Origin of the sequence: Enterobacter cloacae complex sp. IR5458 (assembly GCF_049238025.1) — a bacterium.
GTDB lineage: Bacteria > Pseudomonadota > Gammaproteobacteria > Enterobacterales > Enterobacteriaceae > Enterobacter > Enterobacter kobei.
The window spans coordinates 57,672-114,919 of record NZ_JBMKIF010000016.1; the positions used below are offsets into that span (position 1 = coordinate 57,672).

General features: G+C 55.9%; 53 protein-coding genes (2 of these 53 cut by a window edge). 11 read left to right on the top strand and 42 right to left on the bottom strand.

Features of this window, described 5'->3' with window-relative positions:
* Positions 1-3,749, bottom strand: the 5' portion of a protein-coding gene (locus ACOTYN_RS14385; protein WP_332958115.1) for an alpha-2-macroglobulin. Its footprint begins 1,204 nt before the window's first position; only the first 3,749 of its 4,953 coding nucleotides appear in the window; it begins with the start codon at positions 3,747-3,749; its stop codon lies beyond the left edge, outside the window.
* A 287-nt stretch (positions 3,750-4,036) separates the two neighbouring features.
* Between ACOTYN_RS14385 and ACOTYN_RS14390 the strand changes: the two genes are divergently transcribed.
* From ACOTYN_RS14390 to ACOTYN_RS14405, 4 genes are all read left to right on the top strand, one after another.
* Positions 4,037-5,581: a PTS transporter subunit EIIC gene (locus ACOTYN_RS14390; protein WP_014884819.1), complete on the top strand. Its 1,545-nt coding sequence runs from the start codon at positions 4,037-4,039 to the stop codon at positions 5,579-5,581.
* A 12-nt stretch (positions 5,582-5,593) separates the two neighbouring features.
* On the top strand, positions 5,594-6,961 hold the full coding sequence (locus ACOTYN_RS14395) for a 6-phospho-alpha-glucosidase (RefSeq protein ID WP_023331083.1): 1,368 nt from the start codon (positions 5,594-5,596) through the stop codon (positions 6,959-6,961).
* 90 nt (positions 6,962-7,051) lie between these two features.
* Complete coding sequence (sseA, locus tag ACOTYN_RS14400) at positions 7,052-7,900, top strand: 3-mercaptopyruvate sulfurtransferase (RefSeq protein ID WP_332958111.1); 849 nt, start codon at positions 7,052-7,054, stop codon at positions 7,898-7,900.
* Positions 7,900-8,670: a MurR/RpiR family transcriptional regulator gene (locus ACOTYN_RS14405; protein ID WP_332958109.1), complete on the top strand. Its 771-nt coding sequence runs from the start codon at positions 7,900-7,902 to the stop codon at positions 8,668-8,670. The genes sseA and ACOTYN_RS14405 overlap by 1 nt, the downstream gene beginning before the upstream one ends.
* Positions 8,671-8,686: 16 nt before the next feature.
* On the opposite strand, the gene sseB is transcribed toward ACOTYN_RS14405, so the two are convergent.
* From sseB to trmJ, 11 genes are all read right to left on the bottom strand, one after another.
* Positions 8,687-9,463 (bottom strand): enhanced serine sensitivity protein SseB, encoded by a 777-nt coding sequence (sseB, locus tag ACOTYN_RS14410; RefSeq protein WP_332958106.1) that lies wholly within the window; start codon positions 9,461-9,463, stop codon positions 8,687-8,689.
* Positions 9,464-9,559: 96 nt separating this feature from the next.
* Entirely contained in the window at positions 9,560-10,846 is a 1,287-nt protein-coding gene (gene pepB / locus ACOTYN_RS14415; RefSeq protein WP_332958104.1) for an aminopeptidase PepB, read from the bottom strand.
* Positions 10,847-10,899: 53 nt separating this feature from the next.
* On the bottom strand, positions 10,900-11,100 hold the full coding sequence (gene iscX, locus ACOTYN_RS14420) for a Fe-S cluster assembly protein IscX (RefSeq protein WP_014171178.1): 201 nt from the start codon (positions 11,098-11,100) through the stop codon (positions 10,900-10,902).
* A 1-nt stretch (position 11,101) separates the two neighbouring features.
* Positions 11,102-11,437: an ISC system 2Fe-2S type ferredoxin gene (fdx, locus tag ACOTYN_RS14425; RefSeq protein ID WP_003860652.1), complete on the bottom strand. Its 336-nt coding sequence runs from the start codon at positions 11,435-11,437 to the stop codon at positions 11,102-11,104.
* Between the two features lies 1 nt (position 11,438).
* Complete coding sequence (gene hscA, locus ACOTYN_RS14430) at positions 11,439-13,289, bottom strand: Fe-S protein assembly chaperone HscA (protein ID WP_332958102.1); 1,851 nt, start codon at positions 13,287-13,289, stop codon at positions 11,439-11,441.
* 14 nt (positions 13,290-13,303) lie between these two features.
* Entirely contained in the window at positions 13,304-13,819 is a 516-nt protein-coding gene (hscB, locus tag ACOTYN_RS14435) for a co-chaperone HscB (protein WP_003860657.1), read from the bottom strand.
* 76 nt (positions 13,820-13,895) lie between these two features.
* Positions 13,896-14,219 (bottom strand): iron-sulfur cluster assembly protein IscA, encoded by a 324-nt coding sequence (gene iscA, locus ACOTYN_RS14440; RefSeq protein ID WP_003860659.1) that lies wholly within the window; start codon positions 14,217-14,219, stop codon positions 13,896-13,898.
* A gap of 13 nt (positions 14,220-14,232) precedes the next feature.
* Positions 14,233-14,619: a Fe-S cluster assembly scaffold IscU gene (gene iscU / locus ACOTYN_RS14445; protein ID WP_003860661.1), complete on the bottom strand. Its 387-nt coding sequence runs from the start codon at positions 14,617-14,619 to the stop codon at positions 14,233-14,235.
* Positions 14,620-14,643: 24 nt separating this feature from the next.
* Positions 14,644-15,858 carry a cysteine desulfurase gene (iscS, locus tag ACOTYN_RS14450; RefSeq protein ID WP_008502157.1) on the bottom strand — a complete coding sequence of 405 codons (1,215 nt, stop codon included), beginning with the start codon at positions 15,856-15,858 and terminating at the stop codon, positions 14,644-14,646.
* A 116-nt stretch (positions 15,859-15,974) separates the two neighbouring features.
* Positions 15,975-16,466: a Fe-S cluster assembly transcriptional regulator IscR gene (gene iscR, locus ACOTYN_RS14455; RefSeq protein WP_008502158.1), complete on the bottom strand. Its 492-nt coding sequence runs from the start codon at positions 16,464-16,466 to the stop codon at positions 15,975-15,977.
* Between the two features lie 237 nt (positions 16,467-16,703).
* Positions 16,704-17,429 carry a tRNA (cytosine(32)/uridine(32)-2'-O)-methyltransferase TrmJ gene (gene trmJ / locus ACOTYN_RS14460; protein WP_008502159.1) on the bottom strand — a complete coding sequence of 242 codons (726 nt, stop codon included), beginning with the start codon at positions 17,427-17,429 and terminating at the stop codon, positions 16,704-16,706.
* A 131-nt stretch (positions 17,430-17,560) separates the two neighbouring features.
* Between trmJ and suhB the strand changes: the two genes are divergently transcribed.
* Complete coding sequence (gene suhB, locus ACOTYN_RS14465) at positions 17,561-18,364, top strand: inositol-1-monophosphatase (RefSeq protein WP_332958100.1); 804 nt, start codon at positions 17,561-17,563, stop codon at positions 18,362-18,364.
* 60 nt (positions 18,365-18,424) lie between these two features.
* Here suhB and ACOTYN_RS14470 read toward each other — a convergent pair whose 3' ends face one another.
* Positions 18,425-19,405 (bottom strand): nickel/cobalt transporter, encoded by a 981-nt coding sequence (locus ACOTYN_RS14470; protein WP_071922988.1) that lies wholly within the window; start codon positions 19,403-19,405, stop codon positions 18,425-18,427.
* Positions 19,396-20,034 carry a DUF1007 family protein gene (locus ACOTYN_RS14475; protein ID WP_063433633.1) on the bottom strand — a complete coding sequence of 213 codons (639 nt, stop codon included), beginning with the start codon at positions 20,032-20,034 and terminating at the stop codon, positions 19,396-19,398. The genes ACOTYN_RS14470 and ACOTYN_RS14475 overlap by 10 nt, the downstream gene beginning before the upstream one ends.
* Before the next feature lie 125 nt (positions 20,035-20,159).
* Between ACOTYN_RS14475 and csiE the strand changes: the two genes are divergently transcribed.
* The gene (csiE, locus tag ACOTYN_RS14480) at positions 20,160-21,437 is read left to right on the top strand and encodes a stationary phase inducible protein CsiE (protein ID WP_071922987.1); all 1,278 of its coding nucleotides are present in this window, start codon (positions 20,160-20,162) and stop codon (positions 21,435-21,437) included.
* Here csiE and ACOTYN_RS14485 read toward each other — a convergent pair whose 3' ends face one another.
* Entirely contained in the window at positions 21,438-22,577 is a 1,140-nt protein-coding gene (locus ACOTYN_RS14485; RefSeq protein WP_023338677.1) for a 3-phenylpropionate MFS transporter, read from the bottom strand. It abuts the gene before it with no gap.
* A 172-nt stretch (positions 22,578-22,749) separates the two neighbouring features.
* On the opposite strand from ACOTYN_RS14485, the gene ACOTYN_RS14490 reads away from it, so the two are divergent.
* The gene (locus ACOTYN_RS14490) at positions 22,750-23,172 is read left to right on the top strand and encodes a DoxX family protein (RefSeq protein ID WP_014884830.1); all 423 of its coding nucleotides are present in this window, start codon (positions 22,750-22,752) and stop codon (positions 23,170-23,172) included.
* A gap of 54 nt (positions 23,173-23,226) precedes the next feature.
* On the opposite strand, the gene glyA is transcribed toward ACOTYN_RS14490, so the two are convergent.
* A complete protein-coding gene (gene glyA / locus ACOTYN_RS14495; protein WP_008502165.1) occupies positions 23,227-24,480 on the bottom strand; it encodes a serine hydroxymethyltransferase in 1,254 nt (417 codons plus the stop codon).
* Positions 24,481-24,784: 304 nt separating this feature from the next.
* Here glyA and hmpA point away from each other — a divergent pair, with 304 nt between their 5' ends.
* On the top strand, positions 24,785-25,975 hold the full coding sequence (hmpA, locus tag ACOTYN_RS14500; RefSeq protein WP_050862349.1) for an NO-inducible flavohemoprotein: 1,191 nt from the start codon (positions 24,785-24,787) through the stop codon (positions 25,973-25,975).
* An 83-nt stretch (positions 25,976-26,058) separates the two neighbouring features.
* On the opposite strand, the gene glnB is transcribed toward hmpA, so the two are convergent.
* The 5 genes from glnB to purL form a co-directional block, all read right to left on the bottom strand.
* On the bottom strand, positions 26,059-26,397 hold the full coding sequence (glnB, locus tag ACOTYN_RS14505; protein ID WP_003860685.1) for a nitrogen regulatory protein P-II: 339 nt from the start codon (positions 26,395-26,397) through the stop codon (positions 26,059-26,061).
* A gap of 65 nt (positions 26,398-26,462) precedes the next feature.
* On the bottom strand, positions 26,463-27,800 hold the full coding sequence (gene glrR / locus ACOTYN_RS14510) for a two-component system response regulator GlrR (protein ID WP_014884832.1): 1,338 nt from the start codon (positions 27,798-27,800) through the stop codon (positions 26,463-26,465).
* Positions 27,787-28,524, bottom strand: coding sequence for a two-component system QseEF-associated lipoprotein QseG (gene qseG, locus ACOTYN_RS14515; protein WP_332958093.1), 738 nt, complete (start codon positions 28,522-28,524; stop codon positions 27,787-27,789). Before qseG ends, glrR begins: the two co-directional genes overlap by 14 nt.
* Before the next feature lies 1 nt (position 28,525).
* On the bottom strand, positions 28,526-29,953 hold the full coding sequence (gene qseE, locus ACOTYN_RS14520; protein WP_014884834.1) for a two component system sensor histidine kinase QseE/GlrK: 1,428 nt from the start codon (positions 29,951-29,953) through the stop codon (positions 28,526-28,528).
* 532 nt (positions 29,954-30,485) lie between these two features.
* Positions 30,486-34,373, bottom strand: coding sequence for a phosphoribosylformylglycinamidine synthase (gene purL / locus ACOTYN_RS14525; protein WP_332958091.1), 3,888 nt, complete (start codon positions 34,371-34,373; stop codon positions 30,486-30,488).
* A gap of 268 nt (positions 34,374-34,641) precedes the next feature.
* Here purL and mltF point away from each other — a divergent pair, with 268 nt between their 5' ends.
* Positions 34,642-36,192 carry a membrane-bound lytic murein transglycosylase MltF gene (gene mltF, locus ACOTYN_RS14530; RefSeq protein WP_014884836.1) on the top strand — a complete coding sequence of 517 codons (1,551 nt, stop codon included), beginning with the start codon at positions 34,642-34,644 and terminating at the stop codon, positions 36,190-36,192.
* On the opposite strand, the gene tadA is transcribed toward mltF, so the two are convergent.
* From tadA to murQ, 4 genes are read right to left on the bottom strand one after another with little or no spacing between them, the layout of a single operon-like run.
* Entirely contained in the window at positions 36,080-36,619 is a 540-nt protein-coding gene (tadA, locus tag ACOTYN_RS14535; RefSeq protein WP_014884837.1) for a tRNA adenosine(34) deaminase TadA, read from the bottom strand. The two genes, mltF and tadA, sit on opposite strands and share 113 nt — an antisense overlap.
* 24 nt (positions 36,620-36,643) lie before the next feature.
* Complete coding sequence (gene yfhb / locus ACOTYN_RS14540) at positions 36,644-37,279, bottom strand: phosphatidylglycerophosphatase C (protein WP_023331092.1); 636 nt, start codon at positions 37,277-37,279, stop codon at positions 36,644-36,646.
* A 3-nt stretch (positions 37,280-37,282) separates the two neighbouring features.
* Positions 37,283-38,644, bottom strand: a complete 1,362-nt coding sequence (locus tag ACOTYN_RS14545) for a PTS transporter subunit EIIC (protein ID WP_014884839.1) — start codon at positions 38,642-38,644, stop codon at positions 37,283-37,285.
* Between the two features lie 11 nt (positions 38,645-38,655).
* Positions 38,656-39,549, bottom strand: coding sequence for an N-acetylmuramic acid 6-phosphate etherase (gene murQ / locus ACOTYN_RS14550; RefSeq protein WP_047026896.1), 894 nt, complete (start codon positions 39,547-39,549; stop codon positions 38,656-38,658).
* A gap of 118 nt (positions 39,550-39,667) precedes the next feature.
* Here murQ and ACOTYN_RS14555 point away from each other — a divergent pair, with 118 nt between their 5' ends.
* Positions 39,668-40,516 carry a MurR/RpiR family transcriptional regulator gene (locus ACOTYN_RS14555; protein WP_014884841.1) on the top strand — a complete coding sequence of 283 codons (849 nt, stop codon included), beginning with the start codon at positions 39,668-39,670 and terminating at the stop codon, positions 40,514-40,516.
* 56 nt (positions 40,517-40,572) lie between these two features.
* Positions 40,573-40,833: a YfhL family 4Fe-4S dicluster ferredoxin gene (locus ACOTYN_RS14560; RefSeq protein WP_014884842.1), complete on the top strand. Its 261-nt coding sequence runs from the start codon at positions 40,573-40,575 to the stop codon at positions 40,831-40,833.
* Here ACOTYN_RS14560 and acpS read toward each other — a convergent pair.
* The 17 genes from acpS to ACOTYN_RS14645 all read right to left on the bottom strand — a co-directional run.
* A complete protein-coding gene (gene acpS, locus ACOTYN_RS14565; RefSeq protein ID WP_014884843.1) occupies positions 40,830-41,210 on the bottom strand; it encodes a holo-ACP synthase in 381 nt (126 codons plus the stop codon). The genes ACOTYN_RS14560 and acpS overlap by 4 nt on opposite strands.
* The gene (gene pdxJ, locus ACOTYN_RS14570; protein WP_023331095.1) at positions 41,210-41,941 is read right to left on the bottom strand and encodes a pyridoxine 5'-phosphate synthase; all 732 of its coding nucleotides are present in this window, start codon (positions 41,939-41,941) and stop codon (positions 41,210-41,212) included. The genes acpS and pdxJ overlap by 1 nt, the downstream gene beginning before the upstream one ends.
* Before the next feature lie 54 nt (positions 41,942-41,995).
* Complete coding sequence (gene recO, locus ACOTYN_RS14575; RefSeq protein ID WP_023331096.1) at positions 41,996-42,703, bottom strand: DNA repair protein RecO; 708 nt, start codon at positions 42,701-42,703, stop codon at positions 41,996-41,998.
* A gap of 18 nt (positions 42,704-42,721) precedes the next feature.
* On the bottom strand, positions 42,722-43,627 hold the full coding sequence (gene era, locus ACOTYN_RS14580) for a GTPase Era (protein ID WP_006176722.1): 906 nt from the start codon (positions 43,625-43,627) through the stop codon (positions 42,722-42,724).
* Positions 43,624-44,304, bottom strand: coding sequence for a ribonuclease III (gene rnc / locus ACOTYN_RS14585; RefSeq protein ID WP_010434072.1), 681 nt, complete (start codon positions 44,302-44,304; stop codon positions 43,624-43,626). Before rnc ends, era begins: the two co-directional genes overlap by 4 nt.
* A gap of 222 nt (positions 44,305-44,526) precedes the next feature.
* A complete protein-coding gene (gene lepB, locus ACOTYN_RS14590; protein WP_071922985.1) occupies positions 44,527-45,501 on the bottom strand; it encodes a signal peptidase I in 975 nt (324 codons plus the stop codon).
* A 16-nt stretch (positions 45,502-45,517) separates the two neighbouring features.
* Complete coding sequence (gene lepA, locus ACOTYN_RS14595) at positions 45,518-47,317, bottom strand: translation elongation factor 4 (RefSeq protein ID WP_014884847.1); 1,800 nt, start codon at positions 47,315-47,317, stop codon at positions 45,518-45,520.
* Positions 47,318-47,499: 182 nt separating this feature from the next.
* On the bottom strand, positions 47,500-47,823 hold the full coding sequence (locus ACOTYN_RS14600) for a hypothetical protein (protein WP_063163674.1): 324 nt from the start codon (positions 47,821-47,823) through the stop codon (positions 47,500-47,502).
* Entirely contained in the window at positions 47,823-48,062 is a 240-nt protein-coding gene (locus ACOTYN_RS14605) for a hypothetical protein (RefSeq protein WP_332958085.1), read from the bottom strand. Before ACOTYN_RS14605 ends, ACOTYN_RS14600 begins: the two co-directional genes overlap by 1 nt.
* A 106-nt stretch (positions 48,063-48,168) precedes the next feature.
* A complete protein-coding gene (locus ACOTYN_RS14610; RefSeq protein ID WP_332958083.1) occupies positions 48,169-49,500 on the bottom strand; it encodes a phage tail protein in 1,332 nt (443 codons plus the stop codon).
* Positions 49,501-49,561: 61 nt separating this feature from the next.
* Positions 49,562-50,527: a DUF6453 family protein gene (locus ACOTYN_RS14615; protein WP_332958081.1), complete on the bottom strand. Its 966-nt coding sequence runs from the start codon at positions 50,525-50,527 to the stop codon at positions 49,562-49,564.
* A gap of 1 nt (position 50,528) precedes the next feature.
* Positions 50,529-54,425 (bottom strand): phage tail protein, encoded by a 3,897-nt coding sequence (locus tag ACOTYN_RS14620; protein ID WP_332958078.1) that lies wholly within the window; start codon positions 54,423-54,425, stop codon positions 50,529-50,531.
* 55 nt (positions 54,426-54,480) lie between these two features.
* Positions 54,481-55,080 carry a tail assembly protein gene (locus ACOTYN_RS14625; protein ID WP_332958076.1) on the bottom strand — a complete coding sequence of 200 codons (600 nt, stop codon included), beginning with the start codon at positions 55,078-55,080 and terminating at the stop codon, positions 54,481-54,483.
* On the bottom strand, positions 55,068-55,799 hold the full coding sequence (locus tag ACOTYN_RS14630; RefSeq protein WP_113472405.1) for a C40 family peptidase: 732 nt from the start codon (positions 55,797-55,799) through the stop codon (positions 55,068-55,070). Before ACOTYN_RS14630 ends, ACOTYN_RS14625 begins: the two co-directional genes overlap by 13 nt.
* A 12-nt stretch (positions 55,800-55,811) precedes the next feature.
* Positions 55,812-56,582, bottom strand: coding sequence for a phage minor tail protein L (locus tag ACOTYN_RS14635; protein ID WP_332958072.1), 771 nt, complete (start codon positions 56,580-56,582; stop codon positions 55,812-55,814).
* Positions 56,582-56,932, bottom strand: a complete 351-nt coding sequence (locus ACOTYN_RS14640; RefSeq protein WP_332958070.1) for a phage tail protein — start codon at positions 56,930-56,932, stop codon at positions 56,582-56,584. Before ACOTYN_RS14640 ends, ACOTYN_RS14635 begins: the two co-directional genes overlap by 1 nt.
* A gap of 78 nt (positions 56,933-57,010) precedes the next feature.
* A protein-coding gene (locus tag ACOTYN_RS14645; RefSeq protein WP_332958068.1) for a type II toxin-antitoxin system death-on-curing family toxin crosses the window boundary here: on the bottom strand, positions 57,011-57,248 show its 3' end. 260 nt of this gene lie beyond the right edge of the window; only the last 238 of its 498 coding nucleotides appear in the window; its start codon lies off the right edge, out of view; it ends in the stop codon at positions 57,011-57,013.

The following is a 57,248-nucleotide window of genomic DNA, read 5'->3' on the forward strand; positions in this document are numbered from 1 at the left end:
CAGTACTCTTCCGGGCCGTTTTTATCCCACAACGCAAAACCGCCCTCCTCGCGCTGCATCTGCAGCAGACGCGAGATCCCAATATCAATGGCAGCACGGCGCTTGTCATCCGTGTCGCCCTTAATACCAAGCGCGGTGAGCTGCGCCGCGTTGGTGTAGAGCGACGGGAACAGGCCACTCGTGGTTTGTTCCAGACAGCCATACGGATACGCCTGCAGTTCACGAATATAGCGCGCCAGGTTGAGCGGGGGTTTACCGCTCAGCAGGAGTTGCCCCTGCAGAGTGGCTGGAGAGAAACCGCTACTATGCTGCGCCGGTGCGGTCCAGGATTCACCCGGGTTCAGCATCGCTCCGGTATTGACCGTCTGTGCCGGGAATGCCGGACGTACACCGATTTTCCAGCTTTTCTGCTGCGGTGCGAAGGTTTCGCCCGGAAGCTGCAGGCCGGTAACCTGTGCCGTCACCTCACCGTCGCCATAGCCTTCCAGCGCACGTACTGGAATAAACAGGGTGCTACGCGCGCCCGGCGGCAGCTGAACCGGCTGCGGCGGCGCGCCCTCCAGGGACAGTTTGCCTGTCGCAGTCAGGGCAACGTTCAGCGTTTGCGGCTGGTCGGTAAGGTTGGTCAGATCCAGCGTCAGGCGCGAGGTATCTCCACTCGCCAGGAAACGCGGGGTGTTCAGCTCGGTAATGACCGGTGCGGCCACCACAACCTTGCTTTCACTGCTGCCAAAATCATCTTCCGTCCAGGCCTGTGCCATCAGGCGCAGCTCGCCGTTGAAGTCTCCAATCGGCAGCGTAACGGTACCTTCCCCGTTAGCATCCAGCGTAACCGGCTGAGCCTGCTGGGCAATAATGGTGACGTGGTTCACCGGCGGTTTGCCGCCGCGCTTCAGTTCATCGCCATCACCGCCGAAGCGCAGCGCCGCCATGCGGCCCTGTCCTTCAATGACCTGGCCGTAGATATCGTAGATATCCGCGCCGTAGCGCTTCTGGCCGAAGAACGCCTGCCACGGATCAGGCGTAACGTAATCGGTAATGTTCAGCACGCCGCTGTCCACTGCCGAAACCAGCACGTTCACTTTCTGTGGAACCGCCCCCTCTTTCACGCTGGCTTTTACCTTCACAGAGAGCGTCTGATTTGGCCGCATTTTCTGCGGGTTATCGAGCGCAATGTTCAGGCGACGATTTTCGTCTCCCATCGGCAGATGCAGCAGACCAACCGCGCGTTTCGGCGTAGCGGATTTCGATTTATCCCCAGGGCGCACCACCAGTGTGCTGAGGTAGAGATCGTGACGTTTCCAGGCTTTATCGACCGGAATCGAGAGATCGAGCCCGTTTGCCGGTACGTCGATCTCTTTCCACCACAGCGGCCCTTCGCTGGATTCGATCATGGCATAACCCTTGCCTGCGGCGGGTGCAGCGATATGCAGCTGGATGGTATCGCCTGGCTGATAAGCGGGTTTATCCAGCTTCAGCGTCACGCGGTCAGGGCGTGCTGCCCCCGTGCCATCGCTGTTATCCTGCCAGCTGTATCCCGCCCAGAAGCGCACGCTACTGACCATCTCATCAGGCGCTTTCACCTCCAGACGGTATGAGCCCCACTCCACCGGGAAAGTGACCTTGCCGGTTTCATCGGCCTTGAGGCTAAGCTCCTGTTCACCTTCAACCAGATCCTTTTGATCGAACTGAGACTGCCAGCCTTCGCTCTCAGACCAGTTCCAGAAGTAGTCGCGGCGCTCGCGGATCAGGCGCACCTGTAAGCCGGATACCGCTTTTTTCGCCCCGCTGGCATCGGCATAAACGATGTCAAAGCTGGCATTACCGTTTTCGTCAACAATGGGTTGGTTGACGGTGGTATCCGTGCGGTAGTCGTATACGGCCTTGCTGGCGAACTGAGGACGGATACCCGGCAGTTCAGCCACCGGCCAGATGGCCTGCTCAGCGCGACGCGTCACCGGGCGACCGCCCGACTCCAGCAGGCTGGCCTGCAGGATCAGCTGTAGCGGCGAGTGCACTTCTTTCCACTGGCTTTCAGTCGTAACCTGCCCGCGCCCCTGTTCGTCCAGCGTAAGCTGCACTTCATCCAGACTGCGGCTCAGGTTTTCCTCAGCGATGTCCCCAAACTGGAAGCCTGGCAGTGCAGGCACGGCCTCACGCAGTGGGCGGAGGAAAAGCTGGCCCTGCAGTGAATTCCCATTAGCGGGCGCACCGTACAGGTAATAGCCCACTACGTTAAAGTCCACGTCATCCTGCGGGGAAACCGGTGCTTTTTGACCCGTCAGATTCAGCGCCATACGCTCAGGCATGAAATCTTCCACGTGGAAATCCCACAGACGCTGCTGGTTATCACCTGTGTTCGCGCGGATATGCCACATGCCGGTCTGCGCACCGCTATCCAGCGGATAGTTAAAACGATAGAGCCCGTTTTCTGGCTTAACGACCATCGTGCGCGCCACCTGTCCATCCGGACGCAACACGTCAAGCTTCACAGGCTGGTCGGGGAGCGGCTTTCCGTCGCTGTCGCGCAGTAAGCCGTTGAGGATCACGGTTTCACCCGGACGATAGAGATCGCGCGGACCAAACATAAAGAACTGCTTGCTGTAGCCCGGATTACCGGCGATATCAAACTCCGCCAGATCGAGCGCCGGAAGTTTGAGATCAAGCAGCGTGGTCTGGCCATCTTTGCTCGCCAGAATCAGCGCGGCCTCTTTGTCGGTTTCAAGCGTCGCATGACCGTCCGCATCGCTTTTCGCCTCGGCAAGGGTCTGCCCTTTGTCATTCAGCAGCGTGACGGTGACACCGGACTGCGCCGCACCGTTTTCCAGACTCTGGGTAAAGATGTCCAGGCGGTTGTGGTAACGGTGAGCGGATAACCCGACATCGCTCAGGGTAAAGAGGGTTGCGGCATTGCTGTAGTTGTAGTGTCCGGCCTGGTTCATGACCGCGATATAGACGCCAGACTGCTGGAGCGGCTTGATATCCTTGAGCGGCAGGAGCAGTTTTTCACGGGTATTGCGCGCCGGATTGAGATCAAAGCGACCGGTATAAACCAGTTCCGCCATCTTCAGCAGGTTGTCGGATTCCCAGTTGGTCAGGGAGTTACGGTACTCCCACTGACTGACAAAGGAAGCCAGCGATTCCGGCTTCACGCGGTAGAAATTGACGTCCACATTGTTGACGTTGAGCGCCATCACCGGCAGCCCTTCCACCACTTTGCCCGGCAGCAGCGATCCGCGGCTGGCAAAACCGACCGTCGGTTCGACATCCCGGGTGGTGATCGCTTTTTCATAATCAATGTCGAACGTTGCTTTGTTCAGCGCCTGTAAACCACGTTCGACGGTGACAACCAGATTACGGTTGGGCTCCAGATGACGCAGGCGAAGCTCTTTCAGGTTAGGCGCAAGTTCCCACGCTCCGTCAACCTTGCCACTTTTCTTATCCACGACATGCACTGTTTTCGCGAAATCCTGGTCGGGATTCAACGGAACAGAGAAGGTCAACACCAGCGTGGCGGCGCCGTCCAGCTGTACTTCAGAGGCATCCAGTAGGGTTAATGCTTTGCCCTGGCTCTGTGCCGCCAGTTTTGCCAGTTTTTCTGCATCAGGCTTTTCAGCCGCTTTCGGGGTTGATGTGGTGGATGCTGCGGGAGCCGCAGTCTGAGATTTATCGTCGCTGTTGTCACAGCCGACAAGCGTAAATGTGGTAAGCAGCGCGAGAGAGATCGCGGCTAAGCGAAACGGTTTCATCCTTTGTCCCTGGCCTGAGGGGGCCTGTTGGTCGTCGTCCGGATAAGTATTATCCGCAAGTTTCGTTAATACAAAAAGTCCAATTTTAGAATCTGGAAAGCGCCTCGCAGAATCGCCATGTCCGGCGGCGTGGAGGTGGAACCGCGATCACAGAGCATAACGTCACATGTTACCTTTCACGTCATTTGTTTTTAAAACAATAAGATAGCTGGATAAAAGCATCAGGAGCCTGCTAGTTTTATGACCATGACGCACCCCGAGTGCGCGGTTCAATAAGAGAGAAAGCCATGAAACGAGCCGTGAACGCCCTACAAAATTTCGGAAAATCATTGTACGGCCCCGTACTTATCTTACCGATCGTCGGTCTGTTTATCGCCTTTGGTAACGTATTGGGTAACGGCAACCTGGCCGAGTACCTGCCGTTTCTTGGCCATCCGCTCATTCAGAGTATCGGCCAGCTGATTGCCAAATCCGCCGTGTCGGTGCTGGTCAACCTGGCGCTGGTGTTTGCCGTCGGGATCCCGATTGGGCTGGCAACGCGCGATAAAGGCTACGCGGCGCTGATTGGTCTGGTGACCTTCGTGGTGTTTATCAACGCCATGAACGTAACGTTACAGCTTCAGGGTGAGCTGGCGCCTGCCGGGCAGATGAAAGCCGCGGGTCAAAGCATGGTGCTGGGCGTTCAGGTGCTCGAGATGGGTGTTTTCGCCGGGATCCTGACCGGGGCGCTCTCCGGCTACCTTTACAACAAATATTCCGGCGTACAGTTTAACGGTGCGATGGCGATTTACTCCGGCCACTGCTTTGTCGCGATTGTGATGCTGCCCGTCTCCATGCTGCTCGGCGTGGTAATGAGCGAAATCTGGCCGTACGCTCAGCACGGGATTAGCGCGCTGGCGCTGGCCATTAAAGGCTCAGGCCCGTTCGGCGTAGCCATTTACGGTTTCCTTGAGCGCATTCTGGTACCGACTGGCCTGCATCATCTGGTTTATACCCCGTTCCTCTATACCGAACTCGGGGGGACGCAGGAAGTATGTGGCGCAACCTATCAGGGCGCGCGCAATATCTACTTCGCCGAAATGGCCTGCCCGGAGGTGAAGCAGCTCAGCAGCACCGTGGTGTGGGACGCGCGCGGCATCAGCAAAATGTTCGGCCTGCCCGCCGCCGCGCTGGCGATGTATATGACCGCAAAACCGGAACGCAAAGCCGTTGCGAAAGCCATTTTGATCCCGGCGGCGCTGACCTCGCTGCTTGTCGGCGTCACCGAGCCGATTGAGTTCTCCTTCCTGTTCGTCGCGCCGCTGCTGTTCGTGGTTCACGCGGTGCTGACCGGCATCGGCATGATGCTGTTCTCGCTATTTGGCGTTCACGCCATCGGTGCCAACGGGATCATTGATTTCATTCTCTACAACCTGCCGCTCGGCACGGAGAAATCCAACTGGCCAATGTACATCCTGGTAGGGCTGATCATGTTTTCCCTCTACTTCACGGTGTTCCGCTTCCTTATTCTGCGCTTCAACATGAAGACCCCAGGCCGTGAGGATGAGGATCAGGAGACACGTCTCTACAGCAAGCAGGAGTACCAGGCGAGGGGCAATAACGACGGGCTGGGTGAGTCCATCGTCGTGGGCCTCGGCGGCAGGGAGAATATTGAGGTTGTGGATAACTGCTATACCCGCTTACGCGTCACGGTGAAGGACGTCGACATCATCGACGAGCCGCGCCTGAAAGCGACCGGCGCGAAAGGGGTCATCAAACAAGGTAACAACGTTCAGGTGGTCTACGGGCTGCATGTCAAAAAAATGCGAGAAGCCGTTGAGACGTTTCTCTGAAAGGAGCTAAAGATGTTTACACCCCCCTTTATTCTGTCGATTGCCGGTGGCGGCAGCACCTACACGCCGGGTATTGTGAAAAGCCTGATGGTACGTCTGCATGACTTCCCGCTGGCCGAAATCCGCCTCTATGACATCGACGAGGCGCGTCAGAACACCATCGCGCCGGTGGTTGAGAAAGTGATTCGTGACCACAGTGAAAGCATCAAATTCACCGTCACCACTGACCCGGAAGTGGCGTTCAGCGGCGCACATTTCGTCTTCGCCCAGATGCGGGTCGGTCAGTATAAAATGCGCGAGCAGGATGAGAAGATCCCACTGCGGCACGGCGTGGTCGGCCAGGAGACTTGCGGTCCCGGCGGGCTGGCGTACGGACTGCGCACGATCCTGCCGATGGTCGAGCTTATCGATCGGGTGGATCGCTACGCGCATGAAAAAGCCTGGATCGTGAACTACTCCAACCCGGCAGCGATCGTGGCGGAAGGCGTGCGCCGCCTGCGCCCGAACGCGCGGGTGCTGAACATCTGCGATATGCCCGTCGCCGCAATGCGCAATATGGGTGCCATTCTGGGCGTGGATCGCCACAAGCTGGAGGTGGACTATTTCGGCCTGAACCACTTCGGCTGGTTTACCCGCGTGCTGGTGGACGGCGAAGACAAGCTGCCCGAACTGCGCAAACATATCGCGAAGTTTGGCCTGTTGACGGAAGACGCCGCTAAAACCGATCCGCAACATTCCGATCCCTCCTGGGTGAAGACCTGGCGCAACATCAAGCCCGTCATGGATAACTTCCCGGAGTACCTGCCGAACCCGTATCTGCAGTATTACCTGATGCCAAACCAGATTGTGGAGCATCAGAACCCGGACTATACCCGCGCCAACGAAGTGATGGACGGGCGTGAGAAAAAACTCTTTGCTGCTGCGCAAGAGTACAAGCGCACCGGGATCCTGCCGGATGCCTTCCACGTGGGCGTCCACGGCGAGTTTATCGTCGACGTGGCCTGCTCGCTGGCCTTTAACCTGCGCAGCCGCCATCTGGTGATGGTGGAAAACCGCGGGGCGATTACCAACCTGCCCTACGATGCGATGGTGGAAGTGCCCGCCTATATCACCTCCGAAGGACCAGAGCCTGTGCGCATCGGTCGGGTGCCGCTGTTCCATCAGACCCTGCTGCAACAGCAGCTGGCATCCGAACAGCTGCTGGTGGAGGCGACCATCGAAGGCAGTTATGAGAAAGCCCTGCAGGCCTTCACCCTGAACCGCACCGTGCCGACCATGGCGCACGCGAAAGCAATTCTGGATGAGATGATCGAAGCCAACCGCGACTACTGGCCCGCACTGCAAAAGGCCTGGCAGAATGGCGAAACGGTGAAAAAATAGGGGCTTGCTCGCGAGTTGAACGTGGTTTGCTTGTCGGTGTCATAAAAAACACCGACAATCCTTTTTTACGGAAAAGAATGGAGGCATCCCATGTCCACCTCATATTTTGTCGCCGCCGACTGGCTGATTGAGCACGGCGACGACCCGGAAGTCCAGATTATTGACGCGCGAATGGCCCCAGCCGGGCAAGAACATCTTCGTGATATGGTCGCTGAATACCGTGCTGGCCATCTGCCTGATGCGGTATTTTTTGATATTGAAGCCCTCTCCGATCACAACTCTCCCCTGCCGCACATGCTGCCGCGCCCGGAAGCCTTTTCCGTAGCGATGCGCGAGCTGGGCGTGAGCCGCGACAAGCATCTGGTTGTTTACGATGAGGGCAACCTCTTTTCCGCACCGCGCGCGTGGTGGATGTTAAAACAGTTTGGCGTAGAGAAAGTGTCAATTCTGGCAGGCGGTCTGGCGGGCTGGAAGCGTGATGACCTGCCGCTTCAGCAGGGTGATGTCACGCTGCCGGAAGGTGATTTTGATGCCACGTTTGACGCACACGTCGTCAAACGTCTGACTGACGTACTGGTCGTTAGCCACGAAAAGACGGCGCAAATTGTCGATGCCCGTCCTGCTCCTCGCTTTAATGCCGAAGCAGATGAACCGCGTCCGGGCCTGAAGCGTGGACATATTCCGGGCGCGCTGAACGTGCCGTGGGGCGATCTGGTATTTGAAGGGGAGCTGAAAACCACCGATGAACTGCGCGCCATTTTTGACCGTGCGGGTGTGGATTTACATCGTCCGATCATTGCCAGCTGCGGTTCCGGCGTAACGGCCTGCGTGGTGATTCTGGCACTTGCCACCCTCGGGGTTAACGACGTCACTCTTTACGACGGCGCCTGGAGCGAATGGGGTGCGCGAGACGATCTGCCGGTTGAACCGGCAAAATAATGGATAACCGCCTGGCCACGCTGTTAACGCGCGGGGCGTCACTGACCCGCGCGGAGTATCGCGTCCTCGCCCACCTCACGGAGCATCCGCTGCTGGTGGGCAATATCACGGTGCGCGAGCTGGCGCAGGCGACATTTGTTTCTACCGCCACCATTATGCGGCTGTGTCAGAAGCTGGGGTTCAGCGGTTTTAGCGAGTTTATCTGGCACTGCAAGCAGCTGCTTTCTGACACGCCGCATATCGCCGTGCAGGAGCAATCGCTCCCTGAGCTACCTGCCCTTTTTAATCAATTCATCGCCAACTATCAGCAAACTTTTCAGTGGGTCACCCAGGACAAACGCCAGCAGTTTGCCAACCTGCTGCGCCAGAAAGAGAGCTTTTTTCTCTACGGTGCCGGGTTTTCCTATCTGTTTGCCGAGTACCTGACCAAGAAATTGCAGGTGTTGGGCAAAACGGCATTTATTTCCGGGCCAGGGGACAGCCGGAACATTTTTCTCAGCAACGCCGCCCGCTATCAGGTGTTCATTGCCGTTTCACGCAGCGGCGAAACGGAGCAGGTGCTGGATAAAGCGCGAATTGCCAAAAACGTCGGGATGACCGTCGTCGCGTTTACCCGCGCTTCGGCCAATACGCTGGCGGGGATGGCGGACGTACACTTTGCCCTCTATGACGAAGCGGTGCATTTCGCTGCTGAAGCAGCAGGCGTGACGTCATTTGAGTCGAATCTGGTACTGCTGATGGATTTACTGCTGCTGGAAGCAACGGGGTGAAGTTCACCCCGCGTCATCAGATAATGCGGTTGGTTTTGAGATCGCGCAGGAACCCGCCCCAGCGACGCTCATAAAACGGCGTGATGTGCTCGGTAATAAAATGGCTGATGCCCTTCTCACCTTTCGTCACCTGGCAGATATCAATCGGCTCGTCGCCCGGCAGCGTGTCGGTCGCCACGCTTCCCGCCGCCTGAATGATGTCGTCGATATCGCCATCTGCTTCAATACCGATCAGCAGCACCGGTTGCTCGTCGGCATTCTCTTTAATGGAGCAGAGGAATGCGCGCCTGACGGGCTTGAGCGTTTTGAAGAGCGTGGTCAGGGAGTCAATCATCTGCGCGGGCGGCTCGGCCACTTCGGAGAGCAGCAGCGTTTCGCCCCCTTCCAGCACTTCCTGAGTGCTGAGCGGATTGCCCTCTTCACCCATCAGGTGGCTGATTTCACGCGGGGTGAACTCTTTCCCGGTTGGCAGTTTGGCGTTGAGGAACAGGGTCTGGCCCAACGTCATTTCAAACAGCGTACGCACCGGCATCACCACGAATGCCTGTTCATTTTCCACGGCTTCCTGCAGCGCTTCCAGTGAGGTAAAGAACGGGATCACTGAAGATCCGTCGTCTTTCTCCCAGTGCAGCAGATCCAGCGCGCTGTCTTCCACAACCTGCTCACCTTCCGCTGCGGTGCCTGGCACCCAGACGGTAGATTCCAGCAACGTGCGGAAAAATGCCGGACGGTGAGCGGGCTCGGTGGCCGCCTGTTCCAGCAGAGTTTCTAATTCGTTTTTGGTTTCGGACATAGTTTGGCTACTTCACAATTGCCCGGCGGCGCTACGCTTGCACGGGCCTACGGGTTTTGTAGGCCGGGTAAGCGTAGCGCCACCCGGCAAAAAAGGTTACTCAGCCGTCAGCAGGTTCGCCACGGTACGCACGCCCAGACCGGTCGCACCCGCGGACCACTGTTCTACCGCTGCTTTACGGTAGGTTGCGGAGCAGTCGATGTGCAGCCAGCCTTCGTGATAGTTCTCAACGAAGTGAGACAGGAAGCCTGCTGCGGTACTTGCCCCTGCCGGATACGCCGCGCTTGCGGTGTTATTCAGCTCGGCAAAGTTGGACGGCAGCTGGCTGCGGTGGAACTCGGCCAGCGGCAGACGCCAGAATGGCTCGTTTTCCGCAGCAGCGCTTGCCAGCAGGCGTGCGGCCAGCTTGTCATCGAAGCTGAACAGCGCATGGTAGTCGTTCCCCAGGGCGGTTTTCGCCGCACCGGTCAGGGTCGCCATGTCGATAATCAGCTCAGGTTTCTGCGCAGAGGCGTCAATCAGGCCATCAGCCAGCACCAGGCGGCCTTCGGCATCGGTATTCATCACTTCAACATTTTTGCCGTTGCGGTAGCGAATGATGTCGCCCAGCTTGAAGGCATTGCCGCTGACCATGTTGTCGGCGCAGCACAGGTAAAGCTTCACGCGCTTGTTCAGGCCGCGGGTAATCGCGAACGCCAGCGCACCAGTAATGGTTGCCGCGCCGCCCATGTCGGACTTCATGGAGTCCATGAACGCGCTCTGCTTCAGGCTGTAGCCGCCGGTGTCAAAAGTAATGCCTTTGCCGACCAGGCAGGCAAAGACAGGCGCTTCTTTATCGCCGGTTGGGTTGTAATCCAGCGCCAGCAGGACCGGAGGTCGCTCAGAGCCACGGCCTACGGTGTGGATACCCATATAGTTCTGCTCGCGCAGGTCTTCACCTTTGGTGATGCGGTAGGACATTTTGTCGCCCGCCACGCCGCACAGCAGGTCAACGGCGCGCTGCGCCAGCTGCTCAGGACCTAACTCTTCCGCCGGGGCGTTGATGGTGTCGCGCACCCAGTCGATGATCTGTAGGCGGCTTTCCAGCTCTTTCTGACCGGCTTCGTCGAGGTTTGCCCACTCAATTTTGCGGGTGCCTTTCGGACCTTTGTACCCCGCCCAGAATGCCCAGCTGCGGTCGGTGTCCCAGCCTTCGCCTTCCAGCGAGACATGTTTGATCCCAAGACTGTCGATTTTGCGCGCGGCGCGCTGGATCAGGCCCAAATCATCGTTGCCCGTCAGGTGCAGGGTAATACCGTCGTTATTGATGCTGTAGCTGGCTTTCTCGCCCCAGCGCGCGTCGGCAGGCTGCGTAGAGAGCGTAATCTTCATCGCTTCGGTCATTTTATTTATCCTTATTAGCAAACGGGCCGCCTGAAGGCAGCCCGTTAAGTGATTTACTCTGCTTCATCTAACCAGACTAACAGAATCGCCTCCAGAATTTTTTCATTGGATGCGTTTGGATCGTCGTCGAAATCGTCTAAATCGCAGATCCACTGGTGCATGTCGGTGAATCGTACGGTTTTCGGATCGAGATCCGGGTTCGCGTCGTAGAGCGCTTCGCCGATCTCACGGCTGTCTGTCCACTTCAGTCCCATATCAATGCTCGCGTGCGTGGTTGATAGTGTAGCGTGGGAATTCCACGACCAGATCTTCGTCGGTCACCGCGGCCTGGCAGCTTAAGCGGCTGTCTGGCTCCAGGCCCCATGCTTTATCCAGCATGTCGTCTTCGTCTTCGGTGCTTTCGGCGAGCGAGTCAAAACCTTCACGCACGATGCAGTGACAGGTGGTGCAGGCACAGGATTTTTCACAGGCGTGTTCCACTTCGATACCTGCGCGCAGGGCAACATCGAGAATGGTTTCGCCGGTCTTCGCTTCCAGAACAGCGCCATCCGGACAAAGGTCCGCATGAGGCAAAATAACAATCTTTGGCATATTAAACCTCGTCCACGGACTGGCCTTTCAGCGCGACGCGGACGGATTTGTCCATGCGGCGAGCGGCGAAGTCCTGGGTTTGTTTATCAACGTTTTTAATGGCTTCTTCTATTGCGTCAGCATCATTGCCCATGGCGACGACGCTTAAGTGCGCGGCAGCCTCGTCAATCACCTGACGCTCAGCGGCGCTTAACAGCGCGGCATCGGCATTGAGTGCCCCGGTCAGGCTTTCCAGCACGCGTGCGGCTTCCACTTTCTGTTCCGCCAGCATACGCGCCTTCACATCCTGCTCGGCGTAGCTCATTGAGTCCTGAATCATGGAGGCGATCTCGCCATCGGTCAGGCCGTAGGACGGCTTCACCTGGATGGACGATTCCACGCCGGTGGATTTTTCCATCGCCGTGACGCTCAGCAGGCCGTCCGCATCAACCTGGAAGGTAACGCGAATATGCGCCCCGCCCGCTGGCAATGCCGGGATACCGCGCAGTGCAAAGCGCGCCAGAGAGCGGCAGTCCTGCACCAGTTCGCGTTCGCCCTGCATGACGTGGATGGACATCGCAGTCTGGCCGTCTTTAAAGGTGGTGAACTCCTGCGCGCGCGCCACCGGAATGGTGGTGTTACGCGGGATGACTTTCTCCACCAGGCCACCCATGGTTTCTAAACCAAGGGACAGCGGGATAACGTCCAGCAGCAGCATTTCACTGTCCGGCTTGTTGCCGACCAAAATATCGGCCTGAATGGCCGCGCCCACGGCAACCACTTTGTCCGGATCGATGGCGGTCAGCGGCGTGCGGCCAAAGAACTCACCTACACGTTCGCGCACCAGCGGCACACGGGTAGAACCGCCGACCATGACCACTTCCAGCACCTCGTCAGCCTCAACGCCCGCATCTTTCAATGCGCGACGGCAGGCCAGCAGCGTGCGTTTCACCAAAGGTGCGATCAGATCGTTAAACTGGTCACGGGAGATTTCCCCCTGCCAGCCCGCCACGTTCACGGTAACCGTCTGCGCATCGCTGAGGGCAATTTTGGCGTCAATGGCGGCATCCAGCAGTTCACGCTGGACGCGCGCATCGCTGCGATCGGCAATCCCCGCCTGCTCACGAATGTAATCCGCCAGCAGATGGTCGAAGTCATCGCCGCCCAGCGCGGAATCCCCGCCGGTCGCCAGCACTTCAAATACGCCACGGCTTAAGCGCAGGATGGAGATATCAAAGGTACCGCCGCCGAGGTCGTAAACGGCAATCACCCCTTCCTGACCGGAGTCGAGGCCATAGGCAATGGCCGCCGCCGTCGGTTCGTTCAGCAGGCGTAATACGTGCAGGCCTGCCAGACGGGCGGCGTCCTTGGTGCCCTGACGCTGTGCATCGTCAAAATAGGCCGGAACGGTAATCACCACGCCGTCGAGATCGCCGCCGAGCGTCGCCGTAGCGCGCGCTGCCAGCGCCTTCAGGATGTCCGAAGAAACACGGATCGGGTTCAGCAGACCAGCCTCGGTCGCGATCATCGGCAGGCCGTTTTCACTGGCCTGAAGCTGATACGGCAGATGCGGGTAACGGGTCTGAATATCGGCCAGCGAACGGCCCATCATGCGCTTAACCGAGCTGATGGTGTTGGCCGGATCGCGCGCGGCGTTGGCGCGCGCGTCGTAGCCTACCGCGTGACCCTGCTGCTGGTAGTGGACCACGGAAGGCAGCAGATGGAGGCCCTGCTCGTCAGCCAGCGTTTCCGCCTGGCCGCTACGCACGGTCGCCACGAGAGAATTGGTGGTGCCCAGGTCAATACCCACCGCCAGACGACGCTGGTGCGGTGCGGCACTTAAGCCAGGCTCACTAATTTGTAATAAGGCCATAATTGCTTCCGAAATTAAAAATCGAGCAGCTTTTCTTCGAGTTGTTCAGCACTGCTTCGCAGTTTATCGAGAAAACGGAGTTTGCGCACAGTGTCTGCCGCCACGTCCCAGGTCTCGTTGTTCAGTTGCTCCACCATCTGCTGATGGCGGGTATCAAACATACCCTTCACGCGCGTGATAAAGCTTTCCAGGCGCGCTTCGTCTTTAGCCTGTTCAATCTCATCCAGCTCTTCGCGCAGCTCCAGCTGTTCCATCAGAAACGCCGTATCGCGAACGGTATGCTGTTCGCTCGCCAGATCAAAACCGTGGAGCGAGAGCAGATATTCAGCACGCGCCAGCGGATGACGCAGCGTCTGCCAGGCCTGATTAATGGTTGCAGAGTGCGAAACTGCAGCCAACTGCTCGGCCTGCGTCCCGCTGGCGAATTTATCCGGATGGTACTGACGCTGCAAATCCTGAAAACGGACCGTCAGCGCCTGAAGATCGATCGGGTATTGAGCGGGTAGTCCGAAGAGAGTGAAGTAATCCATAACAATCTCAGGGGTAGCCTGTTAGAACAAACCCCAAGCGCAGCAAAGCCACGGTGGGGTTTCGGATGACGCGCGGTTAAACGTGGAAGCTTTCGCCGCAACCACACTCGTCTTTGACGTTCGGGTTCGTGAATTTGAACCCTTCGTTCAGGCCTTCTTTGACGAAGTCCAGCTGAGTGCCGTTGAGGAATTGCAGGCTTTTGCCATCGACCACCACCTTCACGCCCTTGTCTTCAAACACGGTGTCATCAGACGCCGGCTCGTCAACAAACTCCAGTACGTAAGCCATACCAGAACAGCCGGAGGTACGTACGCCCAGTCGCAGGCCAAAGCCTTTACCACGGTTCGCCAGAAAAGAGCTTACTCGCGCGGCAGCGCTGTCGCTAAGGGTAATCGACATACTCAAACCTCAATTATTTTGCTTCACGTTTGCTTTTGTAATCCGCAATGGCGGCTTTGATCGCGTCTTCTGCCAGAATAGAACAGTGAATTTTCACCGGTGGCAGTTCGAGTTCTTCAGCAATATCCGTGTTCTTGATTGCCTGTGCTTCGTCCAGAGACTTGCCCTTCACCCATTCAGTGACCAGGGAGCTGGACGCAATGGCAGAACCGCAGCCGTAGGTCTTGAAGCGCGCGTCTTCAATGATACCTTCATTGTTGACTTTAATCTGCAACTTCATCACGTCGCCACACGCCGGTGCACCCACCATGCCGCTACCAACAGATTCGTCGCTGTTGTCAAAAGAGCCAACGTTGCGCGGGTTTTCGTAATGATCGATGACTTTTTCGCTGTATGCCATGATTGAATTCTCCTTATGTACCGATTAGTGATGTGACCATTCAATGCTGTTCAGATCCACGCCCTGCTTAAACATTTCCCACAGTGGAGAAAGGTCACGCAGACGGCCGATGGAGTTACGAACCAGCTTGATGGTGTAGTCAATCTCTTCTTCGGTAGTGAAACGACCTAAAGAGAAACGGATAGAGCTGTGTGCCAGCTCGTCAGTCATACCCAGCGCGCGCAGCACGTAGGATGGCTCCAGGCTTGCAGACGTACAGGCAGAACCGGAAGAAACGGCCAGGTCTTTGAGGGCCATGATCAGCGACTCGCCTTCAACATAGTTGAAGCTGACGTTGAGGATGTTTGGCGCGCCCTGCTCGAGATCGCCGTTCAGATACACTTCTTCCATATCCTTCACGCCGTCCCACAGACGGTTACGCAGCGTGCGCAGGCGTGCCATCTCGGTTTCCATCTCTTCTTTCGCAATGCGGTATGCTTCGCCCATGCCCACGATCTGGTGAACAGGCAGCGTACCGGAACGCATGCCGCGCTCGTGACCGCCGCCGTGCATCTGTGCTTCGATGCGTATACGTGGCTTACGACGAACGTACAGCGCGCCGATCCCTTTCGGGCCATAGATTTTGTGGCCGGAGAAGGACATCAGGTCCACTTTCAGCTGGCTCAGGTCGATAGGCAGTTTACCCACGCTCTGGGTCGCATCTACGTGGTAGATAATACCGCGCGCACGGCACATTTCGCCGATGGTGGCGATGTCCTGAACGACGCCGATTTCGTTGTTGACGTGCATGATGGAGACCAGAATGGTGTCATCACGCATCGCTGCTTCGAGCTCTTTCAGGTCGATGATCCCGTTGCTCTGCGGCGCCAGGTACGTCACTTCGTACCCTTCACGCTCCAGCTGACGGCAGGTGTCCAGCACGGCTTTGTGTTCGGTTTTGCTGGTGATAATGTGCTTGCCTTTTTTCTGATAAAAGTTGGCTGCACCTTTGATCGCCAGGTTGTCGGATTCGGTCGCACCGGAGGTGAAAACAATCTCACGCGGGTCGGCACCCACCAGGTCAGCAATCTGATTACGGGCGATATCAACCGCCTCTTCAGCATGCCAGCCAAAACGGTGTGAACGGGAAGCTGGGTTACCAAAGTTTCCGTCCAGGGTCAGACACTGCATCATTTTCTCGGCAACACGCGGGTCCACCGGCGTGGTTGCGGAGTAATCGAGATAAATCGGTAATTTCATTGCTCTATAAACTCCGTACATCGCTTCAATGCAAGGAATCAGGCAACCGGCTGGATGTACGACCGAGTACGCGGGGCGCGGTGCCCCGGCCTGATTCTGAAATACTTATCGTTTTATTACGCGCGCAGTTTGACGTCGATGGCGTCCTGCGCGCGGGTGCTGCGTTGGGAATCATGGCTGTGCTGACGGCCTGATACATCCAGAACTTCCTGGTTATTCACCAGCTCACCGAGGGTGATGTTGTTCAGGAAGCCGGTCAGACGGTCGCTCAGATCGCGCCACAGCGCGTGGGTCAGGCACTTATCGCCGCCCTGGCAGCCGCCTTTACCCTGGCAACGGGTCGCGTCGACGGATTCGTCAACTGCGCTAATCACTTCACCCACTGCAATACTGCCCGCGTCTTTACCCAGCAGATAACCGCCGCCCGGGCCACGAACGCTGGAAACCAGTCCATTTTTACGCAGTCTGGAGAACAGCTGTTCCAGATAGGAGAGGGAGATCCCTTGTCGTTCAGAAATATCAGCCAACGGAACCGGGCCCGCTTCGGAGTTGAGCGCAACGTCCAGCATCGCGGTCACGGCATAACGCCCTTTAGATGTCAGTCTCATGTCTTACTTAACCTCAAACTCGCCCCTGCCCGGGGTTTTTTATTGTAAAATGGGGGTATTGCATAGCAGGGCCAAGTCTGACATTCCTGACTAAAATGGTCAACTATTTACTTGACTGTTTTAGTCAGGTATTTAACCTTCTGTGCCGTATCCTTTTGCCCGGCGGCGCTGCGCTTGCACGGGCCTACGAGTTTTGTAGGTCGGGTAAGCGAAGCGCCACCCGGCGAACAGACGACACTACTCCTTATTCTTTTGCTCAATCGACGCCAGAATGCCGCGCAGGATGTTCAGCTCCTGGCTTTCCGGGCGCGCGCGGGTGAACAGACGGCGCAACTTGTTCATCACCTGGCCTGGATGGCCTTCACGAATAAAGCCGGTCGAAAGCAGCGTCTGCTCCAGGTGACCATAGAAACGCTCCAGGTCATCCACCAGCGGGTAGGCCGTCTCTTCTTTAGGCTCTACCTCTTTCTCCTGCGTCGCCAGCCACGCCATACGCACTTCGTAGGCGATCACCTGCACTGCCATCGCCAGGTTCAGCGAGCTGTATTCCGGGTTAGCGGCAATCGCCACATGGTAGTGGCATTTCTGCAGTTCATCGTTGGTCAGGCCAACGCGCTCACGGCCAAACACCAGCGCAACCGGCGCCTGCTCTGCCTCAGAGACACTCTTCAGACCGCATTCGCGCGGGTCCAGCATCGGCCACGGCAATGTGCGGGAGCGGGCGCTGGTGCCGACCACCAGGCTGCAGCCTGCCAGCGCTTCGTCGAGGGTATCGACGATCTGCGCGTTGCCAATCACGTCGCTGGCTCCGGCGGCCAGGGCGATGGCCTGCGAGTCTGGCTTCACCAGCGGGTTAACCAGCCACAGGTTCGTTAAGCCCATGGTTTTCATAGCGCGGGCAACGGAGCCCATGTTGCCGGTGTGCGATGTTTCGACCAGCACGATTCGAATGTTTTGCAGCATAATTTTTAGTGTCTGAATTCAGCGTCTGAAGAATATTCGGGCATATTATCATAAACGAGAGACATAATCCGATCCCGCTGCTATACTCTGCGCCGATTTTCCTGTTCTTTAACATCCAGTGAGAGAGACCGATGCATCCGATGCTGACCATCGCCGTGCGCGCAGCGCGCAAGGCGGGTAATGTAATTGCCAAACACTACGAAACGCCAGACTCCGTAGAAACCAGCCAGAAAGGCAGCAATGATTTCGTGACGAATGTCGATAAAGCCGCAGAAGCGATTATTATCGAAACGATCCGCAAATCTTACCCGCAGCACACCATCATCACCGAAGAAAGCGGTGAACATGAAGGTACCGATCAGGATGTTCAATGGGTTATCGATCCACTGGATGGCACCACCAACTTCGTTAAACGCCTGCCACACTTCTCTGTGTCTATCGCCGTACGCATCAAAGGCCGTACTGAAGTCGCTGTTGTCTACGATCCAATGCGTAACGAACTGTTCACCGCTACCCGCGGTCAGGGCGCACAGCTGAATGGCTACCGTCTGCGCTGCAACAACGCTCGCGATCTGGACGGCACCATCCTGGCGACCGGTTTCCCGTTCAAGGCGAAACAGCACGCAACCACCTACATGAATATCCTGGGCAAACTGTTCACCGAATGCGCGGACTTCCGTCGCACCGGTTCTGCTGCGCTGGATCTGGCTTACGTGGCGACCGGCCGCGTTGACGGATACTTCGAGCTGTCTCTGAAGCCATGGGATTTTGCCGCGGGCGAGCTGATCGCACGTGAAGCAGGTGCCATCGTGTGTGATTTCACCGGCGGCCATAACTATATGTCTACCGGCAACATCGTTGCAGGTAACCCACGTGTCGTTAAAGCCATGCTGGCAAACATGCGTGATGAACTGAGCGACGCGCTGAAGCGTTAATCGAGCGTATTATGCCCGGTGGCGCTACGCTTACCGGGCCTACAAAATCCCTCAGGTACGTCAGAAAGGCCGCAATCCCCTTCCCACCGGCACCGCGCTCATCCACATCGTCACCGCCGCCACCAGCAGAATCACCCCGCCCGCCAGCGCGAGCGTTGTCCATCCGACCTGTCGCCACAGCACCGGCGTTTTATTGCCGCTGAGTTTAACCGCCAGCTGACGGAAGCTGTGCACCAGCAACGCCAGCGAAGAAATCGTCAGTGACGTTCCAGCCGCCATCGCCAGCGCAGACAGCATTCCCCAGCTAAACACGCCAATCACCTTGCTGAACAACAACACCATGATTGCCCCCGAGCACGGGCGCATCCCCATCGAGAGCACAATCATCAGCCGCGCACGCCAGTCATCACCGTTCTGTAGCTGTTCCTGCGTCGGCAGATGCTGATGTCCGCAGCCACAGTTTTCATCGTGAACGTGATGCGGCGTAAAAGTCCTGAATTGCGTTTTTTGCAGCAGCGCGCGCAGTTTTTTCAGCGCTCGCCAGCAGAGGATCAGCCCCAGCACGCCCACCAGCGCATAGCTCCCCTTTTCCAGCCAGAAGCTACTCATGTGCAGCTGCCGGGCTGGAAGCTGAAGAAGTGAAAGCACCACGACAACCAGCCCAATCGCCACGCCCCCCTGAAGCAGCGAGGAGGCCAGCGTCAGCCCGATACTCGATTTCAGCTTCGACGGATGGGTCGCAAGCCAGGTGGTGATAACGATTTTGCCATGCCCAGGCCCCAGCGCATGCAGCACCCCGTAGATAAAGCTGAACGCCAGCAGGGAACCGCCCGCTTTCGTTGGGTTCTCCGCCACCGCTTTCAGTAAACCACTCATCTGCTGGTTCACCTCGCGTTGCCAGATGATGCTTTTCATCATCACCTGCGGCCAGGCCTGCCACAGCCAGAGCGAACCGCCAATAGCTAACAGTATAAAAAGCGCCAGCGGCCAAAGATGAAGCCAGCGGCGAGATTTGCGGGACGGAGAAGCGATCACTGACATTGTAACGTCACCTCCTGCGCGAACTGTTTACCCAACTCCATGTCCTCCGGTGGCGCATCTTCTTTATCAAGAGAGACGGCAAAGTTCAGCGTCTCTTCGCTGGGATTCGGGGTGTGAACCGCCATTTTGCAGGTTTTCTGCAACGAGGCCGGAAGCTGTACATCGCTCTCGTCGGCGTAGTGCATGTCGACGTAGTAGGTGGGGTCAAAAGTGGAAAAAGTATATTTTTGCCCTGCCAGCGGCTGCGGGTGCGCCAGCGGAAGGACGAACGTCAGCACCGCCTGATGCCCGTCGCGTGACATACCATACTCCGTGGGTCGGTTAAGAAACTTCACCTTCTGGCCGTTATGCCAGAACTCGGTGAAGTAGTGCTGACCCAGCACGTTAGCCATCACTTCCGCCGCCAGCTTTTTCCAGATTTCATCGCCGGGCTTCGCATTTCCCGCATCATAAAGCAGGTCAGCCGAGGTGATTTCATCCATCGTCCAGCGCATCTTCAGGCCACTTAACTGCGTGCCGTCGGTGACCAGTTCGGTTTTCAGGCTGATAAAACTGTGAGGATGTGCGCAGGTGGTGAAGGAGATAACCGCCAAAAATAACGCCATCGCACTGTGTTTAACTGTCTGCATCAATTCCTCACGTCAAAAATTCTGTGATGTTCTCCAGCAATCCTGAGTGAAAGGCCTGCCGGTGCGCTTTTCAGCCCCCATCCTTTAGCTATTCTTATCAAACATCCACACTGGATACCCGACAGATGATGACGACGCTTGAAATTCCATCTGTGCTTTCCAGTTCGCAGCGCCGTTGCCAGGTGCTTTTAATGCTTTACCTGCCCGATGCTGCCGTCACCGCACAGAGCATAATCGCAGCCAACGGCGTGGACGACGTCCTGGCACGGCAAGATATAGCCGAGACGCGCGATGAAATCCAGCGCTATCACCGGCTGGATATCGTCACGCACCACGACGGCAGCTACCGGATTGAAGGCACTGCCCTGAACCAGCGTTTATGCCTGCTGCACTGGCTGCGCAGGGCGCTCCGCCTTTGCCCGCAGTTTGTCTCGCACCAGTTTACGCCAGCGTTAAAAACCGCGCTTAAACAACACGGCATCGCGCGGCCACTTTACGACGATGCTAACCTGCGGGCGTTAATCAACTTCTGCTCGCGCAAGCTGCAGCGGCAGTTTGAGTGTCGCGACATCCAGTTCTTACAACTCTACTTACAATACTGCCTTATCCAGCACCACCTGGGGAATACGCCACAATTTTCCCATGCCCAGCGCAGCTGGACGCAGTCGCGGGGAGAGTATTTTACGGCGCAGGAGATCGTCCGTCACTGGAAGCGGCGCGTTCCTCAGGGCGCGCATGTGGATGAGCAGTTGTTTCTGGCGCTGCTGTTTATGATGCTCCGCACGCCCGATCCGGTGCTCGATAAGCACCAGCAGGATGAGCGTTTGCGTCGCGCCATCGTGCGCATGGTGGCCCGTTTTCGCTCGCAGACCGGGATGAACTTCAGCGACGAGCAAGGGCTGACCGATCAGCTGTATATCCATCTGTCTCAGGCGCTGGACCGTTCCCTGTTTGAAATTGGCATCGACAACAGCCTGCCAGAGGAGATCCATCGTCTCTATCCCCGGCTGTTACGCACCACGAAAGAGGCGCTGTTTGAGCTGGAAGCGGAGTTTGGCCTGCGTTTTTCCGATGAAGAGATGAGCCTGGTCGCGGTGATTTTCGGCGCCTGGCTGATGCAGGAGTCCGATCTCCATGAAAAGCAGGTGGTGCTGTTGACCGGGGAAGATAAATCCTGTGAGGAGCTGATTGAACAGCAGCTGCGCGAGTTGACGCTGCTGCCGCTCAATATTCGCTATCTGACGTTGCAGGCTTTTCAGAAAGAGGGCGCGCCGCGCGAAGCCGCGCTGGTGGTCACCCCCTATCCTGTTGCCCTGCCGCTGTTCTCGCCGCCGTTGATCCACGCGGTTGAATCACTGAATGTGCAGCAGCAAGAGCATATTCGCGCGATGCTGGAGTCGTAGTTACGCGCGTGCGGCCACTTTTGGTCGAACAAACATCGCCGGTAGCGCCACCAGCGCCATTACCCAGAAGACGCCGTGCCCGAGGTGTTGATACAGGAAACCGGCAAAGACCGTCATCACCGCAATACTGCCGCCCATTGCTACCGCGGAATAGACCGACTGCAGACGAATCACGTCCCCGCCCTCACGCGCAGCGATATAGCGCATCGCCGCCAGGTGACATACGGTGAAGGTGCCGCAGTGCAGAATTTGCGCCACGATCAGCCATGGCAGATCCGTCGTCCAGCCCATAATACCCCAGCGTGCCACGCCGCAAATCGCCGAAAGCAACAGCAGATCGCGCGCGCCAAAACGGCGGAACAGCTTTTTGCTCAGGGCGAAAATAATGACTTCGGCCACCACGCCCAGCGACCAGAGATAACCAACCGCAGAGGCAGAGTAGCCCGCCCCCTGCCAGTAGATAGCGCTGAAGCCATAGTACGCCGCATGCGCCCCCTGAAGCAGACAGACGCACGCCAGAAAGCGCCAGCTCTGTGCGACCAGGCTCCGCCAGGCTGGCCAGCCCGCGCTCTCCTGATGGCGACTTTCTCCCTGCGGCATCACGGATGGACGTAACAGCATTCCCAGCAGCATCGACGCTATCCCGATGCTCAGCAGAGCCAGAATCGCACGGTAGTCGTAGAGGCTGACCAGTTTCCCCACCAGCGCGGAGCCGATAACAAAAGCAATAGAGCCCCACAGGCGCACGCGGCCATAGTCCATGGTGATCTGCTTTTGCCAGGTGTTCGCCAGCGCATCCGTCAGAGGAACCAGCGGAGAGAAGAACAGGTTAAAGCCGACCATCACCACCATCAGCCAGGCAAACTGATGGCTTACCCAGAAGCAGGCGACAAAGACCAGGGTGAGCAGCGCGAGAATGCGTACAGCCTTGATCAGCAGAGAGGGATCGCTGACGCGCGGGGCAATCAGCAGGCTGCCAAGAAAACGCGCCACCAGTCCGGCCCCCAGCAGAACGCCGATGGTCTCTGGAGTCAGGCCGATTCCCTTGAGCCAGACGCTCCAGAATGGCAGAAAAATACCGTAGCTAAAGAAATAGGTGAAATAGCTGAGCGCCAGCCAGCGCGTGGAATGCAAGACCATGAATCCCTCCCGAAATGGAGGCCATAGTCTGGCGAGAATAGAAAAATTAAGCAAGTAGATAGCCTGCTATAAATTAACGAAAAATTAACATATCGTGCAGTCGTCAGGCTTATGGCAGGGAATGAAAATGTGTATTACGTTTAAATTACTCCACTTGCAGAGGTTTTCTGCCATGAACTCACTACGTTATCTCGATTTTGGTCAGTCACGCCATCTGTTGTTGTTGATTGCCCGTATCGCGCTTGTCGTCCTGTTTATTATCTTTGGTTATCCGAAACTGACGGGGTTTAGCGGCACCGTACAATATATGACCTCGCTGGGGACACCGATGCCCATGCTGGCGGCCATTATTGCGGTGGTGATGGAGGTGCCAGCCGCCATCCTGATCGTACTGGGCTTTTTCACCCGTCCTCTTGCCGTGCTGTTTGTGTTCTACACGCTGGGCACGGCGGTGATTGGTCACCATTACTGGAATATGACCGGTGACGCGGTCGTACCGAATATGATTAATTTCTACAAGAATGTCAGTATTGCGGGCGCATTTATATTGCTGGCGATTGTAGGTCCAGGCGCAATATCCCTTGACCGCCGTTAAGCCATAAAAAAAGGCCGCACGCGCGGCCTTTTAACGTTCTGCTGAGCAGAGGAATTATGCGTATACCGGGAAGCGTGCGCAGATATCCAGAACTTTACCTTTGACGCGCTCGATAACCGCTTCGTCATTGATGTTGTCCAGAACGTCACACATCCAGCCAGCCAGCTCTTTCACTTCCGCTTCTTTAAAGCCGCGACGCGTCACAGCCGGAGAACCGATACGGATACCGGACGTCACGAACGGGCTCTTCGGATCGTTTGGCACGCTGTTTTTGTTCACGGTGATGTTAGCGCGGCCCAGGGCAGCGTCAGCTTCTTTACCGGTCAGGTTCTTATCAACCAGATCCAGCAGGAACAGGTGGTTTTCAGTACCGCCAGAAACCACTTTGTAGCCACGGTTCAGGAACACTTCCACCATCGCTTTGGCGTTCTTAGCAACCTGCTGCTGATAAACCTTGAACTCTGGCTCCATCGCTTCTTTCAGCGCTACCGCTTTTGCCGCGATAACGTGCATCAGCGGGCCGCCCTGCGCGCTTGGGAACACGGCAGAGTTCAGTTTTTTGTACAGCTCTTCGTCACCGCCTTTCGCCAGGATCAGGCCACCACGTGGACCCGCCAGGGTCTTATGGGTAGTGGTGGTCACAACGTGAGCGTGCGGAACCGGGTTCGGGTAAACGCCAGCGGCAATCAGACCCGCTACGTGCGCCATGTCGACGAACAGGTAAGCACCGATGCTGTCTGCGATTTCACGCATTTTTGCCCAGTCAACGATACCGGAGTAAGCAGAGAAGCCACCGATGATCATCTTCGGTTTATGCTCTTTAGCCTGCTTCGCCATGTCTTCGTAGTCAATTTTACCGGACTCATCGATACCGTAAGGGATGATGTTGTACAGTTTGCCGGAGAAGTTCACCGGGGAGCCGTGAGTCAGGTGGCCGCCCTGCGCCAGGTTCATACCCAGCACCGTATCGCCCGGCTGCAGCAGCGCGGTGTAAACGGCGAAGTTAGCCTGAGAGCCGGAGTGCGGCTGCACGTTCGCGTAGTCAGCGCCAAAGAGTTCTTTCGCACGGTCGATTGCCAGCTGCTCAACGATATCAACGTACTCGCAACCGCCGTAGTAGCGCTTGCCTGGATAACCTTCAGCGTATTTGTTGGTCAGCTGAGAACCCTGTGCCTGCATGACGCGCGGGCTGGTGTAGTTTTCGGAGGCGATCAGTTCGATGTGCTCTTCCTGACGTACTTTTTCCTGCTCCATAGCCTGCCACAGTTCGGCATCATAATCGGCAATGTTCATTTCACGCTTTAACATCCGCATCTCCTGACTCAGCTAACAAGTAAATTTTGGCCTGAAAAGGCAGTCCTGTTGGACGACGGGCAACAGTATAACTGAATAGTTCTGTGATAACAGGTCTTGACAAACGATTTTACGCAAACGTTTTCCTTCACGCCACGCAAGGGTTTGAGGAATAAAGCGCTCCCCTGTTTCAACGGATTTCTTTTCAGGTTTGTGATGCATATTTTTCATCTTGCAAAGAACCATTTACAACGCCGGGGTATTTTTTATAAGATGCATTTAAAATACATCATTAAAGTTAAATCAAAAGGACGCGCTCATGCTCGACGCTCAAACCATCGCTACCGTTAAAGCCACCATCCCCCTGCTGGTGGAAACCGGTCCTAAACTCACCGCTCATTTTTACGATCGCATGTTCACGCATAACCCAGAGTTGAAAGAGATTTTCAACATGAGTAACCAGCGTAATGGCGATCAGCGTGAAGCCCTGTTCAACGCCATCGCGGCCTACGCCAGCAACATTGAAAACCTGGCGGCATTACTGCCTGCGGTGGAAAAAATCGCGCAGAAGCACACCAGCTTCCAGATCAAACCCGAGCAGTACAATATTGTCGGCGGCCACCTGCTGGCAACGCTGGACGAAATGTTCAGCCCGGGCCAGGAGGTACTGGACGCCTGGGGTAAAGCCTACGGCGTGCTGGCAAACGTCTTCATCAACCGTGAAGCGCAGATCTATAGTGAAAACGCCAGCAAGAACGGCGGCTGGGAAGGCACGCGCGCCTTCCGCATCGTTGAGAAAACACCGCGCAGCGCATTGATCACCAGTTTTGAATTTGAACCGGTGGATGGTCAGCCGGTAGCGGATTATCAGCCAGGCCAATATCTGGGCGTGTGGCTGAAGCCTGAAGGTTTTCCGCATCAGGAGATCCGCCAGTATTCCCTGACCCGCAAACCCAGCGGCAAAGGCTATCGCATTGCGGTGAAACGCGAGGACGGCGGTCAGGTTTCCAGCTGGCTGCATAACGAAGCCAGCGTGGGTGACGTCGTTCACCTGGCCGCACCGGCGGGGGACTTCTTCATGGCGGTAGACGCTACTACCCCGGTAACGCTGATCTCGGCTGGTGTCGGCCAAACGCCAATGCTGGCGATGCTGGATACGCTGGCGAAAGCAAACCACAGCGCACAGGTCAACTGGTTCCATGCCGCAGAGAACGGCGATGTGCATGCCTTTGCGGACGAAGTGAAAACGCTGGGCGCGACGCTGCCCCGCTTCACCGCGCATACCTGGTATCGCCTGCCAACGGAAGCAGACCGCGCAGCCGCACGTTTTGACAGCGAAGGGTTGATGAATTTAAGCCAGCATGAAGGGGCGTTCAGCGCGCCGGATATGCAGTTCTACGTCTGCGGACCGGTGGCGTTTATGCAATATGCCGCGAAGCAGCTGGTGGCGCTGGGTGTGAATAAAGACAACATTCATTACGAATGTTTCGGCCCGCATAAAGTGCTGTAATGCAAAAAGCCCCTCGAACGAGGGGCTTTTTTTTCGCCGGGTGGCGGCTACGCCTTACCCGGCCTTCAAAACCGTTGGCATCGTTAAATCGCGGCGTCGTCTTCTTCGCCGGTACGGATACGGATTACGCGCGCCACGTCAAAGACGAAGATTTTACCGTCGCCAATTTTGCCCGTCTGCGCCGTGCGGATGATGGTATCCACGCAGGTATCGACGATGTCATCGCTGACCACGATTTCAATTTTCACTTTCGGCAGAAAGTCGACCATGTACTCTGCGCCACGATAAAGCTCGGTGTGGCCTTTCTGACGACCAAAACCTTTCACTTCCGTCACGGTCATCCCGGTGATGCCGACTTCCGCCAGCGCTTCACGCACATCATCCAGTTTGAAAGGTTTAATAATCGCATCAATCTTTTTCATGGTGGGTCCTTAAACGCTTGCCTGTAAGCTGCCTCGTAATCGATTGCTCACAGTACCATACGGCATTACTCTTTAAAATCGTTTGCTTCCAGCTCGTGGCGTGAGAGCAGCTTGTAAAACTCGGTGCGGTTGCGTCCGGCCATTCGCGCTGCGTGGGTCACGTTGCCTTTGGTGATCTGCAGCAGCTTGCGCAGATAGTTCAGCTCGAACTGGTTACGCGCTTCGGCGAACGTCGGCAAGGCCGTGTTTTCCCCTTCCAGCGCCTGCTCCACCAGCGCATCGCTGATAACGGGCGATGACGTCAACGCCACACACTGCTCAATCACGTTTACCAGCTGGCGAACGTTACCCGGCCAGCTGGCCGCCATCAGCCGTTTCATCGCATCGGTGGAAAACGCGCGGACAAACGGTTTATGGCGATCGGCTGCCTGACGCAACAGGTGATTCGCCAGCAGCGGAATGTCTTCGGCACGCTCCGCCAGTGCCGGGATTTTGAGATTCACCACGTTCAGACGGTAGTAGAGGTCTTCACGAAACTCGTTGCGCGCCATCACTTTTGGTAAGTCGCGGTGAGTGGCGGAAATAATTCGTACGTTAATATCAATATCGCGGTTGCTGCCCAGCGGGCGCACTTTACGCTCCTGAAGCACGCGCAGCAGTTTGACCTGTAGCGGCGCAGGCATATCACCAATCTCGTCGAGGAACAGCGTGCCGCCTTCCGCGGCCTGGAACAGCCCTTCCCGGCTGCTTACCGCGCCGGTGAAGGCGCCACGGGCATGACCAAACAGTTCGGACTCAAGCAATTGTTCCGGAAGCGCGCCGCAGTTAATGGCAATAAAGGCATTTTTGCTGCGCGGGCTGGCGTTGTGGATCGCCTGCGCCAGGATCTCTTTCCCGGTTCCGCTCTGGCCGTTAATCAGCACGCTGACGTCGGACTGGGCGACCATCCGCGCCTGCTCAAGCAGACGTAGCATGATCGGGCTGCGGGTCACAATGGATTCACGCCATGCGTCGTCGCCAGAGGGTGCCGCGTGCTCCAGCGCGCTGTCGATGGCTTTGTAGAGTGCGTCTTTATCTACCGGCTTGGTGAGGAAGCTGAATACGCCCTGCTGGGTTGCGGCGACGGCATCCGGAATTGACCCGTGTGCCGTCAGGATAATCACCGGCATGCCCGGCTGCTGCTTCTGGATCTCCGCGAACAGCTGCAGACCGTCCATTTCGTCCATCCGCAGATCGCTGATGACCAGATCAATTTTCTCGCGGCTAAGGACTTTCAGCCCTTCCTGTCCGCTTTCCGCAGTCACTACGCTGTAGCCTTCACTCACCAGACGCATCCCCAGCAGCTTTAACAGCCCGGGGTCGTCATCCACCAGTAAGAGATGGGCAGGTTTACGGCTCGTCATGCTTCACATCCTCTTGTTTCTGCGTGTCGCTGTCCGGTGCTGCGGATGCGCTACCAGGCTGATATTTGCGCGACGAGAGCTGTCTTTCGATATCGGTCAGGTTTTCCAGCTTGCGCGTCGTGGTATCCAGCTGAGTGCGTAAATGCTGTTGCTGTTGACGCAGCGTATCAAGTTCGCTGTCGGTGGACTGCTGGAGCTTGCTGTAGCGAGAACGCTCTTCAGACAGCTGAAGCTGTAAGGTCTGACCATCCCGCCAGAGCTGGTATACCGGTCGTACCTGTACCGGGAGCGCGGTCGTAAAGGTATCCAGCCGGGTCACATTAGCCCGGCGTTCGACGGGGGTGATTTTCGCATCAGCCAGTAGAATTCCACGCTTGAAAGCGTCCTGCCAGGTGTCGTCATCCAGCATCGCCGCTTTCGAACGGGCGTCCACCGGCGCAAGACGCTGGGCACAATCTATTCCGCGCAGCCAGAACAGCGGATTATTTTCGACATCATGCCCTGACAAATTCCAGATGTCGTCACAGCGGGTAGAGAGGAAATCCGCCAGCTGGTTATCCGGCCATTTATCTTCTTGTTTACCGCTTATCGCACTTTGTGGCGCATGGGAAACGCACCCTGCCAGAAATAAACAAGGTAAACCCAGGCGAAATGTGTTGCTGGAAAACACCGCGCGTACGGCGCGGAAAAAGACGTGTGACATACTCACCAGACTTAGATTCATTTTATTGGTTTTTCCGGCTCAGGGGCAGTTCAATACGGAAGCAAACATCCGCACGTTCGTCCGTGGCAATGTTTAGCTCACCCTGCATGCGTCGTATGCAGTCCCGGGCGATGCTTAAGCCCAGACCACTTCCTTTTACCGCACCCTTCCGCTGATGACTCCCCTGGAAAAAGGGTTCGAAGATCATGGTTTTTTCGTCATCAGGGATCGGGGTGCCGGTGTTAGCGACGTCAATAAACACCCGGGAACCCATCGTATAACTTCGGATATAAATGTTACCGGATTCAGTACCATAGTGCACCGCATTGGAGTAAAGATTATCCAGAACGCTCATTAAAAGCATCGGTTCAGCGAGACAGGCAGGCGCACTCAATTCCACCCCGGTATGCATCATTTTAGCTCTTGCTGGCAAGCTATGGGCGGAGATCACCATATCCACCAGCGGCGCAATCTCGACCTCTTCAAGAACGACCGCCCCGTCAGCCAGCTTGCGGTTGTAATCCAGCAGCTGTTCAATCAGCTTTTGCAGGTTGCGGCTGCTGGCATCCAGAATCTCAACAATTTCTTTCTGTTCTGGCGTTAGCGGCCCTGCCACCTCATCTGCCAGCAGCTCCGTTCCTTCACGCATGCTGGCGAGCGGCGTTTTCAGTTCATGGGAAATATGGCGCAGGAACTGATGACGCTGGGATTCCAGCCACGCCAGACGCTCAGACAGCCAGATAATACGCTGACCAACGGAGCGCAGCTCGCGCGGGCCTTTAAAGGAAACCGAATCCCCGAGCGATTTCCCCTCTCCAAGACGGTTGATCATACGCTGAATGCCCTTCACCGGGCCGATGATCATACGGGTAAAGAGCAGAACCAGCCCGAGACTCACCAGGAAAAGCACCAGTGCCTGCCAGCCGAAGAACTGCCCGCGTTCGGCTATCTCCTGCTGCAGCTGCTGACCGCGAGAGAAAATGACCGTGCGGGTTGACTGCACCATCTCGGTGTTGGCGGCAGCAAACGCTTCAAGACGCGCGGCGGCGGCGGCATCCGGCCCGCTATTGTGGCATTGCAGCTGCGCAAGATCGTTCAGATCCTGACGCAATGCCTGATACAGCTTGTCGTCGGGCAACACGCCCGCATGCGCGTCCAGCATCTCGCTGTAGCGCTTGCGCTGACTCTGGTAAACCTTTTCCAGCGTCCGATCGTCAAGCACGCAGTACTGGCGATAGCTACGCTCCATCTCCAGCGCGGCGTTGGTCATCGCTTCACTGCGTCTGGCGTCGATAAGCGTGGTGCGGTTAGTCAGTGCGGCCTGAGCGCTCAGCGCGTTAAGGCTTTGCCACGCCTGCCAGGCGAGGATCAGCAATGGCAGCAGGATTAGCAGGAAGGCCATCATCACGAGCTGTCGCAGGGAGCGGGGAAAAACGGGCCAGCGTTTCAACGCATTACTCTCTTCATGGGGGTTTACGCAGAGCGTAACTGAGTCTGCCCTTCAGATACAACAAAGCCGGGTAAAAACCCGGCTTTGTTATGGAATAAGGCGGTGCCTAACTCGACGTTTCGCCCTGGCCTGATAAAGCATCGCTATGATCAGTAGTTGGACGGCAGGCACCTTTTTGTGCGTCATTCGAAGTTTATGTAGCACGTCCCGAAGGGGCTGACATAAGAAGGTGAATGAGCCACTGGTTAATATTATGCAACACCCGTGCCAGAATGCAAAACAAAACATTAACCCATTGATATATATACCTTTCATCAAGTTCACCTGTTCATTGTCGTTTGAATGATTTCCAGGCTAAGTGTCGCTATTAAGCAACACCCTAACAGGAACCTGTTCTGGCATATATAAATCAATGAGTTAAATGTCTCCTTTTGGAGACAGTCGCAAACCGTCTTTGTCGCAATTTTGCGACACACATAAAAAAGCCCGGTGCGCTACGCTTACCGGGCCTGGAAGGTACCTGCTTTACATCTTAACCCAACTGTTTACGCGCATTGCGGAAGATACGCATCCACGGGCTGTCCTCGCCCCAGTTTTCCGGGTGCCAGGAGTTGCTCACGGTACGGAACACGCGCTCCGGGTGCGGCATCATAATGGTTGCACGACCACTTTCGCTGGTGACTGCCGTAATACCGTTGACCGAGCCGTTCGGGTTAGCCGGATAGGTTTCGGTGACCTTGCCGAAGTTATCGACAAAGCGCAGCGCCACCAGACCTTTGCTTTCAAGCTGAGCCAGATGTGCTGCATCACGCACTTCTACCTGACCTTCACCGTGGGACACGGCGATTGGCATCTGTGATCCGACCATGCCCTGCAGCAGCAGAGATGGGCTTTGTGTCACTTCCACCAGGCTGAAGCGCGCTTCAAAGCGGTCAGACTGGTTACGCACAAAGCGCGGCCAGGCTTCGCTGCCCGGGATAAGCTCGCGCAGGTTGGACATCATCTGGCAACCGTTACACACGCCCAGCGCCAGCGTTTGCGGACGGTGGAAGAAGGTTTCGAACTCGTCGCGCACGCGGCTGTTAAACAGAATGGACTTCGCCCAGCCTTCACCGGCGCCCAGTACGTCACCGTAAGAGAAACCACCGCAGGCCACCAGCGCCTGGAAATCTTCCAGACCGGTACGCCCGGCCAGCAGATCGCTCATGTGAACGTCAATGGCGTCAAAGCCCGCACGGTGGAAGGCAGCCGCCATTTCAACGTGGGAGTTAACGCCCTGCTCGCGCAGCACGGCCACCTTCGGACGTGCACCCGTCGCAATGTACGGCGCGGCGATGTCTTCGTTGATGTCGAAGGTGAGCTTCACGTTCAGGCCTGGATCGCTGTCGTTAGCCTTCGCGTTATGCTCCTGATCGGCACATTCCGGGTTATCACGCAGGCGCTGCATCTGCCAGGTCGTTTCCGCCCACCACATACGCAGCGTGGTGCGGCTTTCGCTGAAGACGGCATGACCGTCAGCTTCAATGACAAAGCGGTCGCCCTGTACGGCTTTACCCAGATAATGTACGCAGTCTGCCAGACCGTGCTGCGCAAGAATGGCTTCAACCGCATCGCGGTCTGCCGCACGCACCTGAATCACCGCGCCCAGCTCTTCATTGAACAGCGCTGCCAGGCGGTCTTCACCCAGAGAGGCAATATTCGCCTCCACACCACAGTGGCCGGTGAAGGCCATCTCTGCCAGCGTGACCAGCAGGCCGCCGTCGGAGCGGTCGTGGTAGGCCAGCAGCTTACGCTGCGCCACCAGCGCCTGAATTGCATCGTAGAAGCCTTTTAACTGGGCCACGTCACGCACATCGGCCGGTGTATCACCCAGCTGACGATAAACCTGCGCCAGCGCCGTGGCACCCAGCGCGTTGTGACCTTTACCCAGGTCAATCAGCAACAGGGCATTGTCTTCGGTCACGAGCTGCGGCGTCACGGTGTGACGTACGTCTTCCACGCGCGCAAAGGCGGAGATGATCAGCGACAGCGGAGAAGTGATCTCGCGCTGCTCGTTGCCTTCCTGCCAGCGGGTTTTCATCGACATGGAGTCTTTGCCCACCGGAATGGTCAGCCCAAGCGCAGGACACAGCTCTTCGCCCACCGCTTTCACGGCTTCATACAGGCCCGCATCCTCGCCAGGGTGACCGGCAGCGGCCATCCAGTTAGCGGAGAGCTTGATACGTTTGATATCGCCAATCTGCGTCGCGGCAATGTTGGTCAGCGCTTCACCTACAGCCAGGCGGGCGGACGCGGCGAAGTCCAGCAGCGCCACAGGCGTGCGTTCGCCCAGGGCCATCGCTTCACCGTAGTAGCTGTCGAGACTCGCGGTGGTTACGGCACAGTTCGCGACCGGGATCTGCCACGGGCCGACCATCTGATCGCGCGAGACCATACCGGTTACGGTACGGTCGCCAATGGTGACCAAGAAGGTTTTCTCTGCCACCGCCGGCAGGTGCAGCACGCGGTTAACCGCTTCTGCAACGGTGATGCCCTGGCGATCCAGCGCTTTGCCCGCTGCTTTACGCGTTTGCACGTCGCGGGTCATCTTCGGCGTTTTACCGAGCAAAACGTCCAGCGGCAGATCGATCGGCTGGTTGTCGAAATGGGTATCGCTCAGGGTCAGGTGCTTCTCTTCGGTCGCTTCGCCGATGACGGCATACGGCGCGCGCTCGCGGCGGCACAGCTCGTCAAACAGCGGCAGTTGATCCGCTGCAACCGCCAGAACATAACGTTCCTGGGATTCGTTACACCAGATCTCCAGCGGGCTCATGCCTGGCTCATCGCTCAGGATATCGCGCAGGTTGAAGCGGCCACCGCGACCGCCATCGCTCACCAGCTCCGGCATGGCGTTAGACAGACCGCCCGCGCCCACGTCATGGATAAAGAGAATCGGGTTCGCGTCGCCCAGCTGCCAGCAGCGGTCGATGACTTCCTGGCAGCGACGCTCCATTTCCGGGTTGTCGCGCTGAACGGAAGCAAAGTCGAGATCCGCATCAGACTGACCGGAGGTCATGGAGGATGCCGCGCCGCCGCCCAGGCCGATGTTCATCGCCGGGCCGCCCAGCACGATCAGCTTCGCGCCAACCACGATCTCGCCTTTCTGGACGTGATCGGCACGGATATTGCCGATCCCCCCCGCCAGCATGATCGGTTTGTGATAGCCACGCAGCTCTTCGCCGTTGTGACTGTCCACTTTCTCTTCATAGGTACGGAAGTAGCCGTTCAGTGCCGGACGGCCAAATTCGTTGTTGAATGCCGCACCGCCCAGTGGACCGTCGGTCATGATATCCAGCGCGGTCACAATGCGCTCTGGCTTGCCGAAATCCTCTTCCCATGGCTGCTCAAAGCCCGGGATGCGCAGGTTGGAGACGGAGAAACCAACCAGGCCCGCTTTTGGTTTCGCACCACGTCCCGTTGCACCTTCATCACGGATTTCACCGCCTGAACCGGTGGCCGCACCCGGCCACGGGGAAATTGCCGTCGGGTGGTTGTGGGTTTCCACTTTCATCAGGATATGCGCAGGCTCCTGATGGAAGTCGTAACGACCGGTAGCGTGGTCGGCAAAATAGCGCCCAACCTCGGAGCCTTCCATCACCGCGGCATTGTCTTTATAGGCAGACAGCACGTGGTCGGGGGTTTGCTCCATGGTATTTTTGATCATTTTGAACAGCGATTTAGGCTGCTGTTCGCCGTCAATAATCCAGTCGGCGTTGAAAATTTTATGGCGGCAGTGCTCGGAGTTGGCCTGCGCGAACATGTAGAGCTCGATGTCGTTCGGGTTGCGGTTCAGCTTAACAAACGCATCCTGCAGGTAGTCGATTTCGTCTTCTGCCAGCGCCAGGCCGAGACGCAGGTTAGCGTCAATCAGCGCCTGACGGCCCTGCCCCAGCAGGTCTACGCTTTGTACCGGCGCAGGCTGATGGTGGGAGAAGAGCTTCTGTGCGTCATCAAGAGAAGCAAACACGCTTTCCATCATGCGGTCATGCAGCTCGGCGGCAACCGCCTGCCACTGCGCGTCGCTCAGGGTCGGGGCGTCAACGTAGTAGGCCACGCCGCGCTCCAGACGGTTAATCTGGCTCAGGCCGCAGTTGTGGGCAATGTCGGTGGCTTTAGAAGACCAGGGGGAGATGGTGCCCGGACGCGGCGTCGCAAGGATCAGTTTGCCGGTTGGCGTATGGCTACTCAGATTTGGGCCATACTTGAGCAGGCGTTCCAGCTGTACGCGCTCCTCTGCATTCAGGGGGGCATTCAGGTCAGCAAAATGGACATACTCAGCGTAAATATTGCTTACCGGAAGGTCGGCCGCCTGAAAACGTGCCAGCAGTTTGTTAATACGGAAGGCAGACAGTGCAGGCGAACCACGCAGAATTTCCATCATAAGTCTCTCGTCTTCGAAGCGCCGGGGCGCTTTCAGTGTGCGCAAGGGGGGAAAACGGGCGTCATTATAGAGAATCCTGAGCGCCGACGAAACCGTTTGCGTGGAAATAAAATTGGCGGAGACATTTAGCAATAGATGTGACCTGTCTCTCTAATTGGTTGCCAAGTGGCGCAAGTTTACGCAAAATGCCGCTCATTCAATGGCAAACCTGATTATCAAACATGGCTACAGCATACTGAGGCAACCGGCGTCGCAGAGAATTAACTAATTGAAAAAATTAAAGATTAATTATCTGCTCATCGGCATTGTTACGTTGCTGCTGGCAGTGGCCCTCTGGCCTTCCATCCCCTGGTTCGGCAAAGCCGAAAACCGTATCGCCGCCATTCAGGAGCGGGGGGAGCTGCGCGTCAGTACGCTCAACTCTCCGCTGATTTACAGCGACATTAACGGCAAAATTATTGGCCTTGATTATGAACTGGCGCAGCAGTTCGCCGATTATCTTGGCGTGAAGCTTAAAATTACCGTTCGCCAGAATATCAATCAGCTGTTCGACGACCTTGATAACAACGATGCCGACATACTGGCAGCCGGTCTGGTCTATAACAGTGAGCGTAGCAAAAACTATCAACCGGGCCCGACCTATTACTCCGTTTCGCAACAGCTGGTCTATCGCGTCGGGAGTCTGCGGCCACGCACGCTGGCCTCCATTAACGATCAACAGCTGACCATTGCGCCCGGCCATGTGGTGATTGAGGATCTGCGTGAGCTGAAAGAGAAGAAATACCCCGACCTGAGCTGGAAGGTTGATCCGAAACTGGGCACAACGGAGCTGCTGGAGCAGGTAAAAGATCAGAAACTGCCCTACACCATTGCCGATTCGGTTGCGATCAGTCTGTTCCAGCGCGTGCATCCTGAAATTGCCGTAGCGCTCGACGTTACCGACGAGCAGCCGGTGACCTGGTTTAGCCAGCTCGATGACGATCAGACTCTTTCTGCGGCCATGCTCGATTTCTATAACACCATCAATGAAGACGGCACGCTGGCGCGGCTGGAGGAAAAATATCTCGGCCACGGTGATGACTTTGACTATGTTGACACCCGCAGCTTCCTGCGCGCGGTAGATAGCGTCCTGCCAGACCTGCAGCCATTATTCGAAAAATACGCCCAGGAGATTGACTGGAAACTGCTGGCGGCTATTTCGTATCAGGAGTCCCACTGGGACACCCAGGCCACCTCACCGACCGGCGTGCGTGGCTTAATGATGTTAACCAAAAATACCGCGCTGAGCCTGGGCGTGAATGACCGTACCGATGCGGAACAGAGCATCAGCGGCGGGGCTCGCTATCTTCAGGATATGATGGCCAAAGTGCCGGAAACGGTGCCGGAAGAGGAACGGATCTGGTTTGCGCTGGCAGCCTACAATATGGGCTACGCGCATATGCTTGACGCGCGGGCGCTGACCGCGAAAACGAAAGGTAACCCGGACAGCTGGTCAGACGTAAAGCAACGTCTACCGCTGCTAAGCCAGAAGCCGTGGTATAACAAGCTGACTTACGGCTACGCGCGCGGACATGAAGCCTACGCCTACGTGGAAAATATCCGTAAGTATCAGATTAGCCTGGTCGGCTATCTGCTCGAGAAAGAAAAAGAGGCGACAGAGGCAAGACAGCTGGCTGAGAGTTATCCGGTTGTGGCGCCGGACGAGCTTAATCGTCCGACAACTTCAATTCTGCCTTTTGTTGCTTTTTCTGCTGACGGCGCATTCGAAAGAAATCGCTTAATAGCGCCGAACACGCTGGTGCAAGTACCCCACCGATAGTTTTCACCTGGTGATTCATCCCTGGATGACCCAGCACGTCCAGCAGAGAACCGGCCGCACCGGTTTTTTCATCCCGCGCACCAAAGACCAGCGTACCAATCCGGCTGTGCACCATCGCGCCGGAACACATCACGCACGGCTCAAGCGTGACATACAGCGTGGTATCAAGCAGACGATAGTTTTGCAGCACCATTCCGCCCTGACGAAGGGCCATGATTTCAGCGTGCGCAGTCGGATCGTGACGGCCAATCGGGCGGTTCCACCCTTCCCCTATCACCTGGTTATTGTGGACAAGCACGGCACCCACGGGCACTTCTCCCTCGTCCCAGGCGCGCTGGGCAAGCGTAAGCGCATGGCGCATCCAGTATTCATGATCGCGTTCAGGGTTGCACAACGGTTGATACTCCAGTCTAAAAGCGGGCGGCATTATACACACCCGCTATAGATAAGACTATTCGAGTTGCTGAAGTTCGCCTGCGGGCGTGACGCGCCAGCGATGCTGGCAAAAATAGAGCAGCGGGTTGTCCTGTTTGCTGTCGCTGTAGCCGCTGTAAAGACGCAGCGGCGTGCCGATGCGTTTCTCCAGCTGCACCACTTTTTCATGCCCCAGACAGCGCATACTCAGTACCCAGCCTCCGTAACCACGGGCAATTTGTGTGGCGATAAGATTCACGCGCGGCAGCCAGGGCGTATCAAAATAAACCTGTTCAACCAGCGTCTGCGGGGAGCCCGTGATCAACCAGATGTCGGCATCGTTGGCGTCGAGGTAACTGGTGAGGCGCGCCTGTACAACCGGGAACGCGGCGACATGACCGCGAAACCAGTGCGCAAACTCCTTTTCTAGCTGTTTGAGCCGCGCTTCGCTGTGGCCAAACGTACATCCCCAGAGCAGCAGGCTCATCGGCCAGCGCGCCGCCCGGCCTTTCACCAGCAGCGCGATGCCAATCGCCGGTAACAGCGGTAAGACGAGCAGCGCATTCAGAGGCTGGCGCCGCAGCAGGTAGCGCATAAACGTACCAAACATATCCTGCTGATGCAGCGTTCCATCCAGATCGAAAAAGACAACGCGACGCTCGTGATTTGCCAAACCTTACTCCTCTGGGTCGTTGAATCCTAACAGCCAGGTAAACAGGAACCCGGCGATCACCGCTACAGAATAGCCTAACAGATAGAGCATCACTTTTCCGGTCACGATAGTTAACGCCAGCGGCAAACCGGAGAGACCAAACGTAATGACGGTAGCAACTTTCCAGTAGCTGATGAGCGCCCCGCCGACCGCGCCGCCCAGACAGGCAGCCAGGAACGGTTTACCCAGCGGCAACGTGACGCCAAAAATCAGCGGTTCGCCAATGCCGAGCAATCCAACCGGAAGCGCGCCTTTAATCACTTTTTTCAGGCGTGCGTTGCGGGTTTTCAGCAGTACGGCAATCGCCGCACCGACCTGCCCCACTCCCGCCATTGAGAGTATAGGCAACAGCGCGTTGTAACCGTGCGCCTGCACCAGTTCGACGTGGATCGGCACCAGTCCCTGATGCAGACCGGTCAGCACCAGCGGCAGGAAGGTGCCTGACAGCACCGCCCCCACTAACAAACCGCCGCGGTCAATGGCCAGAGACGCGCCATGAGCGATGGCATCAGAGATCCATCCCCCTAATGGCTGAAGAACCACAATCGCCACACTACCGGTAATTAACGTGGTCAGCAGGGGGTTGAGGATGAGTTCAATCGAGCCGGGCAATACCGCGCGAAGTCTTTTCTCAATCCAGCACATCAGGATGACCACCAGCAGCACGGCAATCACCCCGCCGCGACCAGGCTGGAGCGCCTCGCCAAACAGCGTAATTTGCGCCAGCTGCGGGCTGGAGAGAATGCCCGCCATCACGCCCCCCATCGCCAGCGAACCGCCAAACACTTTGGCGGTATTCACCCCGACCAGAATGTTCATAATGGCAAACACCGCGCTGCCGAAGATCCCCAGAATACCCAACAGGTTCGGATACTGGGTGGCAAAGTCCCCGACGATATCCGGACGCTTGAGAATATTGATAATCCCGGTGATCAAGCCGGAAGCAATAAACGCCGGGATCAGCGGGATAAAGACATTTGCCAGCTGTCGTAGCGCGTCGCTCATGGGGGCTTTGTATTTCGCCTTCGCCTGCGCTTTGGTGCGCGCAGCATCGTCGAGCGTCACACTCGCGCCGCCGCCCATCAGCGCGCGCATGGCATCAACCACCTGCGCCGCTTTCCCCGGCCCGACGATCAGCTGGTGTTGCTGCCCCTGCTTCACGTAACCGCTGACGCCGGAAAGCTTCTTCAGGCCCGGCACATCCAGCTGGTCGTCGTTATGCACCTCGACACGCACGCGCGTCATGCAGTTTTCCAGACGCTGAATATTCTCTTCTCCGCCGATCCCTCGCAGGATATCGCTGGCGAGCGCTGCTGTTTTGTCCATACACGCCTCTGTTAGTTTTCTAATGCCGCCCGTAAGAAGCCATTATGCGCATCGAGTCTGGCTCGCGCGGCCGCCGCATCCAGCCCACTTAAGATCATCAATATGGCGGGTTTAACATCGTGATCGGTCTGTTGGAGGACCGCTTCTGCCTCTTCACGGCTTGCGCCTGTCGCCTCCATCACCATACGGCAGGCTCTGTCCACCAGCTTGACGTTAGTGGCCTGCATATCCACCATCAGGTTCTGATACACCTTGCCGAACTTCACCATCGCACCGGTGGAGATCATATTGAGCACCAGCTTTTGCGCGGTACCGGATTTCAGGCGCGTGGAGCCGGTGAGCGCTTCTGGCCCGACAACCGGGGAGATGGCGATGGCGGCCACCTGAGCGATTGGAGAGCCGGGGTTACAGGAGATGGCGACCGTCGTGCAGCCGGTCTGGTTGGCGTATTCCAGACCGCCAATGACGTACGGCGTGCGCCCGGATGCCGCCAGCCCGACGACCAGATCCTTCGCCGTCAGAGTAAGTGCCTTCAGGTCATCCTCACCCAGCTGTTTGTTATCTTCCGCCCCTTCAACGGCTTTCAGCAGTGCACCAGGCCCCCCCGCAATCAACCCGACCACCAGCCCATGCGGCACACCAAACGTTGGCGGACATTCGGAGGCGTCCAGCACGCCGAGACGGCCGCTGGTACCGGCGCCCATGTAGATAATGCGGCCACCCGCTTTGAGGGCTTCCGCCGCCGCATCGACCGCTTTCGCTACCTCAGGTAATGTCTCTTTCACTGCCTGCGCGACCAGCGTATCCTGTTGATTAAAGCGGTTAACCAGCTCCAGAGTAGAGAGCGCATCCAGATCCATGGTTTGCGGGTTACGCGTTTCAGAAACAAGTGAGCCAAGATTCATTTTTTGTACCTCAAGAATTTTTAATTCATAATAATCACACTATAATGGAATATAAAATTCATTCAGGCGAGCAAAATTCGTATTTGCGTAGACAATCACATTTCCGCCGGGAGTACTTATGAACTGTTTAATTCGCATTCGCCAGCGCTACGCCGGCTTTGCTCAAAGCGACAAAAAACTGGCGGACTTTCTGCTTTCTCAGCCTGACCGCGCCCGTCATCTCAGCTCGCAACAGCTGGCAAGCGAAGCCGGGGTAAGTCAGTCAAGCGTGGTGAAATTTGCCCAGAAGATCGGTTTTAAAGGCTTCCCTGCCCTTAAGCTGGCAATTAGCGAAGCGCTGGTGAGTAATCCCAACCCGCAATCTATGCCGGTGCATAACCAGATCCGCGGGGATGATCCAATGCGTGTGGTCGGGGAAAAGCTGATAAAAGAGAACGTTGCGGCCATGCATGCCACCCTCGACGTGAATACCGAAGAGAAGTTACTGGAAAGCGTGGCGATGCTGCGAGCGGCGCGGCGTATTATTTTAACCGGTATTGGCGCATCCGGCCTGGTGGCGCGTAATTTTGGCTGGAAGCTGACCAAAATCGGTTTTAACGCGATTGTCGAGCAGGATATGCACGCCCTGCTGGCGACCGTGCAGGCGATGGATCCTGAAGATCTGCTGCTGGCCATCTCCTATTCCGGTGAGCGCCGCGAGATTAACATGGCAACGGACGAAGTGCTGCGCGTCGGCGGCAAAATCCTCGCCATCACCGGGTTCACCCCGAATGCCCTGCAACAGCGGGCCACGCGCTGTCTGTATACCATTGCCGAAGAGCAGGCCACGCGCAGCGCGGCGATCTCGTCAACCAGTGCGCAAATGATGCTGACGGACCTGCTGTTTATGGCGCTGGTGCAGCAGGATTTAGAGCGGGCGCCAGAGCGCATTCGCCATAGTGAAGAGCTGGTAAAAAAACTGGTCTGAGTAAGGAATGAGCGTATAATGCCCGCCCTGTTTGTGATGTTTCTGAGAATTTCCTGATGGCGCTGTTAATTACCAAAAAATGCATCAATTGCGATATGTGCGAACCGGAATGCCCGAACCAGGCGATTTCGATGGGCGACAGCATTTATGAGATTAACAGCGACCGCTGCACCGAATGCGTCGGCCACTATGAAACGCCGACCTGTCAGAAAGTGTGCCCGATCCCGAATACCATCCTGAAGGATCCGGCACACGTTGAGAGTGAAGAGCAGCTGTGGGATAAGTTTGTCTTGCTGCACCACGCGGACAAACTCTAGCTTTCAATAATCACCGTTGCGCAGGCGTAGTGACGTTCGTCCGCGAGCGTCACATGCATGTGATTCACGCCCAGTTTCTCCGCAAGCTTTTGCGCCTCGCCCCATAACCGCAGGCGCGGCTTGCCCAGTTCGTCGTTAAATACTTCAAACTGATTAAACGCCAGGCCGTTACGAATGCCCGTACCGAACGCTTTGGCTGCCGCCTCTTTTACCGCAAAACGTTTTGCCAGAAAGCGCACCGGCTGCTGATGCGCTTCCCAGATGGCCCATTCGTTATCGCTGAGCACGCGTCTTGCCAGGCGCTCGCCGCTACGGGCGATCACCGCTTCTATGCGGGCTATCTCAACGATATCAGTGCCTAAGCCCAGAATGGCCATTACTGACGCGCTTCCAGCATCAGGCGTTTCATTTCTGAGACCGCCTCTTTCAGGCCGCTCATCACCGCACGACCAATAATCGCATGACCGATATTCAGCTCATGCATCTCCGGCAGGGCAGCGATAGCCTTAACGTTATGGTAGGTCAGGCCGTGTCCGGCGTTAACCTTCAGCCCCAGGCTCGCCGCGTAGGTGGCCGCTTTGGCAATACGCTCCAGCTCTTTGGCTTGCTCAGCATCGTTTTTGGCATCGGCATAGCAGCCAGTGTGAATTTCGATATACGGCGCGCCAACGTCCGCTGCGGCTTTGATCTGCGCGAAGTCGGCATCGATAAACAGGGAAACCAGGATACCGGCATCCGCCAGACGTTTGCAGGCATCGCGCATTTTATCGATCTGCCCAGCCACATCCAGACCGCCTTCGGTGGTCACTTCCTGACGCTTTTCCGGCACCAGGCAGCAGAAATGGGGTTGAGTCTCGCAGGCAATGGCCAGCATCTCTTCCGTGACCGCCATCTCCAGATTCATGCGCGTATCCAGCGTCTGACGCAGAATACGCACGTCGCGGTCGGTGATGTGGCGGCGGTCTTCACGCAGGTGAACGGTAATGCCGTCGGCGCCAGCCTGTTCGGCGATAAATGCCGCCTGAACCGGATCGGGATAAGCCGTGCCGCGTGCGTTACGCAGCGTGGCAATGTGATCAATATTGACGCCTAACAGTAATTCAGCCATGACAATCCTCGGTATTTTGGTTCATTTCCCTTCCCCCTCCGGGAGAGGGCAACGTTAACGTTTTGGCATAAACTGCCTGAATAATTCGCGGCTCTTTAAGGGCTTGCCGCCAAGATACGGCTTGAGGGCGATCCGGGTAAAGCGTTTTGCTGCGCGCAGGGTGTCCTGATCGGGAAACTCGCGCGCATAAAGCGCCCGAAGCTGGCGCCCGGTAAAGGTACTGTTATCAATCACGATACTGGCGATAAACCCTTTTTCTTCCCGATAGCGGTAGGTCATCGCGTCTTCGACCTCGTCTCCGCTTCCCGCACAATGCAGAAAATCGACGCCGTATCCCAGATGCCCCAGCAGCGCCAGTTCAAAACGTCGCAAGGCAGGTTCAGGCGTGCCGGTTGCCCCTGCGAGGGCCTGGATACAGTGCAGATAATCGAAGAAAAGTTCAGAGAAGCGAGTCTCATGTTCAAGAACCCGTGAGATGAGTTCATTGACATACAGACCGCTGTACAGGGTGATACCAGAAAGAGGAAGCGCCAGGGAGACGGCTTCAGCGCTGCGCAGGGTTTTCACTTCCCCTCGCCCACCAAAGCGGACCAGCAGCGGCGTGAAAGGCTGTAGGGCACCTTTCAGATTAGAACGTTTGGAACGTGCGCCTTTCGCTACAAGGCGCACGCGACCGGACTCTTCCGTGAAGACGTCCAGCATCAGGCTGGTTTCGCTCCAGGGACGACTATGCAGGACGAAGGCGCGCTGCCATCCTTCCATCATACTCGTCGTCTTAGGTTACTGGTCTTCGCCGTAACCGAGGCTGCGCAGAGCACGCTCATCATCGGCCCAGCCAGATTTCACTTTCACCCACAGCTCCAGGTGAACCGGCGCCTCAAACATCTCCATCATGTCTTTACGGGCTTCAATACCGATGGTTTTGATCTTGGCACCTTTGTTGCCGATCACCATCTTCTTCTGCCCCTCACGCTCAACGAGGATCAGGCCGTTAATGTCGTAGCCGCCGCGCTCGTTGGTCTGGAAACGCTCGATCTCCACCGTCACAGAGTACGGCAGTTCCGCGCCCAGGAAACGCATCAGCTTTTCACGGATGATTTCAGACGCCATAAAGCGCTGAGAACGATCGGTGATGTAGTCTTCCGGGAAGTGATGAATCGCTTCCGGAAGATGCTTACGCACGATGCCCGCGATGGTATCGACGTTCAGGCCAGTCTCTGCAGACAGCGGAACGATATCGAGGAAGTTCATCTGGCTGCCCAGCCACTGAAGATGCGGCAGCAGGTCAGCCTTTTCCTGCACGTTGTCAACTTTATTGACCGCGAGGATGACCGGCGTTTTGCCGTCACGTAGCTTGTTCAGTACCATTTCGTCGTCCGGCGTCCAGCGGGTGCCTTCCACAACGAAAATGACCAGTTCTACATCACCAATCGAGCTGCTCGCCGCTTTGTTCATCAGACGGTTAATGGCACGCTTCTCTTCCATGTGCAGGCCCGGAGTATCGACGTAGATCGCCTGATACGCGCCTTCAGTATGGATGCCGACAATGCGGTGACGCGTGGTCTGCGCCTTACGCGAGGTAATAGAAATCTTCTGCCCAAGCAGATTATTCAGCAGGGTGGATTTGCCGACGTTCGGACGTCCGACGATGGCAATAAATCCGCAATACGTTTTTTCTTCGCTCATTCCAGCTCCAGCATTTTTAACGCCTGTTCGGCGGCAGCCTGTTCAGCCTTACGACGGCTTGAACCTGTGCCCACCACCGGTTCACTCAGGCCACTGACCTGGCAATGGATGGTAAATTCCTGATCGTGCGCTTCACCACGTACCTGCACCACCAGATAAGATGGCAGCGGCAGATGACGGCCCTGCAAATATTCCTGCAGACGCGTTTTCGGATCTTTTTGTTTATCGCCCGGGCTGATTTCGTCCAGACGGCTCTGATACCAGTTGAGGATCAGCTTTTCTACGGTCTGGATATCGCTGTCCAGGAACACACCACCAATTAATGCTTCGACCGTATCGGCAAGAATAGATTCACGACGGAAGCCGCCGCTTTTCAGTTCACCCGGCCCAAGACGCAGACATTCGCCCAGTTCAAATTCGCGCGCGATTTCCGCAAGGGTATTCCCCCGAACCAGCGTGGCACGCATGCGGCTCATATCCCCCTCGTCAACACGCGGGAAACGATGATAAAGCGCATTCGCAATCACGAAACTTAAAATTGAGTCGCCTAAAAACTCAAGACGCTCATTATGCTTGCTGCTGGCACTGCGGTGGGTTAATGCCTGTTGCAACAACTCCTGATGATGAAAAGTGTAGCCCAGCTTCCGTTGAAGCCGATTAATTACGATGGGGTTCATGCGATACCAATAAATGAATGCGTCAAAAATGCAGCACACGAAACCGACCTGAGAAAACCAACGCGGTTTCGTGTGCCGTGGCACCCTTGCAGGGCCAACCTTAAACTTCGGGGGAATATTCTATACACAACGACAGGGGATGTCGTTAGTTCAAAGAGATTTATCGAGGAAATAATTCACGTAGCCGCTAATTAAAGCGGCTACGCGTTCATTTATTGAGAATTAATGGATTCCGCCAATGCGATTCAGGCGTACACCGGTCGGCCATTCGCCTTCCTGTTTCTCAAAACTCATCCAGATTGCGGTGGCTTTACCGACCAAATTCGCTTCCGGCACAAAGCCCCAGTAACGACTGTCCGCAGAATTATCGCGGTTATCACCCATCATGAAGTAATGTCCCGGCGGTACAATCCAGCTCGCCAGCTGCTGACCCGGCTGCTGATAATACATACCCACCTGATCCTGCGCGATTGGCACCGTGAGGATACGGTGAGTCACATCACCCAGCGTCTCTTTGCGCTCGACCAGACGAATACCGTTCTCTTTGGTTTCGCCTTTTGGCACCTGGAAGAACCCGCTGGTCGCTTCACCGCCGTTACGACGGGCAAAGGTCTGCACAAAATCACTCGGCTCAACGTTTGAGTAGGTGATGGGCAGTGCGTTTTCACACGCGGTGCCAGAACTGCAGCCAGGCTGAACGGTAACTTCCTTGGCGACCGGATCGTAGGTCACTTTATCACCCGGCAGGCCAACCGCACGCTTGATGTAGTCCAGACGCGGATCTTCCGGGTATTTGAACACCACGATGTCGCCACGCTTCGGATGACCGGTTTCGATCAGCGTTTTCTGGTAGATAGGATCTTTAATGCCGTAGGCAAACTTCTCTACCAGAATAAAATCACCAATCAGCAGCGTTGGCATCATTGAACCGGATGGGATCTGGAACGGCTCGTAAATAAACGATCGCACCACCAGCACAATGGCCAGCACCGGGAATACCGAGGCGCCCGTTTCCAGCCAGCCCGGTTTCGGGCCGACTTTTTTCAGGGTTTTCGCATCCAGCTGATCGCCAGCGGCTGCCTGTGCGGCAGCCTGACGCTCACGGCGTTTTGGGACGAAGATAAACTTATCCAGACACCACAGCAGACCTGTCACCAGGGTAGCAATGACCAGGATCAGGGCAAACATGTTCGCCATGCCAACTCCTTAAAGGTTATTTGCCGTCTTTACCAACATGAAGAATGGCAAGGAATGCTTCCTGTGGCAGCTCAACGTTACCGACCTGCTTCATACGCTTCTTACCTTCTTTCTGCTTCTGCAGCAGCTTTTTCTTACGACTGACGTCACCGCCGTAGCACTTCGCCAGAACGTTTTTACGGAGCTGTTTCACCGTAGAACGCGCGATAATGTGGTTACCAATGGCCGCCTGAATCGCGATGTCGAACTGCTGACGCGGGATCAGATCTTTCATTTTCTCAACCAGCTCGCGACCACGGTACGGCGCATTGTCGTTGTGGGTGATCAGGGCCAACGCATCCACACGCTCACCGTTGATCAGCACGTCCACACGCACCATGTTGGAGGCCTGGAAACGCTTGAAGTTGTAATCCAGGGACGCATAGCCACGGGAGGTAGACTTCAGGCGATCGAAGAAGTCGAGTACCACTTCCGCCATCGGGATTTCATAGGTCAGCGCCACCTGGTTACCGTGGTAGACCATGTTGGTCTGCACGCCACGCTTCTCAATACACAGTGTAATGACGTTGCCCAAGAACTCCTGTGGCAGCAACATGTGACACTCTGCAATCGGCTCACGCAGTTCGTGGATATTGTTCAGCGGCGGCAGCTTGGACGGGCTATCGACGTAGATCACTTCTTTCGAGGTGGTTTCTACCTCATACACAACGGTCGGTGCGGTGGTGATCAGATCCAGATCGTATTCACGTTCCAGACGCTCCTGAATGATCTCCATGTGCAGCAGGCCGAGGAAGCCACAGCGGAAACCGAAGCCCAGCGCCGTTGAGCTTTCTGGCTCGTAGAACAGGGAAGCATCGTTCAGGCTCAGTTTACCGAGCGCATCACGGAAGTTTTCATAGTCATCTGAGCTGACCGGGAACAGACCCGCGTAAACCTGCGGTTTCACCTTTTTAAAGCCTGGCAGCGCTTTATCTGCCGGGTTACGCGCACCGGTCAGAGTATCGCCCACTGGCGCGCCGAGGATGTCTTTAATGGCACAAACCAGCCAGCCTACCTCGCCGCATTTCAGCTCGGTACGGTCAACCTGTTTTGGCGTAAAGATACCCAGACGGTCGGCGTTGTAGACCTGTCCGGTACTCATCACCTTGATTTTGTCGCCTTTACGCATGGTGCCGTTTTTAATACGCACCAGAGAGACAACACCAAGGTAGTTATCGAACCAGGAGTCGATGATCAGCGCCTGCAGTGGGCCATCCGGGTCACCTTCCGGGGCCGGGATGTCACGCACCAGGCGTTCCAGCACATCGGTCACGCCCACACCGGTTTTCGCGGAGCAGCGCACGGCATCCGTCGCGTCAATGCCGACAATATCTTCAATCTCTTCCGCGACGCGTTCAGGATCGGCAGCTGGCAGGTCGATTTTATTCAGAACCGGCACAACCTCGAGATCCATTTCCATCGCGGTATAGCAGTTTGCCAGGGTCTGGGCTTCAACACCCTGCCCGGCATCGACGACCAGCAGCGCACCTTCACAGGCCGCCAGCGAGCGTGATACTTCATAGGAGAAGTCAACGTGGCCTGGGGTGTCGATAAAGTTCAGTTGATAGGTTTCACCATCAGCCGCTTTGTAATCCAGCGTAACGCTTTGCGCCTTAATGGTGATACCGCGTTCGCGTTCCAGGTCCATGGAGTCCAGAACCTGGGCTTCCATTTCACGATCAGACAGGCCACCGCAAATCTGGATAATACGGTCAGACAGCGTCGACTTACCGTGGTCAATGTGAGCAATGATGGAGAAATTTCTTATGTTCTTCATATGTATGAATTTATTTACTCGCTATGCGGATTAAATCTTCTTGATGGACACAGCGGTGGACACTCCACAGTAACTACCCCATCAACGACTGGCATGCATATTACACTGTAGCGCCCAAATCGTCAGCATACGATCTCCTGTTCATCGTGTGATAACGAGTGCCTACGGTTAAGCAATGAAAATTAAATTGTTGGGCAGTCATCATCGCCCAGCGCACGGTTGATGAAGAACGTCACTCTACCCAATACCTCAACTTCTTCCAGGGCAGACCCTTCGATCGCTTCGCCGTCGTCTGTTATGAGCGATCGTCCCATCAGCTTGGCAAACTGTGTGTGCCCGTCGCACAAAATCAGCAACACATCTCCTGGCGTCTTCATCACTACAGGCTCGATAACCGCGAATCCCATATCAGTTACAAGAACCCTGCTATCGGCACCTATGTTGCACAGATCTTCGGGAGTGAGCTGGCGCTCAACGTAATCGGCAGCCGGTGATGCAAACCCCATCAGTGGACCCTCCCCATGTTACGCAGGATCCAGTATCTGTTATCACTGCCGTCAGTTGTCTTATCTGCAAAACCGGGTTGATACCGCTCTATCCATGAGTTTGCTTCTGCACGGCTGAAGTGCCAGTTAAAACCACGCAACTTTTGTATGAAGCTGTCTGTTCTCAGGTAGCGGTAGCCCTTTGGGTTAAGCTCTATGGCCGCAATAAAGGCGGCTTGAATATCTGCATTTCGGGGCATAATCTGCACTCCCTTTATAACTGTGTTTATATACAGTAGTTTTAAATGAAATGCAGATCAATTTGGGTTCGCCTATTAATTTTTAAGGCTGAATTTCGGCAGGTTGTCACTGGAGTTCGAGAGAAGAACCGGAAACTTTGGTGTTCCAGATGCTATCCGCTGGCATATCAAGGCGAACATCGATCCAGCTGTTCGCCGGGACGTCAATCGGTTCACCTTTGGTTTTGATGACCTCACCTTCATCGCTCAGGATATATTTTCGCTTGAAAAGACGGATTGTCAGCTCGCCGCTATCGGTTTGTTCTGCCTCAACCACTCCCAACTCTCCCATGCCGCTAGGGTCCATTGGCGGCAGTAATTGCCAGCCTGATGAGGCAAGACCAGCCGAACCTGTCAGCACGTATACACCTACATCGAGTCGTGAAATGGTGATTCCTTCTGCTTCAGCATTAGCCGTCCCACAACCACACCAGGAGAAACCATCCTCCGCTATATCGGTGCGCTGGCAGGCTTCCTGGCTCGCTACGATACGGGCAACCGGTGATGCTGCTTTGATTGTTCCATCACTTGATTTTGTAGTATTGGCCGTGCCGTATAGCGTGTTCATGTAGTACGTCCCGTTTGCAAGCGCACTATCAGTTGTGGAAGCCACTTTGACATTTGCACTTGAAATATCAACAGAGATAAAGCTATGAGCATCAGCACAATATGAGTAAATACCTGCACCGTGCTTAAACGCTAATGGGGCATCACCACTGTTACGAGCAAACTGTGAACCATAGGTTTTGATAAGCCGCAGAAACCCTACACTGTCGTTGTTCTGGTATGTGTACCCCTGACCGCCAAGCCCATAGTCACCTGATTTCATCACGCGACCACGAGTTGAATCGTTATTACTCGTAGTTATGTCATAGGTCGCGCTACTTCCTAAACCGAGGTTTGAGCGAGCATCTGCGGCATTTTTCGCACCAGTGCCACCCTGGCCAACGCTGAGCGCGGTAGTCAGCCCGGAAAGGCTGGTAATGTCGCTGTTAGCCCCTTTCTTCGCCAGAGATTTTTGACCCGGCACGGTAACGGCTGTGCCGTTGATAGTGATGGTGACATCAGATGTCCCGTTCATTACATCAGCGAACCCGCTCATGTAACGCTGGTACATCGTGAAGGTTTCAGCGATGTCCTGTGCCAGACCGTCAACGCTCAGGCTGTCGCTCAGAAGAATGGCATATTTGGTTCCAGCAGGGATAGCAGGGTTAGCAGCTGGCGTAACGGTGAGAGAGGTTGCGCTTCCAATCGCGGTAATCTGGAAAACCTGCGCTGGGCTGGTCAGCGCGATAACAGTGCAGCCGTTACGAATAAGTGAGCCAGCTGCAGTGAAGTTTGTGCCGGTACCTGTAAGGGTATTTCCGCTAATGGCAATAGTGCCAGTGGTATAAATCATATTTTCTCCAGGAAATAAAAACCCCCGCCGGAGCGAGGGTGCATTTAAATGGTGATGTTTTTCAGACGTACATATCGGGAAGAACGGGAAGACTGAGGGGCGTTACCGTGTCATTACCAAAAATGGCATATTGTTCGCGCCCGAGATACTTGCCTCCCTGAACTGAAGCGTAACCATTCTGAATTTTTATACCGAACATTCGATACACATATACCCCGTTAACCTCATGGGTCATTAACCCAAACCTGCCCAGCGGAACATACCCGCTGCCTATGTTCACAGCGCTTTTAGAAGGCGACCAGAGTTGATTGAGGTATACGAAAGGTCGTTTTGTGGTTGAAAAGGTACAGGCCCCTGCAGCATTGAAAATATTAAGGCCGGTGCCAGGCTGCGGCGCTATGCCACTGGCGAAGATAACGATGTCTATCGTGCCGGTCGCGGGAGCGTCATCGTTCGTGGACGGAGGGCTGAAGAACCTGACCGTGTTACCGTCGAAGTCAATCGTGTTACCACTGTTACAGCGCCCGAAAACGACATACTTCGACTTGTCGTATCCTGCTATCGTGGGAACCGCCCATCCTCCGGTCGGAACACTAACGGTCCCCTTCCAGATACACTGCCCTGACTGAGTTGCATTGGTTATCGAGGTGAAGTCAGTACTGTCGCTGATAAGCAGGCCCACCCCGCTTCGCTGACCTGCCGGAAATATCTGCCAGACACTACCGGGAAAGGTATAGGTACTATCCCTCTCGCTTATACCCAGCGACTGCATTCTCGAATTTTGCGTAACCCTCCCACCAGAGATAGTGATGGAATTCATTTTATGCCACAGCCCTGAATCAACATAGGCAGTCGCATGCGGTATAAACAGCACCTGCGCTCCTGAAACATAACCAGCGATGTCCACATACTTTGCTTTCTGGTAGCCACTGTCAAAGCTGGCACCAAACGATGGGCACCTCAGACCTGCCGTTATCTCCATGCGCTTTCCGCCATCATTCAGATCAATCAGTAGTCCTCTTGGCATATTATGTCCATTCTCCAAGTACGATACGGCCGCCTCCGGTCAGGTTGATAGTGACACCATTGCTATCAATCACAGTCGCCTTGTTCGGTCCACTGAAGCCAAAGTTACCCGTTGTGGCGTAAAGTGCCCCACGGAAGGTGCCACTGTTAAACTCTGGTGAGCCATTTTTGGGAATACTCCAGCCCTTTGAGCCAGCCGCATAATCATTGGACTGGATGTAGTTACCGATCTTGGCGTTGCTGATGGTACCGTCCTGGATGAACGTATCCCGGATAAATGTCTGCCCATTCTGGATGACAAAAGGCAGAGTAACTGCGCCGCCAGCCTGACTCATCACAGCGAAGCGGTCAGCAAGGAACAGAACCTGCGGTTGCATGCCGGACGGCGTATTCTGAACACCAATGCCAATTCCTGCTGCGTACTGTTTGCCATTAGAATCAACAGCGACCTTGATGCTGTACATCGCATTCAGGTTGTTATTGATATCTGCCGACACCTGAGCGTTCGTGACAATTGCCGCTGACTGACCGTTAACCGTGACCTTTAGCGAATTGATTTGCGTAGCAGATGCCTGAGAGAAGTCCGCCATGGTTTTGGCAAAATCCGTCACGTTCGCGGTGTTACCACCTGCGCTGGAGTCCAGCGTTTTCAGCGATTCAGTAACTGCTTTGCTCGCATCAGCCATCACGTTATCAACGCGCTCAATACCGGCTTTGTTATCGCCATATTGCACGCTCAGGAGGTTGCGCTGGTTAACCTGCGCGAGCGTACTGGTGATCAGCGCGATAGCATTGTTCTGAATACCGCCGCTGGCAGTATCTGTCCTTGCTCCCAGTTCCTCCAGACGGGATGTCATTGATGAAGTCGTGTCGGTGACAACCTGTCGCAACGTGGTGATATCAGCAGTATTTTGCGAGCTGGCTTGTTCGGCCGCATCTGCCTTACCTGATGCAGCGTCAGCTTTACTCGAAGCCGAATCAGCTTTATCAGAAATGACCTGAGTACTCGCAGTGAGCTGGTCAACAGCAGTAGCCCTTGCCTGAGCTTCATCTGACAGAGCCTGCCTTACCTCGGTAACTCCCGCCTCGTTCTGCGCAGTTTTTGCCTCAAGACGGGTAACATCCGTAACGCGGGCTTCCGTCTCAGTGGCGATCACCTCCCGGAGCTGTTCGAATGTCGCAGAGTTAGCGCCCTGTTGGGCTGTCTGGCGCACGATAACATCGGCAATAGCCAGCGCGTTGCCGATGATTGCTTCTGCTGTCTGCTTATTCGAACCTACTGCTGCAGCCAGACCATCGGCGTTCTCCTTAATCGCGTCAGAAAGTTCGGCCAGTTTCTCGCTACTTTCTACGGCACTCTCAATCAGATCCTTGAATACCTCAGAATCTTTAATCTCCTCCAGGATCACATCGGTGATGTCGGAAACATCGATGCTCGCCTGACCCCGAACCCAGTCTGTATAGGCGCCATGATTTCCAATACGATCTACAAGCCTCGCCCGGTACCAGAACTCCTGCCCCGCCTTCAGCCCCATCTGCTGATAGAGTTTCTGAGGATACGGAACATCAGCCAGAAGCATCGGACTCGCACCGTCAGAGGTCAGGCTGTATTGCAGTTCTGTATTAAGCGTATCACCGGAATCAGCAGGGAATCCCCAGGTTACGTTGATGCCGAAAACAACATTATCCGTTGCAGAAAGACCAACCGGCTTAGGTACATTACCAGTGCGTCCTTTCAGATGCGTGAGAGCTGAAGTTGCCCATAGACTTGAGGCCCCGCCAGAGTTAATCGCGCGTACCCGGACCAGATAATCACCATCGAAGATGCCAGGCACTTCGATATTGCGAAGACCGGTCTCCGGTACGTTAACCCACTCATTGTCGCCGCGCTTCCACTGCACCCGATAGGCTATGACATCCGCCTGTGGTTTGCCGTTCTTGTCGACCGGCGCATCCCATGATGCCGTCAGGGTGGCCACTCGCTGCCCTTGGCGCACTGCGTCATAGCTCGCTACCACGATATTGGTCGGCTGGTTGACGAGGCCGGTTGGTATCAGACTTATTGGCGGCGTGTCCAGGCGGGCATTGTTATCGACCGCATCATATTTTGATGCGTTATATTCGGCCCCGGTGATTGTGAAGGTGTTTTCTTCATCATCAAATCTCAGGTTCGTAACGCGGAAGTATTGCAGGCGCAACTGCCCAGCATCGATGACGAATACAGCGTTGGGTAACGGCTCTGCCGTGAAAGGCGTGGCGACCACCAGCTGCGTGCCGTTTACGGCCTGGATCACCCTGCTTTCAACGGTACCGCCCTGTGTGCGGATCATCAGTGTGTCACCCGCAACGGCACTGGTACCCCGATCGGTTGTAACAGCCTTCAACCCGGCGTTATATCCGGTTATACGCCCGCCATAAACACGCCCTGAAAGGCGTTCGTCGGCAAATGCAAACACGGTACCCGGCACGTAGACATAGCCATCAAGCCCGGTCTGTAGCGTAATAATCCGGTCGAGTGAGTTGGAATACACCGCCCACCCGCCACGGCGCTGTGCTTCGCTCTCGCGCGTACAGCCGATTGCGGTGATCTGCGTCTGCTTAAACTTGAACTGCTTAACCAGGTCTGGGAACATCACCGCTGTTGTGCGGTCCTGATAGTGATTGTCAGGGTCGCTGAAGTTAATCAGCGCGCTGGAGAAGCGGGTCTTTTCACTGCCGCTCGAGTAAACCGGTTTGCCCACCACCGAAGCGCGGGTAAGGATTTGCAATTTCGACGTGTCCGCCGGCATGTCCGAGACAACATTGAACATGTTGTTGCCCCAGAACGTCATGCCATTGAACCCTGCGGCAATGTCCTTGATTACCTGCCACGCATCAGCCTGCGACTGGATATAAACGTCAAACATGAAGCGCGGCTCGGTACCGTCTCCCCCCTTCCCGTCAGGTACTTTCTGATCGCAACGCTGGGCGATACGGTAAAGCTCCCACTTATCCAGCATCTGCGCCGTGACGCGTCGGCCAAGTCCGAAACGCGGCTCAGTGAGCACATCGAACCAGATCCATGCTGGGTTATTCGTCCAGCCCCACTTAAACGTCCCGTCCCATGTGCCGCTATAGGTTCGGGCTATCGGATCGTAATTCGAAGGGATGCGGATAATGCGCCCCTTAGGTTTACAGGAAACCTTCGGGATATTGTTGAACGATTTGGCGTTGAACGACACATACAGCAGCGCCGTATGGGGATAACGCAGGCGCGCATCAATCACCTCAGTGATTGCCTGTACCTGCGTTTTATTCTGCAACATCTGGCTGGTGCTGTCGTCGGTGTCGCGTACCACGCGAATCTGCCAGCCCGTACTGGCTTTCGGAAGATTAATGCGATGGGTGAGTTCATAGAGCGAACTGAGCTTCTCTGTGACGGTTCTTGTCATGACCGTAGAGAACGCACCACCATCTACAGCAAGATCGATATGGTACTTTACGGTAGTGCCGACAATATCCCCGTCGTTTTCCTGCTGCTGCAAACCCGGAATACCAATGCGAACGAGCACTGCGTCAATCTGGGTGTTACTCAGCGCGCGCGTCCAGGGCGTAGCTTTTGTCAGCGATACGCCGACTGTAGTTTCGTTCTCCACTGCGGGGAAACCCGGGATCGGCGTCTGGGTCTGTGTGCCCGGCCGAAATTCCCAGGAAACGTTTTCAAAGTTCATCGTACCGTCGGCGTTTCCCAGCGGCGTACCGTCCAGGAAAATGCTGGTCGCATCCAGACCACCAGCAAACTCACCTTCCCCGAGCGCCAGCAGCATGCGGCAGCGCGCCATTGACTGCGCCGAATCAGGTTGTTCTACAGGTGTGTGCTGCTTCTGGCTGCCACCCTTTGCACCAGTGATCGCTTCCATATTACATCCATAAAAAAAGCACCCGACTGGGTGCTTGATATTCAGAAAGGAGTTATCAGATGTCTTCGGCGACTATGCCAGCGCTGATGATGGCGCCGCCAATCTCGCGGACGCCATAGAGAAGCGCGACCGGGTTTCCCATCGCAAGGGTATTCACTGAGCCACCAAAGGCATAAGAGGGCTTATTGTCAGGGTCGTCTCGCCCCTGTAACCCTTTGGGCTGGGGCGAAAGCATCTGGTAAATACCGCCGGCCATCATTGACGCGCCCGACATGATAAGTCCGGCCCCAAATGTCAAACCTGCGCCCATCCAGCCGGTAGCCACTCCAGTAATAACACCAGCAACAACCATTACGGCGCCGAGGATTGTCTGGAACATGCCGGCCTTCTTAGCACCTTCCATAACTGGCGCTATGCGAATATCGCTATCGCCTGCCAGCTCCTGGAAGTCCTGCACGCCTATGTTGCGCTTACCGCGAAACACCGCGAAGGTCATGCCATTTTTTTTGGCATTCATCAGATAGTCTTCCAGCCCGTCGAAGTTGATACACAGGGCTTTTACCGCTTCGGCAGATGTCTGCACTGCCAGTTTATGCACACGCCCGAAGCGGGCGCCAAGTGCGCCATACAGACGAATGGTGGTTAAACGCGCCATGGCTTAATCTCCTGTGGCAGGTCTTTGTGACGAACGCAGATCATTGTGCGGTCTTTGAAATAGCCTCGGGCATACGGGGTAATACATGAAGGCTGTCCGTAAAGGTGGTGGAGCAGTTCACCTTCTTCAGTGATGATCCCCGCGTGGTTCCACTTATCCGAATCAACCTGCATGATGACCATGCAGCCTGGCGCGGGGTCGCATTCGACAAACCCTTCCCGCTCCCAGTTTTCGAAATAGAGGTTGTCCGGGTACTGGCTTTCCCACCATGGGTAATCGACGCGAAAATCGTTCAGCGTGACGCCCTGAATGGCGTGCCAGTCCATAATCAGCCCCCAGCAGTCATTCGAGCCCAGGATGAACGGACGCCCAATAAGCGGCACCGCCTCCGGCATTATCTCGGCGTATTCATCGCTGTCAGGTGAGTAAATACCCCAGATCACGCCGGAGTTGTTGCACTGCTGGCGGTCCAGATCGGACGGAATAGGCCGGGCACCGTCGCCCGGGTGAGAGTGGATGACGCGAATAATCGTCCCGATATCTTCGGCGTTAGCCCAGTGCTCGCCGTCGATGCGAAAATGCTCTGTCGGATTTTCGTGCGTATTCGGCACGGGAATGTAGCGTTGGCGACGGCCAGACTGAATAACGAAGCCACAGCACTCACGCGGGGATTCCTCCAGTGCATGCGCCCGGATAGCTGTCATTATGGTTTTATTCATTGGTACGTCCGGTTATCGGGTGAAGAGAACGGTTGCCGGGAAGCCACCAAAATCGAGGATTGCCGCGTCAGGGTCTGCCAGGCCAGCGCCAAATCGTTTACGGCAGTCACTGAGACAACCGCCACACACATCAAGGGCAGGATCTGATACCGGATTCCCTTTCGCGTCGAAATATGCAGTGCCGTTATAGGTACATCCGTCGCCGCTACGGTATTGCCCGCGCAGCGCCCACTCGCAGAGGGAGGTGATTTGCCGTGTAGGAATGACCAGATTTTGCAAATCGGCCGGGCTGCTGAGTGACCAGGTAACTACCTCGTCGTCTTCGGAGGTTTTGGTGTCAAGCCAGAAGGTTTGAATCGTGAACATTGACGAATCAGCTGTAGGATTTACACCGCCAGCGTAATTCACGGCATCGAGATAAACCGCATAGGTATCGATAATGCTCACTTTGGCGTTAACCATATCCTTAAATTGGAGGCACAGCGCCGTGATATGACCGTCGAGGTTGGAAACGCTAAGAGACGGCTCCGCCGCCTGGTCTGTTGATAGCTCCAGGCCTGAAACCTGAAACGGCCAAAAATCGTAGGTATTGCCACCGAAGAAGATAGGCTTGGGTCCGAGCTTTTGTTCATCTCCATTGGCAGCATCAATTTCTTCCGGCGTATGGGGGAAAGGTGCGTAGTGGAAACGGTGGATCCCGCCACTGAACTCTGTGGCGTCAACTTCAACCAGGCGGACCCTGCCACCCGGCGCCAGCATCGCCGCCTGATCGACTAATGCCATTATGCGTACACTCCGTAAGCCCGTTTGATGGTGAACGTCAACTCAGCATATTTGCTGCTGATCTGAGTTTTACGAACCGAGTCGGCTACGACGCGGTAAAGTCCCTTCTCTTCGCCTGGCGGCGTAATGATGAAAGCTTTCACGGTATGAGCGAGGAGAAAATCACGAATCCTGTCCACTTCCGATTCTGCGCCTGTGTGCTTCATAGGGATCTGAATAGCCGTGGAGTTAATACCGTTATCGGCCACCTGCTCATAGCCATCACCGAACTGCGCCGCGCGCACCGTCTGGCTGTACTCAATCGCGCCAGCACCGAGTTGCGAGCGCCAGCTGTATGTTTCAACGGCCATATTTACTCCATAAAAAAACCCGCCGAAGCGGGTTATATAATTCAGTATTAGTCAGCAAAAAACCGCCTCTCAGCGGATTCAGTTGTTCGATATGATTCGGATGTAGTGTGAGGTTGCCACGAGAGCCTGTAGCGAATTTCCGCCAGTTGCACATAACGTTCTGGAATCGTACTCTCGAGACCAGTGGCATAACCAGTTTTCCAGGTCTTCCACTGAATAATCCTTACAAGCCAAACCCTCTGCGATGGTTACGACCTCATCACTAGGTGCTGTAAGCTCATATCCGTTCAGCAATAGGAATACGTAACCTGCCATC

Excerpts from the sequence above, each read along its gene's own strand:
- ACOTYN_RS14490 (WP_014884830.1), top strand. The coding sequence starts at position 22,750 with ATGAACTCACTACGTTATCTCGATTTTGGTCAGTCACGCCATCTGTTG.
- trmJ (WP_008502159.1), bottom strand. The coding sequence starts at position 17,429 with ATGCTGCAAAACATTCGAATCGTGCTGGTCGAAACATCGCACACCGGC.
- iscU (WP_003860661.1), bottom strand. The coding sequence starts at position 14,619 with ATGGCATACAGCGAAAAAGTCATCGATCATTACGAAAACCCGCGCAAC.
- era (WP_006176722.1), bottom strand. The coding sequence starts at position 43,627 with ATGAGCGAAGAAAAAACGTATTGCGGATTTATTGCCATCGTCGGACGT.
- ACOTYN_RS14635 (WP_332958072.1), bottom strand. The coding sequence starts at position 56,582 with ATGGCATTAGTCGATCAGGCGGCGATGCTGGCGCCGGGTGGCAGGGTC.
- ACOTYN_RS14395 (WP_023331083.1), top strand. The coding sequence starts at position 5,594 with ATGTTTACACCCCCCTTTATTCTGTCGATTGCCGGTGGCGGCAGCACC.
- recO (WP_023331096.1), bottom strand. The coding sequence starts at position 42,703 with ATGGAAGGATGGCAGCGCGCCTTCGTCCTGCATAGTCGTCCCTGGAGC.
- ACOTYN_RS14485 (WP_023338677.1), bottom strand. The coding sequence starts at position 22,577 with ATGGTCTTGCATTCCACGCGCTGGCTGGCGCTCAGCTATTTCACCTAT.
- ACOTYN_RS14640 (WP_332958070.1), bottom strand. The coding sequence starts at position 56,932 with ATGGCCGTTGAAACATACAGCTGGCGCTCGCAACTCGGTGCTGGCGCG.
- ACOTYN_RS14470 (WP_071922988.1), bottom strand. The coding sequence starts at position 19,405 with ATGTCAGTGATCGCTTCTCCGTCCCGCAAATCTCGCCGCTGGCTTCAT.
- fdx (WP_003860652.1), bottom strand. The coding sequence starts at position 11,437 with ATGCCAAAGATTGTTATTTTGCCTCATGCGGACCTTTGTCCGGATGGC.
- ACOTYN_RS14630 (WP_113472405.1), bottom strand. The coding sequence starts at position 55,799 with ATGAATAAAACCATAATGACAGCTATCCGGGCGCATGCACTGGAGGAA.
- ACOTYN_RS14545 (WP_014884839.1), bottom strand. The coding sequence starts at position 38,644 with ATGGACAAAACAGCAGCGCTCGCCAGCGATATCCTGCGAGGGATCGGC.
- ACOTYN_RS14555 (WP_014884841.1), top strand. The coding sequence starts at position 39,668 with ATGAACTGTTTAATTCGCATTCGCCAGCGCTACGCCGGCTTTGCTCAA.
- glyA (WP_008502165.1), bottom strand. The coding sequence starts at position 24,480 with ATGTTAAAGCGTGAAATGAACATTGCCGATTATGATGCCGAACTGTGG.
- iscR (WP_008502158.1), bottom strand. The coding sequence starts at position 16,466 with ATGAGACTGACATCTAAAGGGCGTTATGCCGTGACCGCGATGCTGGAC.
- hscA (WP_332958102.1), bottom strand. The coding sequence starts at position 13,289 with ATGGCCTTATTACAAATTAGTGAGCCTGGCTTAAGTGCCGCACCGCAC.
- iscA (WP_003860659.1), bottom strand. The coding sequence starts at position 14,219 with ATGTCGATTACCCTTAGCGACAGCGCTGCCGCGCGAGTAAGCTCTTTT.
- ACOTYN_RS14620 (WP_332958078.1), bottom strand. The coding sequence starts at position 54,425 with ATGGAAGCGATCACTGGTGCAAAGGGTGGCAGCCAGAAGCAGCACACA.
- glnB (WP_003860685.1), bottom strand. The coding sequence starts at position 26,397 with ATGAAAAAGATTGATGCGATTATTAAACCTTTCAAACTGGATGATGTG.
- ACOTYN_RS14610 (WP_332958083.1), bottom strand. The coding sequence starts at position 49,500 with ATGATTTATACCACTGGCACTATTGCCATTAGCGGAAATACCCTTACA.
- csiE (WP_071922987.1), top strand. The coding sequence starts at position 20,160 with ATGATGACGACGCTTGAAATTCCATCTGTGCTTTCCAGTTCGCAGCGC.
- glrR (WP_014884832.1), bottom strand. The coding sequence starts at position 27,800 with ATGACGAGCCGTAAACCTGCCCATCTCTTACTGGTGGATGACGACCCC.
- purL (WP_332958091.1), bottom strand. The coding sequence starts at position 34,373 with ATGATGGAAATTCTGCGTGGTTCGCCTGCACTGTCTGCCTTCCGTATT.
- murQ (WP_047026896.1), bottom strand. The coding sequence starts at position 39,549 with ATGAATCTTGGCTCACTTGTTTCTGAAACGCGTAACCCGCAAACCATG.
- ACOTYN_RS14615 (WP_332958081.1), bottom strand. The coding sequence starts at position 50,527 with ATGCCAAGAGGACTACTGATTGATCTGAATGATGGCGGAAAGCGCATG.
- sseB (WP_332958106.1), bottom strand. The coding sequence starts at position 9,463 with ATGTCCGAAACCAAAAACGAATTAGAAACTCTGCTGGAACAGGCGGCC.
- ACOTYN_RS14405 (WP_332958109.1), top strand. The coding sequence starts at position 7,900 with ATGGATAACCGCCTGGCCACGCTGTTAACGCGCGGGGCGTCACTGACC.
- pdxJ (WP_023331095.1), bottom strand. The coding sequence starts at position 41,941 with ATGGCTGAATTACTGTTAGGCGTCAATATTGATCACATTGCCACGCTG.
- ACOTYN_RS14625 (WP_332958076.1), bottom strand. The coding sequence starts at position 55,080 with ATGGCGCGTTTAACCACCATTCGTCTGTATGGCGCACTTGGCGCCCGC.
- ACOTYN_RS14600 (WP_063163674.1), bottom strand. The coding sequence starts at position 47,823 with ATGGGGTTTGCATCACCGGCTGCCGATTACGTTGAGCGCCAGCTCACT.
- lepA (WP_014884847.1), bottom strand. The coding sequence starts at position 47,317 with ATGAAGAACATAAGAAATTTCTCCATCATTGCTCACATTGACCACGGT.
- tadA (WP_014884837.1), bottom strand. The coding sequence starts at position 36,619 with ATGCCGCCCGCTTTTAGACTGGAGTATCAACCGTTGTGCAACCCTGAA.
- ACOTYN_RS14390 (WP_014884819.1), top strand. The coding sequence starts at position 4,037 with ATGAAACGAGCCGTGAACGCCCTACAAAATTTCGGAAAATCATTGTAC.
- iscX (WP_014171178.1), bottom strand. The coding sequence starts at position 11,100 with ATGGGACTGAAGTGGACAGACAGCCGTGAGATCGGCGAAGCGCTCTAC.
- sseA (WP_332958111.1), top strand. The coding sequence starts at position 7,052 with ATGTCCACCTCATATTTTGTCGCCGCCGACTGGCTGATTGAGCACGGC.
- ACOTYN_RS14560 (WP_014884842.1), top strand. The coding sequence starts at position 40,573 with ATGGCGCTGTTAATTACCAAAAAATGCATCAATTGCGATATGTGCGAA.
- qseG (WP_332958093.1), bottom strand. The coding sequence starts at position 28,524 with ATGAATCTAAGTCTGGTGAGTATGTCACACGTCTTTTTCCGCGCCGTA.
- acpS (WP_014884843.1), bottom strand. The coding sequence starts at position 41,210 with ATGGCCATTCTGGGCTTAGGCACTGATATCGTTGAGATAGCCCGCATA.
- pepB (WP_332958104.1), bottom strand. The coding sequence starts at position 10,846 with ATGACCGAAGCGATGAAGATTACGCTCTCTACGCAGCCTGCCGACGCG.
- iscS (WP_008502157.1), bottom strand. The coding sequence starts at position 15,858 with ATGAAATTACCGATTTATCTCGATTACTCCGCAACCACGCCGGTGGAC.
- ACOTYN_RS14605 (WP_332958085.1), bottom strand. The coding sequence starts at position 48,062 with ATGCCCCGAAATGCAGATATTCAAGCCGCCTTTATTGCGGCCATAGAG.
- suhB (WP_332958100.1), top strand. The coding sequence starts at position 17,561 with ATGCATCCGATGCTGACCATCGCCGTGCGCGCAGCGCGCAAGGCGGGT.
- rnc (WP_010434072.1), bottom strand. The coding sequence starts at position 44,304 with ATGAACCCCATCGTAATTAATCGGCTTCAACGGAAGCTGGGCTACACT.
- hmpA (WP_050862349.1), top strand. The coding sequence starts at position 24,785 with ATGCTCGACGCTCAAACCATCGCTACCGTTAAAGCCACCATCCCCCTG.
- lepB (WP_071922985.1), bottom strand. The coding sequence starts at position 45,501 with ATGGCGAACATGTTTGCCCTGATCCTGGTCATTGCTACCCTGGTGACA.
- hscB (WP_003860657.1), bottom strand. The coding sequence starts at position 13,819 with ATGGATTACTTCACTCTCTTCGGACTACCCGCTCAATACCCGATCGAT.
- ACOTYN_RS14475 (WP_063433633.1), bottom strand. The coding sequence starts at position 20,034 with ATGCAGACAGTTAAACACAGTGCGATGGCGTTATTTTTGGCGGTTATC.